Source organism: Halobacterium yunchengense, from assembly GCF_037031165.1.
In the GTDB taxonomy this organism is placed as follows: Archaea; Halobacteriota; Halobacteria; order Halobacteriales; family Halobacteriaceae; genus Halobacterium; species Halobacterium yunchengense.
On the sequence record NZ_JAYEZL010000003.1, the window covers coordinates 274208 to 328058 of the forward strand.

Below are 53851 nucleotides of genomic sequence, written 5' to 3' on the forward strand. Positions count from 1 at the left end.
CAGCGAGTTCGTCTGCATGCGGCGGCCGTGCTGAATCTGGGCGAACAGCTCCGCCATCTGGCGGTCCGGCGCGTGCACGTTCCCGCAGTGGGTGTGCCGGTCGCCGGGCTCCTCCTGTCTGAACACCTCCCAGATCATGGTCAGTCGGCCGCCTGCGGGGCGTCCCCGCCGGCGGTCTCCCAGTCGGTCATCGACTCGCGCACCCACTCGACGGCCGCCTGGCGGCGGCGCCGGCTGCCGATCTGTTCGCGGCTGCCCTCGTAGTCGTTCTCGGCGATGGTCCAGAACTCCTCCCAGTCGAGGTCCTCCTCGCGCACCGCCATCGTGCCGTCGTCGCGCTCGAAGATGCGCGGGTACTCCGGGATCTCGAGGCCGTACTTCTCGGCTTTCGGCACGTACATGTTCAAAAAGGAGTTCCGGAGTTCGTCGTTCGAGACGGTCTTGAGTCCCACCTGCTGGGCGAACTCGTCGTGGTGGGACTCGTCGTTGGTCGGCCCGAAGAACTGGAGGATGCGCGGCCACCACTCCTCGAAGGCCGCCTGCGTGCGCTCCTGGTTCGCCTTCGAGGACGTCATCAGCTCGCGGAGGACGTCCTCGCCGTGCTTGACGTGGAACCCCTCCTCGAAGCACACCTTGTCCATCGCGTGGGCGTACGGCTCCCAGGACGTGTTCTTCAGCGTGGCCTGCCGGCGCATCGCGCCGCCGTCCACGAAGAAGTCGATCATCGGCGCCTCGTACCACGAGTCGACGGGGTAGTGAAAGCAGTTCAGGAACTTCCCCTCGCCCGCGGTGAGTTCGTCGAGCATCTCCTCGCGCGTCTTCACGCCGAGGCTCTCGGCGGCGCGGTAGAGCAACTGGGCGTGCCCGATCTCGTCCTGGCACTTGGCGGTGCAGGCGAGCTTCCGGTCCAGCGAGGGCGCCATGCGCGTGAACTCCTTGTCGAGGTAGCCGCCCATCACCTCGCTGTTCGCGTGGAACTGGATCATGCGCGTCGCGGCCTCCCGGTACTCCCCGGGGAGGTCGTCGCTGGGGCTGAACGCCCGGGGGCCGGCGCGCTCTTTGACCTCGTCGACGTCCATGAACGATAGTGAGGGACACGCGGGGGTAGTCGTTCACCCGCACATACGCGGGGTTGAAGTCCTCCGGGGCCGAACGTGTTCCCGTGATCTCGGAGTGTCTGTTCGTGGAGTTCGGCGTGCGCGGCGACGACTGCCCGCTCGCCGACGCCACGCGCGAGACCGGCGCGAGCGTCGACGCCCGCCCGCCGCAGCTCCGCCGCGACGGCTACGCGCTCCTCCGGTTCTCGACGGCCGAAGGCGACGCAGTCGCCGACGCCCTCGACGCCGACGACCGCCTGCGTTACCTCCACGTCGCGCACACCGACGGCCGCTTCACGTTCCGCTGTCTCTCCAAGCACCCCTGCGTCGTCCACGAACTCACGAACGCCGGCTTCCTCGCGGACTCCCTGCACTACCGGGCCGGCGACGCGCGCTTCACGGGCGCCGTCGTCGGCCGGGACGTCCTCCGCGAAGTCCTGGAAGCCGCCGGCGACGCCGTCGGCGTCACGCTCGAGCGCGCGTACCCCGTCGGCGACGAGGACGACGCCCCCGTCCCCGACCGCTGGGGGCTCACGCCGGCGCAAGCGGACGCGCTCCGCACCGCCCTCGACATGGGGTACTTCGCCGTGCCCCGGGAGAGCGACGCCGGCGACGTCGCCGCCGCGCTCGGCGTCTCGAAGTCCGCGTACCTCGAACGCCTCCGCCGGGGGCTCGCGCGCCTGCTCGACGAGACGCTGTGATTTAAACCCGCGGTCGGCGAACACGCCGCGCATGCACGCAGAGACCACGGACGGCGTCCGCCGCGTCACGTTCGACCGACCGGCAGCGAAGAACGCGTTCACGCCCGAGGTGGCCGAAGCGCTCGCCGCGGAACTGGAGTCCCTCGACCCGGAGACCCACGACGCCGTCGTGTTGACCGGCGAGGGCGACGCGTTCTCCGCGGGCGGCGACGTGGCGGCGATGGCCGAGCGCCAGCAGGACGGCCGCGACTACTACGAGACCATCGTCGAGACGTTCGGCCGCCTGACGGACGCAGCGATGGAGTCCCGCGTCCCCATTGTCGCGCGCGTCAACGGCGACGCCGTCGGCGCCGGCCTCGCCGTGGTCGCGCTCTCGGATTTCGCGTACAGCGCGCCGGACGCGCGGTTCTCGTGTGCGTTCGTCCGCGTCGGCCTCGTCCCGGACACCGGCGGGAGCTTCCTCCTGCCCCGCCTGGTGGGGCTCCGCGAGGCGAAGCGGCTGGCGTTCACCGCGGAGTTCGTCGACGCCGCCGAGGCCGCCGACCTCGGCCTCGTGAACGAGGCGGTCCCGGCGGACGAACTGGACGAGACCGTCGACGACCTCCTGGACACGCTCCGCGCGCGACCCACGCGGACCGTCGGCATGGTCCGGCAGGCGCTACACGACAACCTCGGCCGCGAGTGGCGGGACGCCCTCGACCACGAGTCCCTCCTGCAGAGCCAGGCGCGGGACACGCCCGAACACGAGGAGGGCGTCGCGGCCTTCCTCGAGGGCCGGGAGCCGGACTACCCGTCGTGAAGTGACTTCTCCATGATGTAGATGGCGTCCGGGTCGTCGAACGCCGCCCGGACGCGCTCGACGCGGTCGTGGTCGACGGGGCCGTCGGCGTCCCCACCGGGTGCGAGGTACACCTTGTGTCCGCCGTCGACGGACCGCTCCCGGCGGACGTCGAAGCGCTCGCGGTAGTTCTCCGGGAGCGCCTCGCGGCTCGTGCGGACCATGATGCTCTCGGGCCGGTAGCCGTTCGCGGCGTAGAAGTAGTCGACGTAGCCGCCCGCCGAGCCGACGCTCGCGCGCTCGAAGCCGTACTCGCGTGCCGCGTCCTCGAAGGCCTCAAGGAGGCGTGACCCGACGCCCGCCCGGGCGTAGGCGTCGCGCACGGCGATGCCGACGAGTTCGACGCTGGCGGCCTCGCGGTGTCGGCCGAGCGCGAACCCCACCAGGTCGTCGCCGTCCCAGGCGCCCCAGAACAGCGCCGGGTGCTCGTCGTACCACTCCCGGACCACGTCCCGGTCGCGGTCGTCGATGCACTCGTGGTGGAGCTCGAGCACGTCGTCGAACTCGTCGGCCGTCACGCGGCGGAGTTCGACCATGGCCGTCGTGGGTTCCGCTGGACCAAGTGCTTTGGGCGGGCTCACTCCAGCCGGTCGCCGAGCGCGCGCTCGACCGCCTCGTCGACGAGCCCCTCGCGGACGAGGCCGGCGACGGCGTCCATCTCGCCGGACAGCGACCGGTCCTCGTCGACCGGCGGCGACGCCTCGCGGACGAGGTCGTAGACGGCGGCGGTGCCCTCGGCGTGCGCGAGGTCGTCCTCGAGGAACTCGCTGGCCTGCGCGGCCGCGAGCAGTTCCACGGCGACGACGCCGGCGGTCTTCTCGGCGGCCTCGCGGAACGCGTACGCGGAGCCCGCGCTCATGCTCACGTGGTCCTCCTGGCCGCCCGAGACGGGCGTGTTGTCGACGGCGGGCCGGCCGAGCGACCGCAGGTCGTTCACGAGCGCGGCGGCCGTGTACTGGGGGATCATCAGGCCGGAGTGGAGGCCGCTCTCCCTGGCGAGGAACGGCGGCAGGTGGGGTTCCTGGACGTTCGGGTTCAGCATCCGGTCGACGCGGCGCTCGCTGATGGCCGCGAGTTCGGCGAGCGCGCTCGCCGCGTAGTCCAGGCGGAGCGCCAGCACCTCGCCGTGGAAGTTCCCGCCGGAGAGCACGGCCGCGGCGTCGGTGCCGCTGGCGCGCGGGTCCGTCGCCGCCGCGTCGAACACGAGCGGATTGTCGGTCGCCGAGTTGAGCTCCGTCTCCACGGCCTCCCGGAGGTGCGCGAGCGCGTCACGGACGGCGCCGTGGACCTGCGGCAGGCACCGAATCGAGTACGCGTCCTGCACGCGGTCGCAGTTCCGGTGGCTCTCGACGACCTCGCTGTCCGCGGTGAGTCGCTTGACGTTCCGCGCGCTGGCGGCCTGGCCGTCGTGGGGCCGCACGCGCTGGATCGCCGGGTCGCAGTTCGCGGTCGTGGACAGCGTGACCTCGGTCGTGAGCGCGCCCGCCGCGTCGGCCGCCCGGAGCGCGCGCTCGCCGTCCAGGAGCGCCAGCGCCGCCAGCCCCGTCGTGAGCTGGGTGCCGTTGATGAGCGCGAGGCCCTCCTTCGCCCGGAGCGTCACCGGGTCGAGCCCGGCGCGGTCGAGCGCCTCGTCGCCGGGCACGTGGTCGCCGTCCACCACCGCCTCTCCCTCTCCGATGAGGACGAGCGAGAGGTGCGCGAGCGGCGCGAGGTCGCCGGACGCGCCGAGGCTGCCCCGGGAGCGCACGACGGGGTGGACGCCCGCGTTCAGCATCGCCGCGAGCAGGTCGACGACGCGCTCGCGGACGCCCGAGTACCCCTTCACGAGCGCGTTCAGTCGCGTGACCAGGAGCGCGCGCACCTCCTCGCGGTCGAGTTCGCGGCCGGCGCCGGCGGCGTGGCTGCGGAGCAGGTTCCGCTGGAGCGCCTCGAGGTCCTCGCGGGGGACCCGGGTGTCGACGAGCTGCCCGAACCCCGTGTTCACGCCGTAGACGGGGTCGCCGGCGTCGAGGACGTCCACGACGCGCTCGCGGGACCGCCGCACGGCCTCCCGGGCGTCCCCGGCGATGCGGACCGCGGCGTCGTCGCGCGCGACGGCCTCGACAGCCGCCGGCGTGAGCGTCTCGCCGTCGACGACCACCGCGTCCGCGCCGCCGGTCGCCCCGCGGTCCGCGTCAGGCATCCGCGACCGCCCCCTCGCGTGCGACCACGTCGCCGTCCTTCAGCACCGTCTCGACGGTGTTCACGCCGAAGTTGTAGGGGACGTGGACGTGGCTCGGCCCGTCGACGACCGCGAGGTCAGCGGCGGTGCCCTCGCGGAGCGTGCCGGTGCCGTCGCCGCGGTCGACGGCGAGCGCGGCGTTGCGCGTCGCGCCGAGGAGCGCGTCGCCCGGCGCCATCCGCATGCCGTTGCACGCCAGCGCCACCGCGAACCCCATCGACTGCGAGTAGCAGTTCGGGTTCAGGTCCGTCGCGAGCGCCACGTCGGCGCCCGCCCGCCGGAACTGCTCGGCGTCCGCGTAGTCCTCGCCGAGCGCGAACGCCGTCCCGGGCAACAACACGGGGACGACGCCGGCGTCCGCGAGCGCCGCGGCGTCGTCCTCGTTCGCGTGCAGGAGGTGGTCGGCGCTCACCGCGCCGAGGTCGGCGGCCAGTTGCGCGCTCCCCAGCCTGGTGAACTCCTCGGCGTGGATCTTCGGTCGCAGGCCGCGCTCGCGGCCGGCCTCGAGGACCCGCCGGCTCTGGGCGACGGTGAACACGCCCTCCTCGCAGAACACGTCGCAGAACGCCGCCGCCGGGTGGTCGGCCGCTCGCGGCAGCTGCTCGTCGACCACTTCGTCGACGTAGTCGTCGGCGTCGCGGCCGCCCGGGACGGCGTGGGCGCCCATGAACGTCCCGACGACGTCGACCGGGTGGCCGTCGGCCGCCCGCTCGATGGCGTCCAGCAGGCGGAGCTCGGTCTCCGTGTCGAGCCCGTACCCGGTCTTCACTTCGGCCGTCGTCGTGCCGTGCGCGAGCATCACGTCGAGCTGGGCCGCGAGGTTCGCCGCGAGCTCGGCGGTCGACGCCTCGCGGACGGCCTCGACCGTGCGGAGGATGCCGCCGCCCTCGGCGAGGATCTCCTGGTAGGTCCGCCCGCGGAGCTTCGCCGCGAACTCGTCGCTGCGGTCGCCGGCGAAGACGGCGTGCGTGTGCGGGTCGACGAACCCCGGGATCACGGCCCGCCCGGACGCGTCGATCGCGGTGTCGGCGTTCTCCGCGGGGTACTCGCGGCGGACGGCCTCGGCGTCGCCGACGGCGGCGACGTCGCCGTCGACGACCGCGACCGCGGCGTCCTCGTGGGTCTCGAGCGGCCCGCCGTCGCCGCCGCTCGGGCCGACGACGACCTCGCCGGCGCCGTACACCACGGTCTCGAGTGTCGACTCAGCCATGGTGCCCCGCGAGGAAGTGCGCGACGGTTCGCGCGGCCGCGTCGACGGTGCGGCCGTCCTCGTCCAGCGGCGGCGCCGTCTCCACGACCTCGAAGCCGACCGCGCGGTCGTCGGCGGCGACGCCGCGCACCAGCCGGAACAGCTCCCTGGGCTGGAGGCCGCCCGGCGTCGGCGCGCTCGAACCGGGGTAGGCGGCGTCGAGGACGTCCACGTCCACGCTCACGTAGACGTAGTCGACGCCCGCCATCGCGTCGAGGGCGGCCGCGAGCGCGCCCGCCAGGTCGACGTCCACCCGTTCGGCGGTGACGACCGCGCCGCCCTGGTCGTCGAGGAACTCCGCGTACGCGGTCGACGTCTCGAAGTGGCGCGCGCCGACGACGGTCAGCGAGTCGAGGCCGGCGTCGAACAGCTGGCGGTACGGCGTGCCGCTCGTGGGGCCGCCCCGGACCGCCCGGCAGTCGAGGTGCGCGTCGAAGCTCACGACGCCCAGGCTGCCGGCCTCGAGCAGCGGCGCGGCGTTCGCGTACGACAGCGAGTTGTCGCCGCCGACGAACACCGGGACGGCGTCGGTCTCGTGGACCGCCGCGGCGGCCTCCGCGACCGTCTCCTGGACGACCTCGACGTCCTCGTCGACGAGCACCACGTCGCCGAGGTCCGCGACCGACTCCACCGCGCCGGCCGCGAAGTGGTGGGTCTTCGCGCCGGCGAGCGCGTCCCGCACCGCCGCCGGCCCCTCCGCGGCGCCCTCCCGACCGATGACAGCGCCGTCGTAGGGCTCGCCGACGAGCACCGCGTCGTAGCCGCCGGCCTCGTCGACCGTCGTCGTTTCGACGACGTCGCCGAACTGCTCGTCGTTCGGGTCCGCCGAGGGAGCGTCCCACGCTCCGGCGGTCCGGAACATCAGTGCTCGCCCCCCATCGGAACGTCGACGCCGCTCTCGCGCGCCTCGTCGATGGCGTCCTCGTAGCCGGCGTCGGCGTGGCGAATCACGCCCATCCCGGGGTCGGTCGTGAACACGCGGCGGGCCTTCTCCGCGGCGAGGTCCGAGCCGTCCAGGACGACGTGGTTGTTCGCGTGGAGCGCGTTCCCGATGCCGACGCCGCCGCCGTCGTGGACGCTCACGATGTCCGCGCCGGCGGCCGTGTTCAGGAGGGCGTTCAGGATGGGCCAGTCCGCGACGGCGTCCGAGCCGTCGCGCATCGCCTCCGTCTCGCGGTTCGGGCTCGCGACCGACCCGGCGTCGAGGTGGTCCCGCGTCACCACGACCGGCGCGCTGATCTCGCCGTCGGCGACGAGGCCGTTGATGCGGAGCGCGAACCGCGCGCGCTCGGTGAGGCCGTCCTCGTCGTCGGCGCTTCGGTACCCGAGCCAGCAGACCCTGCTGGGCAGCCCCTGGAGCTGCACCTGGTCCTGCGCGAGGTCGATCCAGCGGTGCAGCGCGTCCTTCCCGGGGAACAGTTCCTTGACGGCTTCGTCCGTCCGGTGGATGTCCTCGGGGTCCCCGGAGAGCGCGACCCAGCGGAACGGGCCCTTGCCGCGGCAGAACAGCGGCCGGATGTACGCGGGCACGAACCCCGGGTAGTCGAAGGCGTCGTCCACGCCGCGGTGCTCGCGGACCTGGCCGCGGATGTTGTTCCCGTACTCGAAGGCGACAGCGCCCTCGTCCTGGAGGTCGAGAATCGCCTGCACGTGCCGCTCCATCGTGTCCAGGCTCGCCTCGACGTACGCCTCCGGGTCCGCCTCGCGGAGGTCGTCGGCCTCCGCGACCGTGTACCCGCTCGGGTAGTAGCCCTCGAGTTCGTCGTGCGCGCTCGTCTGGTCGGTGACGACGTCCGGCACGAAGTCGCGGTCGAGCATGCCCTCGAGGACGTCCGCGGCGTTGGCGTGCACGCCGACTGAGTACGGTTCGCCGGCCTCGGCGGCCGCCTCGGCGCGGCGGATGGCCTCGTCGAGGTCGTCGGTCTGCTCCATGCAGTAGCCGGTCTCGATGCGTCGGTCGATGCGGGCCTCGTCGACCTCCGCGGCGATGCAGACGCCGCCGTTCATCGTGACCGCCAGCGGCTGCGCGCCGCCCATGCCGCCGAGACCGCCCGTCGCGACGATCCGCCCCGAGAGGTCGCCGTCGAAGTGCTGGCGGGCGGCCTCCGCGAGCGTCTCGAACGTGCCCTGGATGATGCCCTGCGTGCCGATGTACGCCCACGACCCAGCGGTCATCTGGCCGTACATGATGAGGCCGTTCGCCTCGAGTTCGTGGAAGTGCTCCCAGTCGTCCCACTTCCCGACGAGGTTCGAGTTCGCGATGAGCACGCGGGGCGCGCGCTCGTGGGTCTCGAAGACGCCGACGGGCTTCCCGGACTGCACGAGCAGCGTCTCCTCGTCGCCCAGTTCGCGGAGCTCGTCGAGGATGGCGTCGTAGGCGTCCCAGGACCGCGCCGCGCGGCCGGTGCCGCCGTAGACGACGAGGTCCTCGGGCCGCTCCGCGACCTCTGGGTCGAGGTTGTTGTTCAGCATGCGCAGCGCCGCCTCCTGGCGCCAGCCCTCGCACTCGACGTCCGTGCCGGTGGGCGCGCCCTGGTAGTCCCGCCACTCCGCGGACGGCTCGCCCACCGAGAAGGCGCCGTCTGGACTGTCTCCCATACCACTCCCTTCGGCGACCAGCGGCAAAGGCCTGCAGGCCGCCGTGCGACGGGTTCTTTACGTGCGGGGGCGTCTGTCGGCGCGTGCACCAGGCGACGTTCCGGCTCGCGGGCGGCGGCGCGTACGCCGCGGCGACCGCGGACGCGGACGCCAGCGTGGCGCTGTGGTGCAACGACCACTGCGACCTGCTGCGCGTCAGGGGCGCGGACGCGGACCGCGCGCTCGCGGTCGTGGACGACCGCGTCGGCGTCCGCGAGACCGCGACGGAGGGCGACAGCACGCTCGCCGTGACCGGCGCGTGCCTCCGCGAGGCGAGCGACGGCGGCGTCGAGGACGTGCTGGCCGCCCACGGCTGCCTGCTCGTGCCGCCGCTGTCCTACCGCGACGGCGAGAAGCACGTCCGCGTGCTCGCCCTCGACCCCGGCGCGCTCACCGACGTCTACCACGACCTGCGCGCCGACTACGAGGTGACGGTCGCGGACAAGCGCGAGGTGAGCGCGCCCGAGCCCGGGGCGCCGGGGACGGCCGCCCCGGAGTTGACCGCGCGGCAGGCCGCCGTGCTGCGCGCCGCCGTCGAGGACGGCTACTACGAGTTCCCCCGCCGCGCCTCCACGAGCGACCTCGCCGACCGGTTCGGGCTCGCGCGCTCCACGCTCGAGGAGCACCTGCGGCGCGCCGAGGGCAAACTCGCCACAGCCCCCGCCGCGACCCGGTGAACACGCCACAGCCCCCGCCGCGACCCGGTGAACACGCCACAGCCCCCGCCGCGACCCGGTGAAAACTCGGCCGGAGCCGCGCTGGCTGTTCGGCGCCTAGCGTGGCGGGTCGGCGTCGTCGCCGAAGCCGCTCCCGTAGGAGTCCAGCACCTCGGTCACGGTGACCTCGTAGGCGTCGTACCACTCCGTCCAGCGGCGTTTCGCGCGTTCGTGGTCGGCGTCCGCGCCGAACGAGTCCAGCGCGTCCAGGTCCTCCCAGTAGTAGACGACGAGCACCTCGTCGCGCTCCGGGGCGTGCCACGTGCGCTTCCCGCGGTAGCCGTCGGTGTCCTCGGCGGCCGCCTGCACCGCGTCGTTCAGTTCGTGGAACTCGGCGTCGTACGCCCCCGGGTCGAGCCGGAAGGTGACGAGGTACATCGCTCCCCGTTCGGTCCCCCGCGTGGATAAGCGGTTCCCCGCCGGCGACAGGTGGCGGCGGCCGCCCGAGCCGACCTGACGGATGCTCGACACCACGCCCGTCCGCAGAACCGGTCGTCGGTTGCGCCTACGCGTAAGTTCTTGTGCGGGTCTCGCGACCAACCGACAATGGCAGGCGGAGCGGCCGCGGACGGCGACGACAGCGGCGCGGAGCGGTCGGTCCGCGAGCAGTGGACGGTCGTCCTGGGCGTCACGGCCGTCTCCGCGGCGCTGGCCGCCTACGAGATCTCGCCGGCGAGCGTCACGCCGCTCGTGCGGGACTCCCTCGGCGTCGGAGCGACCGAGGCCGGCCTCGTCGTCAGCGTGATGTTCGGCGTCGGCGTGTTCTCGAGTCTCCCGACCGGCGCGCTGCTCGACCGCACGAACTCCCGGACCGTCGTCGCGGTGGCCGTCGCGGTCGCGCTGGTCGCCGGCGGCTGGGGGTGGGTGGCGGCCGAACGCGGCAGCTACCCCGGCGTGCTCGCGTCCCGGGCGCTCGGCGGCATCGCGTACATCGCGGTGTGGAACGCCGGCATCGACGTCGTCAGCCGGACCGTCGCCGCGGAGTACCGCGCGACCGCGGTCGGCACGTTCACCGCGAGCGGGCCGGTCGGGTTCGCGGTCGGCCAGAGCACGAGCCCGGTCATCGCGGCGTCGTTCGGCTGGCCGGCCATCTCCGTCGCGTTCACGGCCGCGAGCGTCGTGGGGCTGGCGGTGTTCTGGGTGCCGAGCCGCGGCCTCGGGCACGCCGACGGCGGCCCGGCGCCGTCGCTGGCGGAGTTCGCGGCCGTACTCCGCCTGCGCAGCGTCTGGCTCGCCGGCCTCCTCGGGTTCCTCGCGTACGCGCTGTACCTGTTCGTGAACTCCTGGGCGCCCTCCTACCTCACCGACGAGGTCGGGCTGGCGCTCGGCGTCAGCGGCGTCCTCGTCGCGGTGTTCCCGGCGGTCGGCGTCGGTTCTCGCGTCGCGGGCGGCGTGCTCTCGGACCGCCTCTTCGAGGGGCGGCGGCGGCCGGTCCTCCTGGGGTCGTTCGTCGCGACGGCGCCGTGCCTGTTCGCGCTCGCGGCGCTGCGCGTGATCCCCGTGCTCGTCGCGGCGCTCCTGGTCGCCGGGTTCGCGGTGCAGTTGACGCTCGGGCTGGCGTTCGCGTACGTCCGCGAGCTCGTCGAGCCGCGCGTCGCCGCGACCGCGGTGGCGTTCCTGACGGCGGTCGGCCTCGCGGGCGCGTTCGTCGCGCCCATCGCGGGCGGCGCGCTCGTGGCCGCGTTCGGCTACGAGCCGGCGTTCCTGCTCGCGGGCGCGCTCTCCGTGGTCGGGGTCGCCGCGGCGTGGGTGCTGCCGGAGCCGTAGAGCGGAAGCCTTCAGGGAGTCGGGCGCGAAGTCGGCGCGTGCGCAGGACAGCCGCCGCCGTCGCCGCGGGCGTGGTCGTGCAGGCCGCGCTGCTCGCCGCAGTCTCCGGGATGCCGCCCCACCACCCGGCGACGGCGACGACCGCGTTCCGCGTCGTGTCAGTGGGCGCCGTCGGCGGGTTCGTCGCGGCGTTCCTCGCGGACGCCACGCCGTACCGCGCGAGCGTCGCCGCGGGCGCGGCCGTCGGCGTCGCGGTCGGCGCGGCGTTCTGGTACGCCGTCCTGTACGGGGAGACGGTGGGCGTCCTCCACCACCTCCACTACGCGCTGGCGACGACCGTCTGGCTCCTCGACGTCGCCGCGCGCTGGCCGCGACTCGTCGTCGGCGGCGTCGCCGTCGCCGTCGCCGCGGCGTTCGTCGCCGGGAGCCTGCTCGGCGGCGTCGCGGCCGAGCGGCGGCGGTGAGGGCGCCGCCGGTCAGAGTCCGAGCAACCGTTCGGCGTTCTCCCAGAGGAGCTTCCGGTAGACGTCGTCGCCGTAGTCGGTCGCCTCGGCCAGCGAGTCCAGCCACTCGTCGGGTCGAATCATCGGGTAGTCCGTGCCGAACAGCACCTTGTCCTGGAGGAGGCTGCCGGCGTAGTGCAACACCTGGTCGTCGACGTACTCCGGCAGCCACCCGGAGAGGTCCATGTAGACGTTGCCCTTCTGCTGGCAGACGGCGAGCTGTTCTCTCTCCCAGGGGAAGGCGGGGTGGGCGACGAGAATCTGGAGGTCGGGGTGGTCGGCGGCGACGTCGTCGAGCAGCATGGGGTTCCCGTACTTCACCTTGAGGCCGCGGCCGCCCGGCGCGCACGCGCCGAGCGTGGAGTTCCCGCCGTGGAACACGCAGGGGACGCCGAGGTCCTCGATGGTCGCCCAGAGGTCGTCGTGTTCGGGGTCGCTGGGGTCGAAGCCCTGCGCGATCTGCTGGAACTTGAACCCAGAGAGGTCGAGGTCCTCGACTGCTCGAATCGCCTCCTCGACGCAGTCGTCTTTCAGGGGGTCGACGCTCGCGAACCCGACGAAGAAGTCCTCGTGCTCGTCGCGGACCGCGGCGACGTAGTCGTTCGGGACCGGCGGGTTGCCGGTGTTGGTCTCGGCGTCCCAGCCGAGGAGGACCGCGCGGGAGACGCCCGCTTCGGCGTACTCCGCGCGCATCTCGTCGTAGTCCCAGGTGTCGAGGTCGGTGCCGAAGCGGTCGGCGGCGTCCCGAATCAGCTGGCCGCCGGCGTCGTGGAGGAACTCGCTGGTGGGCTGGTGGGCGTGCGCGTCGACCGCGCGGCCCTCCGCGAGGACGTCGTCGAGGCTCATCGCCGCTTCACGAGGAACTTCATGTCGCCGGCGAACACCGTCTCGCCGTCCTGGTTCGTCATCTCCGTGTCGACGGTGACGAGGCCGGCGTCGTCCCGCGAGGACAGCTCCTTGGTCTCGGTTACCTCCACGTCCAGGGAGATGGTGTCGCCCATCTTCACGGGCGCCGGGATGTCCATGTAGTTCATGCCGAGGAACGCGACGACGGTGCGCTCGAGGAACCCGCAGCGGTAGACGAACCCGGTCGCGAGCACGAACGTCATCGGGCCGTGCGCGACGCGCTCGCCGAACTCCTGGTCGGCGGCGTACTCGGCGTTCGAGTGCAGCTCCGTCCAGTCCCCGGTGAACATCGAGTGGAACGTGAAGTCCGCCTCCGTCACCGTGCGGCCGACGCTCTCGAAGGTCTCGCCCTCGGCGAAGTCCTCGAAGTAGTGGGGCTCGTAGCTGTACGGCATACCAGGGACGGGAGTCCCGAACGATAAATAATTATGCAGAACGGCCGCGGAGGCGCGTCGCGGAGATGGCGAGCACCCACGCCGCGGCGAACGCCGCCGCACGCGGGAGGAACCCGGCGGTGACCGCGCGCAGCGCGGCGGCGACCGCGAGGTAGCAGGCCACGACGAACACGGTCGCGGCGACGGCCCACGCGACGCCGGCGAGCCGACCGTCCAGCGGCGGCTCCCGGTAGTTCTCGTAGACGTTCGGCACGCCGACGCCGACGAGCAACACGACGAAGTAGCCGTCCGCGGCGTCGGGGCTGTGCCGGAACGCGAGCGCGCCGGCGGCGAGCGCGAGGGCGACCGCGGTCGCGGTCACCGCGAACTCGACGCTCGCCAGCCACGCGCGGAACCGACCCGTCAGCGACGCCATACGCCCACGTGCGGCCACGACTGCTTGAAGGTGGCGGGGCGTCGCAGCGGCCGCGAGCCGGGACGCCGGACAACTATGTGGGGCGGCGCACAACCGCGAGGTATGCGAGACGCGTACGTCGTCGGCGCCGGCCAGACAGCGTTCGGGGCGTTCCCCGAGGCGTCCTACCGGTCGCTGTTCGCCACCGCGGTCGACCGCGCGCTGGCGAGCGCGCCCGACCTGGACGCCGACGACATCGACGAGGCGGTCGTGGGAACGCTCGGCGTGGGCGGCCGACAGCTCGGCCTCTCCGGACCGGCGGTCACCGAGCACGCCGGCGTGTCGGCGCCGACGACGAGAGTGGAAAACGCCTGCGCGGCGAGCGGCTACGCGGTCAGGAACGCCGTGCAGGCCGTGAAGTCGGGGATGGCGGACGTGGCGCTCGCCGGCGGCTTCGAGGTGATGACGGACCTGAGCGGCGACGCCGCGAAGTACTGGCTCGGCGTCTCCGGCGAGACGGAGTGGGAGCGGCTCACGGGGGCGACGTTCGCGGGGACGTACGCCCAGATGGCGTCGGCGTACCTCGACGCGCACGACGCGACGGTCGAGGACTTCTCGCGGGCCGCCGTGAAGAACCACGCGAACGGCGCGCGCAACCCCCACGCGCACCTCGGCTTCGAGTGCTCGCTCGCGGACGCGACCGGCGCCGCGACGGTCGCCGACCCCCTGACGCTGTACCACTGCTGTCCGACGAGCGACGGCGCCGCCGCGGTGGTCGTCGCCAGCGGCGAGGTCGCCGAGTCCGTCGACGCGGACGCGGTCCGCGTGGCGGGCGTCGGCGCCGCCGGCGACCGCGTCGGCCTCTTCGAGCGCGACACGTACACCTCGATTCCGGCGAGCCGCGACGCCGCCGACGCCGCCTACGAGATGGCCGGCATCGGCCCGGGCGACGTCGACATCGCGGAGGTCCACGACTGCTTCGCCGTCGCGGAACTGCTCGCGTACGAGGACCTCGGGTTCTGCGAGCGCGGCGAGGCGCCGGGGCTGCTCCGCGAGGGCGCGACCGACCGCGACGGCCGCCTGCCGGTGAACGTCTCGGGCGGCCTGAAGGCGAAGGGCCACCCGATCGGCGCGACGGGCGCCGGCCAGGTCGTCGAGCTCTGGAAACAGCTCACGGGGAACGCCGGCGACCGGCAGGTCGAGGGCGTCGAGGTCGGCCTCGCGCACAACGTCGGCGGCAGCGGCGGCGCGGCCGTCGTCACCGTCCTGGAGGGACAGCGATGACCGGCGAGCGGTCGAGCGTCGTCGGCGTGGGCGCGTACGCGCCGCGGTTCCGGATGCCGGCGGACGCGGTCCGGGACGCGCTCGGGTCCTTCGACGCGCGCGGCGTCGACCAGGTCGCCGTCCCCGACGCCGACGAGGACGCGCTGACGATGGCCGCCGAGGCCGCCGGCAGAGCGCTCGATGCGGCGGAGACACGCCCGGACGACCTGGACGCGCTCTTCCTGGCGTCGACGACGCTGCCCTACGACGAGGAGGCGGCGACCGCGCGCCTCGCCAGCCTGCTCGGCGCACCGGAGCGGACGCGCACGGCGCAGTTCGCGGGCAGCACCGCCGCAGGGGGCGAGGCGCTGGCCGCGGCGCTCGACGCGGACGGCCTCTCGGTCGTCGTCGCGTCCGACGCGCCCACGGGCGCGGCGGACGGTGCAGTCGGCCACGCGGCGGGCGCCGGCGCGGCCGCGGTCGTCGTCGCCCCGGATGACGCGGACGGCGTGGAGGCCGCCGCGGTGACGGACGCGGCGTCGTTCACGTCGCCGTACCCGGGGACGCGGTTCCGGGAGCGCGGCAGCGAGGAGACGACCGGACTCGGCGTGACGGCCTACGACCGGCGGGCGTACCGCGAGACGGTTCGCGGCGCCGTCGACGCGCTCGGCGGCGCCGAGAGCCCGGCCGCGGCGGCCCTCCAGGCGCCGGACGGCGACCTGCCGTACCGCGCGGCCGGAGCGCTCGGCGTCGATGCCGACGCGGTCGACGCTGGCACGGTCGCCGCCGACCTGGGGGACGCGGGCGCGGCCAGCGCGTTCCTCGGCCTCGCGGCGGCGCTCGCGGACGGCGCCGGGTCGGTGCTGCTCGTGCCGTACGGCAGCGGCGGCGTCGCGCACGCGTTCCGGATTCGCGCCGGCGGGAGCGCGCCGGTCGAGCGGACCGTCGACGGGGACCGCGAACTCGACTTCGCGGCCGCACGGCGCCGCCGGGGCGCGTTCGACTCCGGCGTCCCCGAGGGCGGCGGCGCGTACGTGAGCGTCCCCTCGTACCGCCGCACGCTCCCGCAGCGCCACCGCCTCGTCGCGGGCCGCTGCGAGGCCTGCGGCGGACTGGCGTTCCCGCCCGAGGGCGCGTGCCCCGACTGCGGCGGGCGCGAGGGGTACGAGGACGTGGCGCTCGCCGAGACCGGGACCGTCGAAGCGGCGACGACCATCTCGCAGGGCGGCGCGCCCCCGGAGTTCGTCCCCCAGCAGGCCCGCGGCGGCGCGTACGCGAGCGCCGTCGTCGCGTTCGAGGGGCCCGAGGGCGGCGCCGCGAGCGTGCCGGTCCAGGTCGTCATCGCCGACGAAGACGCGCCCGACGTCGGCGACGACGTGGCGGCGGTGCCGCGCGTGCTCTACGACCAGGAGGGCGTGCGGCGGTACGGCGTCAAGGCGGTCCCGACAGCGGGCCGACGGTAACGCCTGACACACGGGCCCCGGGCAGACCGGAACGCGTTTGTTCCGGCGACGTCGTAGACCGTGAGGGAATGACGCTACTGAGCGCCGACACCGTGGTCTGCGACGCGGACCGCGTCCTCGAGGACGGCGCGGTGGTCGTCGACGGCGACCGCATCGCGGCGGTCGGCGACCGAGACGAACTGCTGGACGCCTACCCCGACCGCGAGCGCGTCGCGGTGGACGTGCTCGCGCCGGGGCTGGTGGGCGCGCACGTCCACTCGGTGCAGAGCCTGGGGCGGGGCATCGCGGACGACGAGGAGCTCCTGGACTGGCTGTTCGACCACGTGCTCCCGATGGAGGCGTCGATGGGACGCGAGGAGATGCGCGCGGCAGCCGACCTGGGCTACATGGAGCTCGTCGAGTCCGGGACGACCACCGCGATCGACCACCTGTCGGTGGCGCACGCGGACGCGGCGTTCGAGGCCGCGGGCGACGCCGGACTCCGCGCGCTCGCGGGGAAGGTGTTGATGGACAGGGACGCGCCGGGGGGCCTGCTCGAGGACACGGACGACGCGCTCGCGGAGACCGAGCGCCTGATCCGCGAGTACGACGGCGGCCACGGCGGCCGCATCCGGTACGCGGTGACGCCGCGGTTCGCGGTCTCGTGCACGGAGGCGTGTCTCCGGGGCTGCCGCGAGCTCGCCGACGAGTACGGCGTCCGCATCCACACGCACGCCAGCGAGAACCGCGGCGAGGTCGAGAAGGTCGAGGCCGACACCGGCCGCCGGAACGTCCACTGGCTGGACGAGGTGGGCTTGACCGGGGAGGACGTGGTGCTGGCCCACTGCGTGTGGACCGACGAGAGCGAGCGCGGGGTGCTCGCGGAGACCGGGACGCACGTCACGCACTGCCCGTCCTCGAACATGAAACTCGCCTCGGGGGTCGCGCCGGTCCGGGACTACCTCGAGCGCGGCGTCAACGTCGCGCTCGGGAACGACGGGCCGCCGTGCAACAACACGCTGGACGCGTTCACGGAGATGCGGCAGGCCAGCCTCCTGGGGAAAGTCGAGGACCTCGACCCGACGGCGCTCCCCGCCAGAACGGTCTTCGAGATGGCGACCCGGAACGGCGCGAGGGCGGCGGGCTTCGAGGACGTGGGCAGGCTCCGCGAGGGCTGGAAGGCAGACGTCGTCGGGCTCACGACGGAGAACGCGCGGTCGACGCCCGTCCACGACCCGTACTCGCACCTCGCGTTCGCGGCGCACGGCGACGACGTGACGCTGACCGTGGTGGACGGCGAGGTGCTGTACCGGGACGGCGAACACCAGCGGTTCGACGCCCGGGCGGTCCGGGAGCGAGCCCGCGAGTTCGCCGCACGGCTCTGAGGGGACGGCGCGGCGCGCCTACCGCTCGTAGTTCTCGACCCAGTCGTCGAGCTTCTCGGTGGCGCGGTCGGGGTCGCGGTCCGCGCGCAGCAGCTCCTCGACGAGCGCCGCGAACTCCGCGGAGACGCGGCTGCTCGCCTCCAGCCGCGGGACGAGTCGGACGCGCAGCCAGTCGAGGGCGCGCTGGGGCGAGTACCGGGCGTCGGCGGTCTCGACCATCGGAGCCCAGTACGGGCGGCGGACCTGAAAGGGGTGACGCCTCGCCGGGACGGACGCCACACTTTTCGGGCCGGCGTCCGTCGCTCCACGGGATGCCAGAAGGCGAGCCCGTACAGTGTCCGGTCTGCGGGTGGACGGGGCGAGCGAGTGACCTCGAGGACGCCGACGGCGGCGCGGCGTGTCCGACCTGCGGCGAACACGTCCCCGTCCCGTGAGCGAGCGGCGAGCGCGCTCGCAGCCCGCCCCGGCCGCCACCGTCCTCCCACCTTTTTCACGGTCGCCGGGGTAGCCGCTGGCATGAAGCTCGCAGTCCTCGGCGCCGGGACGATGGGCCGCGGCATCGCCCACGTCGCCGGCGTCGCCGGCCACGCGGTCAGCCTCCGCGACGTAGACGACGACGTGCTCGCCGACGCCCTCGCGGACATCGAGTCGACGCTGGACGGCGGCGTGGACCGCGGGAAACTGACCGCCGACGAGCGGGACGCCGCGCTGGACCGCGTCGACGCGACGACCGACCTCGGCGGCGCCGCCGGGGACGCCGACCTCGTCGTGGAGGCGGTACCCGAGGACCGCGACCTGAAGCGCAGCGTGCTCTCGGAGGCCGAGGCGGCGGCGCCCGGGGACGCCGTGCTGGCGTCGAACACGTCGAGTCTCGCGGTGACCGACCTCGCCGCCGCGCTCGGGGACCCGGGCCGGTTCGTCGGCCTCCACTTCTTCAATCCCGTGTACGCGATGGACCTCGTGGAGGTGGTGGTCGCCGAGCAGACGAGCGACGGGACGCTCGCGTTCGCCCGCGAGTTCGTCGACTCGCTCGGGAAGGCGACCGTCGAAGTGTCGGATGCTCCGGGGTTCGCGTCGTCGCGGCTCGGCGTCGCCCTCGGCGTGGAGGCGATGCGGATGGTCCAGGAGGGCGTCGCCAGCCCCGGGGACGTCGACGCGGCGATGGAGCTCGGCTACAACCACCCGATGGGGCCGCTGGAGCTCACCGACGTGGTGGGCCTGGACGTCCGCCTGGACGTCCTCGAGCACCTCCGCGAGGAGCTCGGCGAGCGGTTCCGGCCGCCGCAGGTGCTCAAGCGGAAGGTACAGGCCGGGAAGCTCGGGAAGAAGACCGGCGAGGGGTTCTACGAGTGGGAGGACGGCGACATCGTGGGGGTGGCGGAATGAGCGGCGGGAGCGCGGACGGCGGCCGCGGCGGCGAGGAGTCGCCGTCGGACGCGGCGGCGGACTGCGAGTTCGTCCGGCTGGGCGGCGGCGACCCCGAGCACGTGACGACCGTCGTGCTGGACCGGCCGGACGCGCGGAACGCGCTGAACGGCCGGCTGCGCGGGGAGCTGCAGCGCGTGCTCGCCGCGGTCGAGGACAGCGACGCGCGCGTGGTCGTGCTGACGGGGAGCGACGACGCCGGGGCGTTCGTCGCGGGCGCGGACGTCGCCGAGCTCCGCGAGCGGTCGGCCCTCGAGCAGCGCCGCGCCAGCGAGCGGCCGCGCGTCTACGAGGCGGTCGCGGACCTCCGTCAGCCCGTCGTCGCGCGCGTCAACGGCCACGCGCTCGGCGGCGGCCTCGAGCTCGCGCTCGCCTGCGACGTCCGCGTCGCCCACGAGCGCGCGAAGCTCGGCAGCCCGGAGATCGACCTCGGCCTCGTCCCGGGCGGCGGCGCCACCCAGCGCCTCCCCCGGCTCGTCGGCGAGGGACAGGCGATGCGGCTCGTGCTCTCCGGCGACCTCGTGGACGCCGAGGAGGCGGCCGACATCGGTCTCGTGGAGTCCGTCCACGGCGACGACGGCTTCGACGACGCCGTCTACGGGCTCGCGGCGTCGATGGCCGAGCACAGTCCCGTCGCCCTGGAGTTCGGGAAGGACGCCGTGCGGGCGGCGGGCCGGATGGACCTCGACGACGGCCTCGAGTACGAGGCCGAACTGTTCGCGCAGCTGTTCGCGACCGCGGACAGCGAGGAGGGGATGGCGGCGTTCTTCGAGGACCGCGAGCCCGAGTGGCGCGGCGAGTGACGCGCCGCGTGCGACCGGCCGGCGAACGCCGCGCGCGCCGGGTCCGCGAACGCCGCGCGCGACCCGCCGACCGACCGCGGTGCTGACAGGAATCCGGCTGCCTGCGTGGACGTACGCCGGGGATAACAACGCTTTCAAGCGTGCCGGTCCGAGGTGGTGGGTATGCATCGTGGGCTGGCGTGCTGGGTGGCCGGGCTGCTCGTCGTGGCGTCCGTGGTCGCGCCAGCGGCGGCCGCCGGAGCGCCGGACGGGGCACTCGGCATCGGGCAGGAGGACTTCGACCCCGACAGGGTGACGCTGTCCGCGGCCGTCGCGGAGGACGGCGACGCCGAGTGGTCGTTCAAGTACCGGATGGAGCTGACGACGGACAACGAGACGGCGGCCTTCGAGTCGCTGCAGGAGGACGTCGACGAGAACCGCTCGGAGTACGTCGACCGGTTCCGGTCGCGCATCGGTGAGACGGTGACGTCCGCGGAGAACGCCACCGGCCGCGAGATGTCGGTGTCGAACGTCTCCGTCGAGACGCGCCTCCAGTCCGGCAGCGAGTTCACCGACTCCTACGGGTTCGTGGTGTACACGTTCCAGTGGGAGGGCTTCGCGGCCGTCGACGGCGAGACGGTGACGGCCGGCGACGCCCTCGAGGGGTTCTACCTCGACAACGAGACGGCCCTGCAGTTCTCGTGGCCGGACGACTACCGCTCGGTGGACGCGGACCCGTCGCCCGACGAGTCCGACGAGACGTCGGTCCGGTGGAGCGGGCCGGAGGACTTCGGCACCGACCAGCCCCGGCTCGTCCTGGAGCCGCGGACGGGCCAGCAGACCACCGCGGGCGGCGACGGCCCAGCGGAGACAGCGACGACGACGCCGGGCGGCGGTGAAGCCGGCGGCGGCGTCCTCGGCCCGGTGCTCGTCGGCGCGCTGCTGGCGGTCGTGGTGCTGGGCGGCGCCGGCTACGTGTACTGGCGCCGCGAGTCAGACGCGGGCGGCGGTCCGGCCCCGGCCGCGGACCCTGGCAGCGGCGACGGCGGCGACGGCGGCGCAGCGGCGGCCGCGGCCGCGACGGGCGGGGACGACGACGGCGATGGGGACGCCGAGACCGAACCCCCGGAGGAGCTGCTGAGCAACGAGGAGCGCGTCGAGAAGTTCCTCCGCGAGCAGGGCGGCCGCGCGAAACAGCAGGCCGTCGTCGACGCGATGGGCTGGACGGAGGCCAAGACCAGCCAGGTCGTCAAGGACATGCGCGAGGCCGACGACCTGGAGTCGTTCCGCATCGGCCGCGAGAACGTCCTGAAGCTCCCCGAGGCCGACGACGTCGACGAGTGACGCTGCGGGGCGCCCGGCCACGGGTCGTGCTGTCGCCTGCCACGGCCACCGCGAGCCGGCACCTCCTTATACGCGCCGCAAATACTGCCGCAGCATGACCGAAGGCGGCCCGCTCGACAACATGCTCGCGCAGATGGAGCAGGCGCGGGAGTACGTCGACATCGACGACGGCATCTTCGAACGACTGAAATCGCCCGAGCGCACGCTCACCGTCAGCCTGCCGGTGCGGATGGACGACGGCAGCGTCGAGGTCTTCGAGGGGTACCGCTGCCAGTTCGACAGCGCGCGCGGCCCCTTCAAGGGCGGCATCCGCTTCCACCCGACCGTCTCCAAGGAGGAGGTCGCCGCGCTCGCCGGCTGGATGACCTGGAAGACCGCGCTCGTCGACCTGCCGTTCGGCGGCGCGAAGGGCGGTATCGTCTGCCAGCCCAAGGAGCTCTCCGAGCGCGAGATCGAGCAGCTGACCCGCCGGTACACGGAGGGCATCCGGCGGATGATCGGCCCGGAGATCGACATCCCGGCGCCGGACATGAACACCGACGAGCGGACGATGGCCTGGATCATGGACACGTACTCGATGTACCAGGGGTACGCCGTCCCCGAGGTCGTCACCGGCAAACCCCCCGAGATCGGCGGGACAGCGGGCCGCGTCGAGGCGACCGGCCGCGGCGTCGCCGTCGTCACCGAGGAGACCTTCGAGTACCTCGGCACCGACCTCGACGGCGCGGACGTCGCCATCCAGGGCTTCGGGAACGTCGGCAGCGTGACCGCGCGACTGCTGGACGAGCGCGGCGCGAACGTCGTCGCAGTCTCCGACGTGACGGGCGCCCTCTACGACCCCGACGGCCTCGACGTCCAGGCGGTGAGCGCGCACGTCGCGGACAACGGCGGCCGCCTCGAGGGCTACGACGCCGAGGAGTACGTCACGAACGACGACCTGCTGACCCTGGACGTGGACGCGCTGATTCCGGCGGCCATCGAGGACGTCGTCACCGTCGACGTCGCCGAGCGCCTGCAGGCGGACGTGGTCGTCGAGGCGGCGAACGGGCCGACGACGTTCGACGCCGCGGCCGTGCTCCGCGAGCGCGGCGTCCCGGTCGTGCCGGACATCCTCGCGAACGCGGGCGGCGTCATCGTCTCCTACCTCGAGTGGGTGCAGAACAGCCAGCAGTACTCCTGGGAGCTCGAGGAGGTCAACCGCGACCTCGAGGACCGGCTGACGTCGGCGTTCGACGAGATGCTCGCCGCCTACGAGCGGAAGGGGATCCCGGACCTCCGCACCGCCGCGTACACCATCGCCCTGGAGCGGACCGCCGAAGCCCACGAGTACCGCGGGCTGTTCCCGTAAGCGACCGGCCAGCGACGCACCGACCGTCGCCGCGGCGTCAGTCGCCGGCGCGAAGCCGCACTGCGATGGCGTCGTCGTCCCGCGCGACGAACCCGGCGTCCGTCGGCGAGACGGCGTAGCCGGCGGCCTCGGTTCGCCGGCGGACCGCCGCGAGCGCGTCGGCGTCCGGGAGTACGAACTCCGTCCACGCGAGCCCCCGACCGCCTGCGGGCGCGGTGCGGCCGCGCCACGTGTTCAGGCCGACGTGGTGGTGGTAGCCGCCGGCCGCGACGAACAGCGCCCCGCGCGCCGACAGTACCACGTCGAACCCGAGCGCGTCGACGTAGAACGCGCGGGCCGCCGGCAGCGACGACACCTCGAGGTGGACGTGCCCCACGTCGGTGCCGGCCGGCGCGTCCGTTCCGCCCGCGGCGGCCGCCACGACCCCCTCGACGTCGAGCGGTTCGGTGCCGATGCGCGGGCGGCCGTCGGGCGTGCGCGGCCACTCTTCGCGGGGCCTGTCCCGGTAGATCTCCACGCCGTTGCCCGCCGGGTCGGCGAGGTAGACGGCCTCGCTGACCAGGTGGTCGGCGGCCCCCTGGAGCGTCCACTGCTCGCGCACCCTGCCCAGGGCGTCGCCGAGCGCGCTCCGGGACGGCACTCGGAACGCGGCGTGGTAGAGGCCGGCGGCGTCCGCCGGCCGCTCGGGTTCGTCCGGCGCCGCGTCGAGGACGAGCAGCGCGTCGCCGCCCGCGCCGAGCGTCGCGCGAGACGGCGTCCGGTCGATGACGCGCAGGCCGACCACTTCGCGGTAGAATGCGACCGCCTCCGCCAGATCGGGCACGCGCAACGCGACGCGGCCGACGCGCGTCGCCGACGGCAACGCGGTGTCCCCCGGGGCCGTCACGGCTCTGCCTCCGGGGCCGTCACGCCTCGTCCTCCAGTAGTGCGTGCATCGTCTCGTGCGCCTAGAGCGGCGGCACTGCCATCAAGCTACGTCTGGCGGCCGCGCGTGCGGCGACCTCTAGAGTTATGGTTCGCGGCTGACACGCCGGGGTATGGACGACTTCGACCCGGTGCGCCGCGGCGTCGTCGCGGCCGCCCTCGGCGGCGTCGCGGCGGCGGGCGCGCTCTCGCCGGCGTCGTCGTTCCTGGAGCGGTTCGCGCCGCTGTCCGGGGACGTCTGGCGCGCGACGACTGCCGACCCGCCGGGCAGCGTCGACAGCCCGCACGGCCCGGCGACGCTCCGGTACGACGGCCGCCGCGTCCCCCACGTCTCGGCCGACGACGACCGGGCGCTCTACCACGCGGTCGGGTACGCCCACGGCACCGACCGGCTGTTCCAGCTGGACCTCCAGCGGCGCCTGCTGCGCGGTCGGCTGGCGGCCGTGGTGGGGGAGGCGGCGCTGGACAGCGACGAGTTCCACGTCCGGATGGACTTCGCGAGCGCCGCCGACGCGAACTGGACGGCCCTCCAGTCGCGGAACCCCGAACTGGCCGACGTCCTCGAGGCGTACGCCGACGGCGTGAACGCTGCGCGACGGGGACAGCGGCTGCCGCCGGAGTTCGAACTCCTGGACTACGAGCCCGCGGCGTGGACGCCCGCTGACACCCTGCTGCTCCAGCTCCAGATCTCGTGGACGCTCACGGGGAGCTTCGAGACGCTGCGGCGCGCGCGGCTCCGGGACGCGCTCGGGGACGCCTACGAGGAGCTGTTCCCGCGGCGGTACGACCACGACAGCCCCGTGCTCCGCGGCGACACCGGCAGCGCGGGCGATGCGGGTGCCGGGGCGGCTGCCGCGGACGCGGCGGTGCCGGAGCGCGGACTGACCGACTGGCTGACGTCGTTCGAGTCCCCCGAGGGCGTCGGGTCGAACTCGTGGGTGGTGAGCGGCGAGCACACCGCCAGCGGAGACCCCGTCGTGGCGAACGACCCCCACCTGTCGCTGCTGGCGCCGCCGGTCTGGTACCAGCAGCACCTCGACGGCCCCGGCTACCGGGTGCGGGGCGTGACGTTCCCGGGCGTGCCGTTCGTCGTCATCGGCGAGAACCACGCCGGCGCGTGGGGGTTCACGAACGTCGGCGCGGACGTCCTCGACGTCTACGCGTACGACGTCGACGGCGAGCGGTACCGCTACGAGGGCGAGTGGCGGGACTTCGAGACGGACGAGCACACCATCGAGGTGGCGGACGGCGAGGACGTGACGGTGACGACGCGCAAGACCGTCCACGGGCCGCTGCTGGAGCGGTCGGCTGCCGTCGACGGGGCGAGCGACGACCGCGTCGGCGTCGCGTGGACGGGGCTGTCGGCGACGGCGACGACGGACGCCGTCTACGCGATGGCCCGCAGCGACGGCCTCGAGGACTTCCGCGAGGCGGTCCGCGACTTCGACCTGCCCACGCAGCACGTCGTGTACGCGGACCGCGACGGGAACACGTACTACAAGACCACCGGCCGAATCCCGGTCCGGCGCGTCGACGGCGAGGCGGTCCCGGGCCGGCGCGTCTTCGACGGCTCCGCGGGCGAGGGCGAGTGGGACGGCTACACGCCGTACGGCGAGTCCACCTGGGAGGGGTTCGTGCCGTTCGACGAGAAGCCCGGCGCCGTGAATCCGGCGTACGTCGCGACGGCGAACCAGCGCGTCGTCGACGACCCCGAGCACTACCTCGCGGCGTCGTACGCCGCGCCGTTCCGCGGCGAGCGCATCTACGAGCTGCTCGACGCGTGGACGGGAGACGGCGACCTGACGCCAGCGGACGTGCGCGCGCTCCAGGTGGACGCCCTCGACACGCGCGCCAGACGGTTCGTGCCGCGACTGCTCGACGCCGTCGACGTCGACGCGGCGGGCGCGCCCTTCGACGCGCTGGCGGACTGGGACTACCGGATGCGGACGGACAGCGATGGCGCGCTGGCGTTCGCCGTCGTCCTCGACGCGTACCGCGAGGCGCTGTACGCCGAGGGCTTCGCGGCGGCCGGCCTCGAGGACGCGGACTGGCCGGGCGACTGGGTGACCGTCCACCTCGGCGACGACGCCGCGTGGTTCGACCGCGCGGAGACGCCGGCGAGCGCGAGAGCGGCGATGCAGACCGCCCTGGACGCCGCCGCCGAGCGCGTCGACAGCGAGGGCTGGGCGACGTACGGCGACCTCAACGTCGCGAGCCTCGACCACCCCTTCGACCAGCCGTTCCTGAACTACCCGGGCGTCCCGACCGACGGGTCGGCGGCCACCGTGAACAACTACCGCCGGGACAGCGACGTCGGCGCGTCCTGGCGGATGGTCGTGCCGATGGGCGGCGACGCCACGGTCGTCCTGCCGGGCGGCAACGACGGCGACCCGTTCGGGCCGAGTTACGGCGACCAGCTCGGGGCGTGGGCGGCCGGCGACTACTACCCGTTCGACCGCGACTTCGACGGTCGGCGGATCCAGTTCGGGGGTGGCGAGTGATGGCGGCGCGCCGGGACGGGCTCGCCGAGTGGGAGCGTGGGTTCGCGCTCGCCGGCGTCGTGCTCGTCGGTCTCGCGCTCGCCGCCGTGCACTGGCTCGGCCTCCTCGTCGGGGGAGCCGGCGTCGGCCTGCTGGCGCGGTCGTGGCCGCGCGCGCTCGCCGGCGGCGCGGGGTTCGGCGCGCTGGCGTGGCTCGCGTTCGTCGCGGTGCTCGCCGACGCCGGGCGGCTCGCGGGCTACCTCGCGTCCGGGCAGCTGCTGGCCCTGAGCGCCGGGATGGCGGTCGGCCTCGGCCTCGTCGGCGGCCTCGCGTACGGGCTCAGATCCGCCGGGAGTACTGCGTGAGGAGGAACGTGACGAGCACGAGCACGCCGAACCCGGCGACCGCGAACCAGAGGCCCGCCACCTGGGGCGTCGCCGCGACCTCCGGCGCGAGCAGCCAGACGACCGTCGCGAGGGCGGCGAGCACGAGCGCGTAGACGTACGCCCGCACGAGGTCGTAGGCGAGCCTGACGCGGTCCATGCCACCCACTCTACTGTCGACTCACTTAGACGTTCGGACCGCGGCGGCCCCTGGTAGACGCCCGCGATTCGGACGGCGGCGGACCCGCGGTCGACGCCCGCGACTTTTTGCCGGCGCGCGCCCAACCCGGAGGCGTGACCGTCGCGGAGACGCAGGCGTTCTACGGCCGGTGGGCGCGCGCCTACGACTGGCTCTGCCGCCTGCTCCCGGGCCTCGGGAGCCTCCGGAGCGCCGCCGCGGACGCGCTCGCGCTCGACGCCGGCGACACGGTCGTCGAACTCGGCTGCGGCACCGGCGCGAACCTCCGCCACCTCCGCGAGCGCGTCGGCCCCACCGGCAGCGTCGTCGGCGTCGACCTCACGCCCGGGATGCTCGCGCAGGCCGGCGAGCGCGTCGAGCGCGCGGGCTGGCGGAACGTCCACCTCGTCCGCGGGGACGCGGCGCGACCGCCGGTCGGCGACGTCGACGCCGTGCTCGGGTCGTTCGTCGTCGGACTGCTCCCAGACCCGGAGTCGGCCGTCCGCGCGTGGCTGGACTGCCTCGCGCCGGGCGGCCGCGTCGCCGTCCTCGAAGCCGGGCGCAGCGACCACGCACTCGCCCGGCGGCTGAACGCGGCCTTCGACCGGTTCGTCGCCGCCGGCTCCCCGACGGGCGGCGGCGGACGACCCTCGGCGGCCCTCGACGAGCGCATCGACGCCGCGCGGCGCGCGCTCGCAGACGGCGCCGTGCTCACGCGCGACGAGCGCCGCGTCGCCGGGTTCGTCCGCCTGTTCGCCGCCGAGGGTCAGTCCCGCTCGTAGGCGCCCTCGCGCTCGCGGCGGCCGCGCTCGGCGAGCACGCTCGGCGTCCGGCAGACGCCGGGCGCGCCCGTCACCTGCGGCACGACGCAGTTGTTGCAGTTCTCGCAGGCCACCGCCCCGTCGCCGCCGAGCAGGCGCGCCGGCAGTCGGGGCTCCGCGTAGAACGGCCGGCCGATTCCCGCGAGGTCGCAGGCATCGCCGAGCAGGTCGTCGATTCGGTCGCGGTCCCGGACGCCGCCCTCCAGGCAGACGGGGACGTCGACGCGCTCGCGGACGCGCCGGCAGAGGTCGGCGTTCCACGCGTGCTCGAATTCCGCGAACCGGGCCTGCACGCGGTTGGCGAGCGACACGAGCCGGGCGCGCCACCGGCTCCCGAACGCGTCGACGTACCCGGACTCGAAGTGGCTGTCCCGCCACGCGCGCTCGGGGTACGCGCCCTTCACGAGGTGCATGTCCCAGAACACGCTCCCGGAGACTGGGATGACCGCGTCGAAGCCCACGTCGGCCGCGCGCTCGCAGAGGCGCACGCAGTCGTCGGCTGAGAGGCGCCGCCGGACCCACGGCGGGGCGTCCGTCTCGGCCGGAACCTTCGTAATCAGGGGGACGTCGGTTCGTGCGCGAATCTCGTCGTGGACGAGTTCGAGGAACCGGAAGCCGTCCGCGAACTCGTCGCTCCGGCGGTTGTAGTACGGGGAGAGGAACTGCTGGACGACGCCCATGTTCGCGCCGGCGACGTGGATGCCGTGGTAGCCGGCGTCCGCGAGGCGTTCGGCGGCGCGCCCGAAGTCCGCGGCGAGGTCGTACACCGTCTCGGTCGAGAGGACGCGCGGCGAGAGGTCGAGGAAGCCGGCGCGGTCGGCCGCGCGGAGGGCGGCGGGCGGTTCGGAGACCGCCAGCTGGTCGAGCTCTGGGTGGTCGTCGCGATAGCCGGCGTGCCAGATTTCCATCGAGCGCAGGCCGCCGTGCTCCAGTTGCGCGAACGCGCGGCCGCCGTGGGACTCGATTGCCTCCGGAACCGGCGCCAGCGACGAGACGAACTCGTCGTCGTGGACGCGCGTCATGTTCGGCGCCGCGCAGCCGCCCTCGCCGCGGACCACGGTCGCACCCTGACAGACGAGGCCCGCGCCGGCCGCCGCGGCGGGCTCGAGGTCCGCGCGCAGCACGTCGGCGCTGTCCGCGTCGGTGCCCGCGCACTCCAGCAGCGGCGCGCGGTACAGGCGGTTGCGGAGAGCGAGGTCGCCGACTTCGACCGGGTCGTCCAGCGTCGGCATGCCCCTAACGATGGACGCGCGGTGCTTGAGCGTGGCGTCGGACCGAGTCCGCCGTCACCGCCGACCGAACGGATCTAATGCGTCGAGTCGCGGCGCCCGGCGTCGGACCACCGAATCGCGGCACCGACTGCCGACCGGAAATCTCGAAGCACTTTAACCGTGCCGCGGAGACGTGGGAGGTATGACTGACGTCGACGTTGCCATCGTGGGTGGCGGTCCGGCGGGGTCGGCGGCCGCGTACGCGGCGGCCGACCGCGGCGCGGACGCGGTCGTCTACGAGAAGGGCGTGCCGCGGGACGACCGCGACGGGCTCGGCCCGGACTCGACGGACGCCGCGGGGTTCCTCGACTACTGGCTGGACGTCGCCGACATCGACTTCGCGGAGCTCCCCGAGGACGTCGTCGAGCAGGAGCTGACGGGCGCGGAGTTCGTCGGTCCCGGCGAGCGCGTTGTCGTCGACCGCACGGGCATCGAGTCCGACTACGACCACTTCGGGTTCACGTTCCACCGCGCGCGGTTCGACGACTGGCTGCGCGAGCGCGCCGAGGACGCGGGCGCCGACTACGAGACCGGCACGGCCGTAAAGGACGTCGAGACGGAGCTCACGGACGGTCACGAGCACACCCTCCACCTGGGGGACGGCGACACGGTGACCGCGAGGTACGTGGTGCTCGCCGACGGCCCGCAGCGCCAGGTGACCATGCGCGTCCTCGACGACCTCCTGCCGGACGACAGGCAGGCCAGCGACGTGTTGAACCCCAGGGAGGCCAACCACATCGCCTACCAGGAGTACCGGCGCTTCCCCGACGAGCTGTTCGACCCGGACTCGCTGAAGTTCTGGTGGGGCTGGATGCCGGGCGAGACCGCCTACCCGTGGGTGTTCCCGAACCGGGACAACGTCGCGCGCGTCGGCCTCACGATGCCCATCGGCCTCGACGTCGACGACTTCGACGCCGCCGAGTGGCGCCTGCTCCGCAAGGACGACGACCGCATCCCCCCGGGGAGGGTGTACATCCGGCGGCTGCTCGAGGAGCTGTACGGCGACGAGTACGACGTCGACGAGGACTTCCCGCTCGTCGAGGGCCACGGGAAGTCGAAGTCCACGGAGACGTACGCCATCTCGTCGACGCGCCCCATCGAGTCGCCCGTCCAGGCCGGCATCGCCGTCGCGGGCGGCGCGATGGGCACCACGTCGGCGTTCCACGAAGGCGGCGACCACGTCGCCCACCGCACCGGCCTGCTCGCCGGCGAGCTCGCCGCCGAGGGGCGCCTCGAGGAGTACAACGACGCCTGGCACGACGCCATCGGCGACGAGCTACGGCGGAACGTCGCGATGGCCGACGTCGTCGGCGACCACTCGCCGGACCAGTGGGACCGGACCATCCGCATCGCCCGCGAGATGCTCGCGGCCAGCGACTCGGGGAAGATCATCTCGAAGTCGAACGCGCGGTCGGCGGCCGGCGGCCTCAAGCTCTACACGCGGTACAGGCGCGCGAAGTTCCGCTACCGGAAGGGCAGGTACGCCCAGCTCCGGGAGTCCGACTACGAGCTCTGAGGGCGGCACCGCCCGGCGAGTAGGTGACGCGCCGGCGCAGTCGGCAGCGGCCGGCGAGTAGCGGACGCGTCGGCGCAGTCGGCAGCGGCCGGCGAGTAGCGGACGCGTCGGCGCGCCGGTGCAGTCGGTAGCGGACGTGGGGCCGTCCTACACGACGTTGCGCTCGTCGACCTCGCTGCCGCGGTCGAAGCGGTCGCCGGAGAGCGCGCTGACGTCCGTGAGGCGGAACTCGCCGTCGAAGCAGTACTCCGCGACGAGCTGTCCGGTGGCGGGCGCGTGCTGGAAGCCGTGCCCGGAGAACCCGGCGGCCGTGACGAGCCCCGGCGTCGACTCCTCGAGGATGGCGTGGTGGTCCGGCGTCAGCCCGTACAGGCCGGCCCAGCCGCGCTTGATGCGTGACTCGCCGTCGAAGTAGGTGGTGTAGGCGGCGGCGCGCTCGACGGCCTCGGCGGCCCAGTCGATGTCCATCGAGCGCGTGTACCGGTCCGGGTCGACGGCGGGGTCGTCGCCGCCGAAGTGGCCGCCGACGATGGCGGCGCCCTCGCGCTCCGGCCGGAAGTACACGCCCTCCTCGAGGTCGATGGTGAGCGGCACCTGCTCCGAGACGGCGCGCGTCGGGTCGACGACCGCGGCCTGCCGGCGGTGCGGTTCGATCGGGAGGTCGACGCCCGCCATCGCGGCGAGGTCGGCCGCCCACGCGCCCGCGGCGTTCACGACGAAGTCGGCGTCCAGGGTCTCCTCGTCGGTCTCCACGCCCGTGACGACGCGGTCGCCGCCGCGCTCCTCGACGACGACGTCCGTGACGGCGGTGTTCGTGCGGACGTCCGCGCCGGCCTCGCGCGCGCCGGCGGCGTACCCCTGGACGGCGAGGTTCGGGTCCGCGAACCCGTCCTCGTCGTGGTACGTGGCGGCGACGAAGTGCTCGGGTTCGAGGCCGGGACAGACGTCGACGGCGTCCTCGGGGTCGAGGACGACGCTGTCGACGCCGAGGTCGTTCTGCATCGCGACGTTCTCGCGGAACTGGGCGGCCGTCTCCTCGCCGCGCGCGAGGAACAGGTAGCCGGACTTCCGGTACGCGATGTCGACGCCGAAGCGGTCCTCGAAGTCGTCCCAGACCGCGCGGCTCTCCCGGGAGAGCCGGACGTTCACGGGCGTGGAGAACTGACAGCGGATGCCGCCGGCCGACCGCGCGGTGCTCTCGTTGCCCAGCGACCCCTTCTCGCAGAGCACGACGTCCGCTCCGCGTTCCGCGAGGTAGTGTGCGCTCGCCAGTCCGACGATTCCCCCGCCGACCACGACTACGTCCATGAGTGTACCTCACACGGCGGTGCGTGGATAAGTCTACCGGGACCGCCCGCAGGCGGCGGCTTCGAGGAGTCGCCCCGGCGGCTCCGGCGAGCGACCCCTGCGGCTCCGGCGGGCGAACCCGACGGCTCCGGCGAGCGCCGCGACGGCACCTCCGCCGCGACGGCACCTCCGCCGCGGTGGCGGCGACGGCCACCGCCCGGGAAAACCCTAACTCGGTGGGTCGCGTCGCCGCGACCATGACACTCGTCCTCTCGGACAGCGAGATCGGCGGCCTGCTCGACCTCGAGTCGCTGGCGGCGGTCGTCGAGGAAGCGCTCGTGAAGCAGGGCGCCGGCGAGGTCGAGCGCCCGGAGCGCCCGCACTACCCGGTCGGCGAGGGCCTCGACTCCGAGGACCCCCTGGGGACGGGGCTGGCGATGCCGGCGTACGTCCACGGCGACCCGTACTTCGCGACGAAGCTCGTGGGGCTCTTCGAGGACAACCCGAGCAGGGGGCTGCCGACCATCCACGCGCAGGTCGTGCTCGCCGACGCCCGAACCGGCCAACCGCTGTCCTTCATGGACGGCACGCGCATCACGAACGCCCGCACGGGCTGTATCGGCGGGCTGGCCGCCAGGGAGCTGGCCGTCGAGCCGGTCCGGCTCGGCGTCGTCGGCGCTGGCGCGCAGGCGCGCTGGCAGACCCGGGCCATCGCCGCGCTCACCGACGTCGAGCGCGTCGCCGTCTACTCGCCGAGCGACTCGAAGTACGACTGCGCCGCGGACCTCCGCGAGCACGGCCTCGACGCCGAGGCGGTCGAAACCGCCGAGGACGCCGTCGCCGGTGCGAACGTCGTCGTCACCGCGACAACCGCCACCGAGCCCGTCTTCCCGGCGAGCGCGCTCGAAGCGGGGACACTCGTGGTCGCGGTCGGCGCGTTCAACGCGGAGATGCAGGAACTGGAGCCGGCGGTGTTCGGCCGCGCCGCGCGCGTGTTCGCGGACGTCCCCGGGGAGGTCGCCGAGACCGGGGACGTCGCCGCGACGAGCCTCGGGGAGGCCGACCTGATACCGCTCTCGGACGCGCTCACGGGCGCCGCCGGCCGCGAGAGCGACGACGAGGTCGTCGTCGTGGACTCCGTCGGCTCCGCGGTCCTGGACGCCGCCGCCGCCAGCTACGTCTACGACGCCGCCGTCGAGGCCGGCGTCGGGACGGACCTGTCGCTGTGACCGCCGGAACGGACCTGTCGCTGTGACCGCCGGAACGGACCTGTCGCTGTGACCGCCGGAACGGACCTGTCGCTGTGCACGGCTGGAAAACGGGAGAAAGCCGGGCGGTCAGCCGCCGAGGAACTGCTGGCGGCCCTCCTCGTCGCCGAGGAGCTCCCCGCCGGGACCCTCGTAGCGGTTCTCGCCCTGCGCGAGGACGTAGCCGCGGTCGCAGCGCCGGAGCGTCGTCCCGGCCCTGCGACCACCCCCTGCAGGTTACGAGTCGAGCAGCTTCGACTCCGCCTTCCGGAGGTGCTCGAGCAGCGTCGTCTTCGAGATGTCCAGTTCGTCGGCCAGCTCGCGCGTCGACGTCTCCCGGGGCCACTCGTAGTAGCCCCGCTCCCGCGCGAGGTCGTACACCTCGCGCTGGCTCCGGGTCAACCGACTGACCCGGCGCTCGTGGGTCGGCTCCCGGCCGACCGAGCCGACCCGCTCGACCTCGATCTCCGCGTCGGCCTCCTCGCGGATGGCGTCCAGTTCCGCCTGGATGTCGCTGCGCTCGCCGACGTACCGGACGTCCCAGGACTCCCGGCCGTCCTCGATCTTCCCGGGGGCCGTGTGCACGAAGCCGTGTTCCAGCAACAGCGGACAGATCATCTCCGAGGGATCGTACCCCAGGAAGAACTCCCGGGAGACGGCGCCCGGCGCGATGCGGTTGCGCCGCGTGTCGAACTGCGTCTGGAGGCGCCACACCGTGTCGGTCAGCGGCGAGTCGTCGACCGCGGAGATGAGCGCGTTCACCTCCCGTTCGGTCTCGCCGTACGCCGTGAACAGCCCGTTGACCGTCGACCCGCTGGCGATCGGCGTGTCGTAGACGGCGTGCGCGAGAATCCCGCCGGCGGTGCGTTCCGTCGCCTGGATGGCCCAGCAGTTCGGGTGCCAGAGGTCGAGTCGCAGCCGCGTCCCGGCCTCCGTGGTCCCCTCACTCATGCGGCGAGGTAGTGACCGCACGCGCTTGGGGTTGACTGTTAGAACAGCGCACACCGCAGCAGAAAAAAGCGGTCCGGCGGCGCGCACACTCTGCCAGTGCCGGAACGTTCAAGCGCGAGCCCCCTGCTACTCGGAGACAGTGACCCAGCGCGAGGACTTCGTCGCCGGCGTCCGGGACTCCCTGCCGACCGTCCCGGCGAACGTCCCCTTCGGGTTCGTCGCCGGCGCCGCCGCCGTCCAGGTCGGGTTCACGGACGTGCAGGCAGTCGCGATGTCCGCGCTGATCTTCGGCGGCGCCTCCCAGCTGGCCGCCATCGACGTGCTCTCCGACGGAGCGCCGCTGGCCGTCGTCGCCCTCACCGCGGTCGTCGTCAACCTCCGGTACACGATGTACAGCGCCGCCATCGCGCCGCACTTCCGCCGGCTCTCCGAGCGCTGGCGCCTCATCGCGGCCCAGTTCCTCGTGGACACGACGTTCGCCATCGCCGTCACCGAGTACGAGCGCGACGAGGACACCGACCGGCTGGCGTACTGGCTCGGCGTCACCGCCGCGATATACGGCGGCTACGTCGTCGGCACGGCGGTCGGCGTCGCGCTCGGCGACGCCATCCCGCAGGGGTTCCAGTTCGACTTCACTATCCCGCTTCTGTTCCTCGCGCTGCTCGTGCCCACGATCACGGACCGCGCGACAGGCGTCGCGGCTGCCGTCGGCGGCTTCGTCGCGGTGGTCGCGGTCGGCGTCCCGATGAACCTCGGCATCATCGTCGCCGCGATCTCGGGCGTCGCGGCGGGCCTGCTCGCGAACGCCTGGGAGGTGGCGACGTGAGACTCTGGCTGGTGGTCCTCGGCGCGGCGGTCGGCACGTACGCGCTCCGCGTGTCGTTCATCGCGCTGTTCGGCCGGATGGACGAGGTGCCGCCGCGCGTCCAGCGCGTGCTCTCGTTCGTGCCGCCCGCCGTCCTCGCGGCGCTCGTGCTGCCCGAGTTCGTCCTGCAGGACGGCGCGTTCGCGGTCGGCCTCGGCAACGACCGCCTGCTGGCCGGCCTCGTCGCCGCCGTCGTCGCGTGGCGCACGGAGAACATGTTCGCCACCGTCATCGTCGGCATGGCGGTGCTGTACGCGCTCTCGCTGGTACCGTAACGGCTTCGGGGGCGGGCGCGCAACCGCCGGTATGCTCTCGGAAGGCGAGCCCGCGCCCGACTTCGAGTTGTCGAACCAGGACGGCGAACCAGTGGCGCTGTCGGACTTCGACGGCCAGCACGTCGTCGTCTACTTCTACCCGCGCGCCGACACGCCGGGCTGCACGACGGAGGCCTGCGGCTTCCGCGACCGCTGGAGGGACTACCGGGAGCGCGAGGTCACCGTCCTCGGCGTCAGCGACGACCCCGTCGCGGACCTCGCCGACTTCGCCGCGAAGTACGACCTCCCGTTCGACCTGCTCAGCGACGCCGACGGCGCGGTCGCGGCCGCCTACGACTCCTACGGCGAGCGCGAGGTCGCGGGCGAGACCCGTGAGGTGACCCTCCGGAACACGTACGTCGTCGGGCCGGACGGCACCGTCGCCGCGGCGTTCGAGGGCGTCGACCCCGAGGCGCACGCCGACGAGGTCCTCGACGCCCTCGACTGACGGCCGCCGGCGGCCGACCGACTCGCTTCCCCGTTCAGTCGCCGCCGACCCCCTCACTCCCCGCTCCAGTCGCCGCCGACGCGGTCGACGCCGTGCATCTGCGCGCCGGCGTGCTCGGTGAACACCACCTTCAGGTTCCGGTCGGGCACGTCGAAGCGCTCGGCGGCGAGGGCCATCACGTCGGTGGCGAACGCGCGGCGAGTCGCGTCGTCGCGGCCACGCCGGACGTCCGCCGAACAGAAGAGCCGCCGGCCGTCGACCGCGCGACCCAGCGACAGGTGGCAGTCGTCGCGCACGACGACCGCGACGTACGACCGGTCGGCGTCCATCACGTCGACGTAGCGGTCGGTGACGTCGGCGGCGAACGCGTCGGCGTCGGCGTCCGGGACCGGGAAGTCCGCGTCGAACTGGAGCAGTGGCACGCCCGCCGCTACCTCCCGGGGCGCCGAGTGCCTGTCGGTCCCGGGGCGCCGAGTGCCTGTCGGTCCCGGGGCGCCGAGTGCCTGTCGGTCCCACGACGCCGGTCGGCGTCACTCGCAACCGATTCACCCCTCACCCGCGTCCGGTCACGGCCGTTTCACGCTGACGGCGACGCCCTCGCCGAGCGGCACGAACGCGGTCTCGAAGTCCTCGAGGTCGCGGACGTACTCGATGTACGCGGCGACGCCGGCCGTGTGGTCGTCGACCGGTTCGGCGCCACACAGCGCCGCGGTCACGTCCGCCGGGTTCACCGGTCCCTCCATCATGTTGTCCGCGACGACCACGCCGCCGTCCGCGACCGCGCCGCGGACGTCCTCGAAGGCGTCGCGGTACTGGGACTTCTCGTGGTCGACCAGGACGACGTCGAAGGGGCCGTCGTAGCGGCGGAACGTCTCCATCGCGTCGCCGGCCTCGTAGCGGACGGTCGCGTCGGTGTCCATCCGGGAGAGGAACGCCTCGGCCCGCTCGAGGTTCTCCTCGTCGTAGTCGGTCAACACGAGTTCGCCGCCCTCGGGGAGCGCGCCGAGGAACCACGCGCCGGAGTACCCGAACCCCGACCCGAACTCGAAGACCCGGTCGGCGTCCGCGAGCGTCGCGGTCACGCGCAGGAACCGGCCGACGTCCGGCCCGACGATGGGGAACGACTCCTCGCGGCCGTAGGCGGTCATCTCCTCGAGGAGCGGCGACGGCTCCGGGTTGGCGGCGTCGAGGAACGCCTCGATGCTGTCGTCGAGGACGCGGCTCATGCGCGTGCCGTCGGCGGCCGCGGACTTAGCGCTGCCGGACGCTCGCTCAGCCCTCGGTCCACTTGATAGAGCAGCCGCGAGAGGGGTTCCACTCGACGTCCACGTCCTCGCCGGCGAGCACGCTGTCGATGGCGTCGCGGACGTCGCCGCCCTCGCGCGTGGGTTCGTCGTCGGGGTTCAAGGCGTCGTCGAGGCGGCCGTGGTAGGCGACGTCGAAGCCGTCGCCGGCGCGCCGGAGCAAGAACGGGTCCGGCGTGCACGTCGCGCCGTACGCGCGAGCGGCGTCCTGGGACTCGTCGCGGAGGTAGGCGTCGTACCGGATGGTGCCGTCGTCGACGAGTTCCCGCATGCGCTCGAAGGAGTCCTCGGGGTACTCCTCGGCGTCGTTCGGGTTCACGCCGACGACCGCGACGTCGTCGTAGTCGGCGGCGACGTCGTTCAGCGTGTCGAATTTCGCTTTCGCGTACGGGCAGTGGTTGCACGTGAACACCAGCAGCACCGCCTCGTTGTCGGCGAAGTCCGCGAGCGTGTAGGTCTCGCCGTCGGTCCCGCGGAGTTCGAAGTCGGGTGCCGGGTCGCCCTGTTCGAGGTCCGCCTCTGACTCCATCTCGACCATGCGAGTGGGTTGGGGCGCGACCGGCAAAGACGGTGTGGTTGCGGCACACCCGCGCGCCCGCCGAGCGGACGGCGTGGGTTCAGGCGAGCACGTAGCCGTCGTCGGTCTCCGCGAGCACGCCCTCGCGGACGAGGTGGTCGAGGTGCGCGTAGGCTTCGCCGGGCCCGTGGAGGACGTGGATGCGTTCGAGGTCACCGAACAGTTCCGCGCTGACCTCCCACACGGTCGCCGGTTCGTGCTCGCGGACGGCGTCGACGACCCGTTCGGTGCGCTCGTCGTGGTGGGCGGCGATGTCGGCGGCGCGCTCGCCCGGCGCGAAGATGGCGCCCCGGTGGCCGGGCCACGCGCGCTCGAGGTCGAGGGCCTGCAGGCGGTCGAGGCTCTCGAGGTACGTCGCCAGCGGGCGGTCGACGCGGACGTCCGCGCCGCCGACGTTCGGCGTGTACTTCGGGAGGACGGCGTCGCCGACGAACGCCTCGCGTCGGCCGTCACGCTCGAAGACGTACGCGACGAGGCCGGCCGCGTGGCCGGGGAGGTGGACGACCTCGACGTCGAAGGCGCCGACGTCGACGGTGTCTCCGTCGCTGACGGTGGTGACGTCGACGGGTTCGCCGCCGAGGTCGCGGTGGGCCTCGAGGAAGTCGAGGAGCTCCCGCTGTTCGTCCGCCGGCATCCCCCAGTCGTCGATGGCGGCGGCCTGCGCGCCCGCGAGGTCGGCGTCCTCGCCGGCCGGCGCGACGAGCTCGGCGTCAGCCTCGTGGACGTAGACGGTGGCGTCGCCCTCCCGCTGGACGGTGCCCGCGAGGCCGGCGTGGTCGGAGTGCCAGTGCGTCAGCAACACCTGGTCGACGTCCGCGAACGACGCGCCGCGCTCGGCGAGGGCGTCCCGGAGCTCCGCCTCCACGGCCGGCGTCGCGACGCCCGCGTCCACGAGCGTCGTCGGCGCCGACGCGTCGCCGGCCCCGAGGAGGTAGACGCTGTTCTGCCCCTCGAAGGCGGTGTTCGTCAGCTGGATCTGGTGCACGACGCCGCGTAGGCGGCGCCGGAATAAATGGCTGTCACTCGGCGCGCGCCCGGTCACCAGACGCACTCGTCACCGGACGCGGTAGGGGTCCGGGCCGACGAGGAACCGCCCGAGGTCGGCCTCGCGGCGGTAGTCCGTCGACCGGAGCTCGCGGAGCGCGTCGACGTACGCGGCCTCGGCGGCGTCGTCCCACTCGCCGGGGTCGAGGGCGGGCACCACGAGCCAGCCGCTGCCGTGGAGTTCCGTCGCGTGGACCGCGGCGAGGTCGGCTTCCTCGGGGTCGATGGCGGTGTACGTCTCGAGGACGTGGCGGGTCGCCCGCTCGCCGACCGGCAGCAGGACGTGGGCGGTGATGGCGCGCAGCTCCGCGTCGAAGAACGGTTCGAGGGCGGCGTAGTCCTCGGGCGTCGGCTCGCCGTCCGGCACGCACATGTAGAGGTACGAGAGGAAGAGGCTCCGCGGTTCACCGTCCTCGTCGAGGAGGCCGGCGGCGGTCAGCGCGCGGCGGAAGCGCTCGGCCGCCGGCGTCCCCGTGAACGGGACGCCCGAGTCGGCGCCGCCGTGGACGCCGGGGTGGTCGCCGACGGCGTGGAAGTCGGCGTTCGCGTCGCCGTAGCCCGGGACGAACGCCTCGCAGGGCGGCCGCATGTCGAATGGGTTGCTCGTGCGGTCCGTGACGTTCTGCACGCCGCGGCGTAGGCGACAAACCGACTTAAGCGCCGCGAGTCGGTTCCGCGGCCGCGACGTCGTCGACGACGTGCGTGGCCGCCGCGGACGCGACCAGCGACGGGTACGCCACGACGGCGGCCGCGACGACGACGCCGACGAGGCCCGCGCCCGTGACCACAAGCGACACGAACAGGGACGCGACGGCCGCGACCAGCGCGTACCCGACGGCGAACGTGAAGTAGCGGCCGCCGTCGGTCGCCAGCGACGCGCTCCACGCCAGCGCGGTGACAGCGTCGACGTCCCGCGCGACGACGAGGTAAGGACCGCCCCAGAGCAGGTAGCTGACGAACAGCACCACGGGCATCGCCAGCAACGCGAGGCCGACGCTGCCGCCGGCGATCAGCGGGAGCGCGACCACGAGCGCGACGAGGAACTGCGCGACCTGCACGCCGAGCATCGACACGCCGTGCTCGGCGACGGCGTCGGAGAACGACGGCTGCAGTTCCCGCGCGGCATCCGCGAGGCCGCGGAGGTAGCCGGCGGCGAGCGCCGCCCGCACCACCAGGTAGACGGGCAGCAGGGACAGCGACGTGGGCGCGACGACGTGCACGCCGGACGCCGGCGGGTCGAACAGCGTCCACAGCGTCGCGACGTCCGCTGGCATCGCGAACTTCACGGAGACGTGGAAGCCGCGGGCGGCGGCGGTCTGCGCGACGTTGTCGAGCGCGAGCAGGGACAGGGCGAGCGGGACGACCGCGTACGCGGCGACGCGACCGGCGGTGCGCGCCGCGCGGTCGAGGAGGGGCTCGGGCATACGCTGCGGTCTGGGACCGGCGACCCCTTACCGCTTGCCCAGTCCCGACCCCGACCGGCTTGCCGTGACGGCACCGGACCGGTTCCCCAGACCCGGCCTGGAACGCGTCGAGTCACGTCGACGTGGCCACCGCGTTCTTTGGGCTGGGCGCCGCACGTCCGGCCGTGACCGGCACGAACCCCGACGCACCGACCGGACCGCTCGACGACCTCCCCGGGAGCGTCGACGGCGCGTCCCTGCTCGGCGTCGACGGCACCGGCGCGCCCATCTACTTCGACGAGGCGGACGACCGCGCGTTCGAGGCGCTCCAGCGCGACGGCGAGTGGGTGGTCGGCGAGGAGCGCGCGAGCGCGCCGCTCGCTGACGCAGTCGCGGAGATCGGGGAGCTCACGGGCTGGGAGGCGCTCTCGGAGTTCGGCGAGCGGGCGTCCGAGGACTGACCCGCCTCCGGGGACCGACCGCCCAGGACCGTCCCACGTTCGAGAACCGACCGGCGGCCGCTTACGCGGTGGTAACCCGCTATCGTTAGGTATCCTTAACTGGCCGTCGGCCCTACCGGCGGCCATGGACGACAACGAGCGGCTGCCCGCGTGGTGTCCCGGCGAGGGCTGGTGTTCGATCACGGCGACGGCCTCCCTCGTCGGGAAGAAGTGGCACCCCGTCATCATCCACCGGCTGCTCGAGCACGGCCCGCTCGGCTTCAACGCCCTCCAGGAGGAGGTCGACGGCATCTCCAGCAAGGTGCTCTCCGAGAGCCTCGACGACCTCGAGGACAAGCGCATCGTCTCCCGCACCATCGTCAGCGAGAAGCCGGTGCGCGTCGAGTACGCGCTGACGGACCTCGGCGAGTCCCTCGAACCGGTGGTGTTCGCGCTCGCCGAGTGGGGCGAACAGCACCTCGACCCCGTCGACGAGAAGGCGGCGTCCGTGGTGTAGCGCGACGCGCCGGCAGTGGAACGCGGGAGGGACAGTCGAGAACGGTGTCCGCCCGCAGTTCGCGGTCAGTCGAGTGCGACGCCGGCCTGCGCCTCCTCCTCGGTCTCGCCCTCGCTGTCCTCGACCGACAGCCGGTAGAGGTTCTGCCGGGCGTCCGGGATGTAGATGTCCTTCTCGACGACGTCCGCCGCCTGCAGTCGGTCGAGTGCGTCCCGGACGGTCCGCTGGCTCAGCCGGGAGTGCTCCACGATCTGCTTCTGGGTCAGCCCGCCGTTGTACTCCAGTACTTTCAACACGAGCTTCGCACTCGGCGGCAGGTCCTGGACGAGTTCGTCGGTCGTCGTCATCTACCGGCACCGAGGGCCGCCACCTCCTTTAGCGCTCGGTAACGGGCGTGTGAGCCGGTTACCTACCGGTAACCCGGTGGGCGAGCCCCCACGATGTCCGATAGGCCAGCGCCACCGCTGTCCGATGGAGCGAGCCCACACACCGTCCGATGGAGCGAGCCCACACGCTGACCGATAGGGGCCAGCGCCACCGCTGAGCGGTGGCTGTCGGCGCGACGATGCGTCACTCGCGGAGACGACGGAGTGGCGCCTCCCCGCCGACGGGCCGTCAGACGGTGTCCGCCTCGACGTCCGCGGTGTACTCGCGCTTCCACTCGATGACGTTCCGGATGGCCTCCCGTCCGTCGTCGGTGATGCGGTAGAAGTTCGTCCGCGAGTCCCGTTCGCCCTTCTCGACGAGGCCGGCGTCCACGAGCGAGTCGAGGTTCTGGTAGACCCGCGCGTGCAGCACCTCCGACCCGTAGTAGTCCTCGAGTTCTTCCTGGACCGCCATCCCTTTCGGCTCGTCCAGCCCACTGAGCACGCACAGGAGGTCGCGCTGGAAGCCAGTGGTCTCGTCTCGGGGTCCCATAGACCATCCAGCGACTCCTAAAATTATAACTATTTCGGAGGGTAAAGTAACCGCCGTCAGTCGGCGACCTCGGCGTCGTATCCGGCGAACTCGACGGCCTCCAGGAGGCTCTCGGGGTCGGCGTCCCCCGCCACCGTCGCCGTGCCGGCCGCCGCGTCCGCGGTGGCGTCCTCGACGCTGTCCACGTCGGTCAGCGCGCTCTCGACGATGTCCTCGCAGCCTTCACAGCCCATGCCGTCGACGGTGAGCGTCGTCGTCATGTCACCCCGACGTACAGGACCCCGCGGGTAGGGTCTTTCGGCTCCGCCCGTCAGACGGCCACCCACCTCGACGTTCGGGGTTTAAGTCCGTGCCGGGGCTACGCTGGGTCGATGTCCGAACAGGGCCGGCGCGCCGTCTCCTACCTCGGCCTGGTGGCCGCCGTCGCGGTCGCGTACGCGGTGACGTTCAAGCACGGCATGGCCGCCCTCGAGGGGGAGGCCGTCACGTACGCGCAGGCCGCCCAGTTCACGGTGCAGACGTTCACCACCACGGGCTACGGCGCGTACGCCCCCTGGGAGTCGACGCCGATGCTGGCGCTCGTGGTGTTCATGCAGCTCAGCGGCGTGTTCCTCATCTTCCTGACGCTGCCGCTGTTCGTGGTGCCGTGGCTGGAGGACCGCCTGGAGGACGACCCGCCGCGGCGCGTCGACCTCGCCGACCACGTGGTCATCTGCGGGTTCGGCACGCGCGACGAGACGCTCGCCGCCGAACTCGACGCGCAGGGCGTCGACTACGTCGTGCTGACCGACGACCGCGAGACGGCGCTGTCGCTGCACGAGGACGGCTGGACGGTCGTCCACGGCGACCCGGAGACCGAGGACGCCCTCGCGCGCGCGAACGTCGCGGCGGCGCGCGCGGTGGTCCTCGACGAGGACGACGAGCGCAACGCGACCATCGCGTTGACCGTCGACGAGCTCGCGCCCGACGTCCTGACGGTGTGTTTCGTCGAGGACCCGTCGCTGTCGACGTACCTCCGGTACGCGGGCGCGGACCGCGTGCTCAGTCCGCGCGAGCTGCTCGGCCGCAGCCTCGCGCGCCACGTGATGCAGGCGGTCACGCCGCGGCTCGGCGACGCCGTCGAGGTCGGCGACGACTTCCAGGTCGTGGAGATGCCGGTCCAGCACGGCAGCGACCTCGACGGGGAGACGCTCGGCGAGACCGGCGTCCTGGAGCGCGAGGACGTCACCGTCGTGGGGGCGTGGTTCGCCGGCGAGTTCGTCGCGTCGGTCGACGACGGCCGGCGGCTCGACCGGAACTCCGTGCTGCTCGTGGCGGGCCGCGAGGCCGCCCTGGAGTCGTTCGTCGAGCGCACGCTCGCCGCGGAGCGGGAGCGCACCGTCGACAGCGTGGTCGTCGCCGGCTACGGCGAGGTCGGGTCGACCGTGCGCGAGACCCTGGAAGCAGAGGGCGTGGACACGACGGTCGTCGACAGGCAGGACCGCCCCGGCGTCGACGTCGTGGGGGACGCGACGGCGGGCGGGACCCTGGAGTCGGCCGGCGTCGCGGACGCGAACGCGCTCGTCCTCGCGCTCGGCGACGACGCGTCGACCGTGTTCTCGACGCTCGTGGCCCGGGAGGCGAGCGACCGCGTCGAGGTCATCTGCCGCGCGAACGACACCGAGAGCGTCCAGAAGCTGTACACGGCGGGCGCCGACTACGTGCTCGCGCTCGCGACCGTCGCCGGCAGGATGCTCGCGCGGACCATCCTCGACGAGGACGTGATGGCCCTGGACAAGCAGGTCGACATCGTGCGCACCGAGGCGCCGGGGTTCGTCGGCCAGACGCTCGCCGGGGCGGACGTCCGCGCGCGGACGGGCTGTACGGTCGTCGCGGTGCAGCGGAACGGCGACGTGGTCGCGAACCCCGAGCCGGACTTCCGCGTCCGGGAGGGGGACGCGCTGGTGGTGGTCGGCGAGGACACGGACGTGGCGCGGTTCAACGACCTCGCGGACGTCCACCCGGGGCCGCCCTGACGAGCGCGAGCGTTCGCCCCGCATCGAGCCGTCAGCCCTCCGTCACGTCCAGTTCGGGGACCGCCGCGTCCCCCGCGAGGGGGCTCGAGAGAGCGGCGTCTCGCACACACTTATGTGTCTCCGTGTCGGAATCACGAAGCGACACAGCGCCGCGAGCGGTGTCGGTTTCGCCACAAAGATGACGTACAACGTCGACGGCGTGCTCCCGGCCGACCTCGTGTCGGGGTTCGACGACGGGACGAACCTCCTGTTGAGCGGGGCGGCGATGTCGGGCAAGCGCGACCTCCTGTTGCGGTTGCTCGCGCGCGGCGACCGGGACGGCGAGGGCGCGGTCCTCGTGACGTCCCGCGACCCCGCCGAGGAGGTGCTCCGCGAGTACGACGACGCGGTCGCCGGGGCGCCCGGGTTCCTCCGGGCCGTCGACTGCGTCAGCGCGCAGAGCGGCAGCACCACCGGCGGCGACGCCGTCCGGTACGTCTCCTCGCCCGGCGACCTCACCGGCATGGGCATCGAGTTCTCCGAGATCGCCCGCGAGGCCGGCGACGCGGGCGTGGGTCGGCTGCGCGTCGGCTTCGACTCGCTGTCCCCGCTGCTGATGTACGTCGACCTCCAGCGGCTGTTCCGGTTCCTGCACGTGTTCACGAGCCAGATCCAGTCCCAGGGCTGGCTGGGCGTCTTCTCGGTGGACCCGGAGAGCCACGACGACCAGACCATCAACACGATCAGCCAGCTCTTCGACGGCGTGTTGCAGGTGCGGGTGACCGACGGCGGCGACCACGAGGTGCGCGTGCGCGGCGTGTCCGGTACGCCGTCGGAGTGGACGGTCGTCGAGCGCCCGGAGCCGTGAGCGGCATCGTGTTCTTCCGGTCGGCGGCCCGCGAGCGCGTCGTCGAGTTCTACGTCGACCGCCTCGGCTTCGAGGTGTGGCTCCGCCAGGACGGCTGCACCGTCCTCCGCCACGACGACCTCAAGCTCGGGTTCTGCGACGCCGACGGCGACCCCGAGACCGAGGGCGTCGTGACGCTGTACTACGACACCAGGGAGGCCGTCGACCGGAGGCGCGAGGAGCTGGCGGACGTGGCCGTCGACGACCCGCGCGTGAACGAGCGGTACGACATCTACCAGTTCTTCGGCGAGGACCCCGAGGGCCGGACGCTGGAGTTCCAGGCGTTCCTGCACGACCTGCCCGAGTAGGCTGTCGCCGCCGGGCTCACTCGTCGCGGCAGCGTCGGTCCTCGTCGTTCGCGTCAGCCGTCGCGCCAGCGTCGGTCGTGGACGGCCGCGGCCGCGACCGCGAGCGTCCCCCGGTCGGCGGCGTACGCGAGGTGGGTGTCGCAGTCGCAGTCCGAGGCGCCGAGGCCGGCGACCGGCGCGGCGTCGCCGGCGAGTCGCCGCGCGGCCTCGCACTCGACGTCCTCGTGGTCGGTGACGTAGACGGACTCGACGGCGGTCTCGGGGTGGCCGAGGAGGTAGTCGACGTGCCAGTGACGGGCGTCGCGGCCGCCTGCGGCGAGTTCGCGGTGGCGCTCGACGCGCGCCAGGCCGCCCGCGCCGAACGCCGACCCCGTGTACGCGTACCAGCCGGCGTCGAGGTCGTAGGCGCCCCGGGCGCCGAACTCGACGGTGGCGGCCTCGGGGAGCGAGACGAGCAGCGTGTACGAGCCCGGGTCCATCCCTACTCGTGGCCGGAGACGGGGACCGGCTCGTAGGGCTCCTCGAGGTACGCCATCTCGGAGTCCGTGAGGTCGACGTCGAGGGCCTCGACCGCCTGCTCGAGGTGTTCGACGCTCGTCGTGCCGACGATGGGCGCGTCCACCCAGTCCTTGTGGAACAGCCACGCGAGCGCGACCTGGGCCATCTCGACGTCCTTCTCGGCGGCGAGCTCCCGGACGCGCTCGTTGACCTCGCGGCCGCCGTTGCGGCGGTACGGGTGCTCGTAGAGGTTCTCCTCGGCCTGCGCGCGCTCGGTGGCGTCGATGTCCTCGTGGGGTCGCGTGAGGTAGCCGCGCGCGAGCGGGCTCCACGGGACGACGCCGATGCCCTCCGCCTCGCAGAGCGGCAGCATCTCGCGTTCCTCCTCGCGGTAGACGAGGTTGTAGTGGTTCTGCATGGAGACGAACCGCTCGTAGCCCTCGCGGTCCGCGGTGTGCAGCGCGTCCGCGAACTGGTGGGCCCACTGCGAGGACGTCCCGACGTAGCGGGTCTTGCCGCGGCGGACGGCGTCCGTGAGCGCGTTCAGGGTCTCCTCGATGGGCGTGTCGTCGTCCCACCGGTGGGTCTGGTAGAGGTCCAGGGTCTCCATGCCGAGCCGGTCGAGGGTCGCGTCCAGCTCCTGCTCGACGGTCTTCCGGGAGAGCCCGCCGGAGTTCGGGTCGTCGTCGTCCATCTGGAAGTAGACCTTCGACGCGACGACCTGGCGGTCGCGGTCGTAGTCCGCGAGGACGTCCCCGAGCACGCGCTCGCTCTCGCCCCGCGAGTACATGTTCGCGGTGTCGAAGAAGTTCACGCCGAGGTCGATGGCGCGCTCGATGACGGGGCGGGCCTCGTCCTCGTCGAGCACCCACGGCCGCCAGTCCGAGGACCCGAAGCTCATGCAGCCGAGGCAGACGCGACTGACCGTCATCCCGGTGTCGCCGAGTGTCGTGTACTCCATGAGGGGAGGCTCGCACGCCGGGGGCAAAACCGTTGGCCACCCTCGGGACCGGCAGCCCGCTCGCTACGCGTACGCCTCGAACTCCTCGCCGAACGCGAGGAAGTAGCCGGTGCCGACGGCGCCGATGGCGGCGGCGAGCGTGAACGCCACCTCGGGGCTCACGAAGTCCCAGAGGTAGCCGCCGAGGGCCGCGCTCGGGATCACGACGGTGTTCCGCAGGAGGTAGTACGTCCCCGTGACGCGGCCGCCGGCGTCCCGCTCGGCGGGCCCGACGATGAGCGCCTTGTGCGAGGGCAGGCCGGCGAACCGCAGGCCGGAGAACGCGAACACGAGGACCATCGCGGGCACCGTTCCGGGCGCGTAGACGAGCACCACCGGGAACACCGCGTAGACGGCGAACCCGGCGGCGACGACGGGCTTGAGGCCGACGCGCTCGGCGGCCTTCGCGGCGGGCGCCATCACGAGCAGCGCGACCAGCATCTCGACGCCGAGCAGGTAGCCGAACAGCGCCTCCGGCGAGAGGTCGACGGCGTACGAGACCCCGGCCAGCGAGACGGTGGTCTCCAGGCCGAGGTCGTGGACGCGCGTGAGCACGAGGATGAAGAACGCGTACACCATGCCGTTCGCGAACCGCACGAGCGTGTCGCCGACGAGCAGCGGCCGCAGCGGGTCGGGCATCTCGCGGAGGTCCGCGCGGACCTGGGCGAGCCCCTCGAAGCGCCCGCCGATGGAGTCCTCGCTGGCGTCGTAGAGGACGTGCTGGGCGGCGGTGCCGAGGAGGCCGAAGACGACGGCGACGGCGAGCACGTACTGGAAGCTCACCGCGAACGAGGGGTGGAGGCCGATGAGCACGGCGGCGAGCACGGGCCCTGCGAGGAACGCGACCCGGCGGAACGTCTCCGTGGCCGCGAACCCGGCGGCGAGCCGCGAGGGGTCCGTCGCCTGCTTCACGACCGCGAACGTCGCGCCCAGCCCGAAGGACTTCCAGGCCTGCGCGAGCAGCAGGCCGGCGAAGATCCACACCCAGGGTTCGACGCCGACGCCCGCGACTCGGACGGTGCCGACGCCGGGCGCGACCAGCCAGACGGCGAACCCGAGCGTCGAGACCAGCCCGAACAGCGTGAGCGCGTACCGCGACCCGAGGCGGTCGGAGACGGCGCCCCCGGGGTAGGGGTAGACCGCGGAGACGACGTTCCCGACGGTGCCGTAGAGGCCGACGACGAAGCCGGTGGCGCCGAGTTCGAGCATGTACTCGGGGAGGAAGCGGCTGGTCATCTGGAAGCCGAGGCTGAACGCGAACATCGCCAGCGACAGCACGAGCACGTCCCGTTCGAGCGCGAAGAACTGCCGGAAGGTGTCCAGAGCGGTCGTCTCCTCGGCGTCGACCGCGACCTCCTCCTGGCTCATCGGTTGCGTGGCTCGGCGTTCGGGGCGCCGAGTAATGAAACCACGTTTCGGGGCGCGCCGGTCACCCGGCGGCTGCGCCCACAGCCCTCGGGAGCCGGTCACTCGGCGACCGTCCCCGAAAGCCGGCGGAGGCCGGCGTACGCCAGCGCGGCGCCCGCGAGCACCGCGGCGAGGGACGCCCACGTGCCGAGGCTGGGGCTGCCGACGGCGAGGCGCGCGACGAGGTTCTGGGGGCTCTGCGGGAGCAGGGACGCCGCGCCGAACGCGGCGAGCGCGCCGAACGAGTACAGCAGCTGGGCTTCCCGGCGGGCGCCGACGCCGATGGCGAGCGCGGCGCCGCCCGCGACGAGCACGGCCGCGACGCCGGCGACGAGCGCGAGCACGGCCAGCGGGTTCGCGACGGCGGTGCCGTTGGCGGCCAGCAGCGCCAACCAGAGCGCGACCTGGGCGGGCGCGAGGCCGACGAGCGCGAGCGCCTTCCCGTCGACGACCTCGGGGAGCGAGAGCGGCGCGACGCGCAGCAGTTCGAGCGTGCCGCGTTCGAGCTCCTCGGCGAGGCTGTCCGCCATCACGCTCCCGGAGATGAACGCCGGCAGGAAGGAAAGCAGCGGCAGCAACACCGTGTACGTGAACGAGAAGTAGGGGTTGGCGTCGCGGTCGGGCGGCAGGTCGACGGGCTGGCGGGACAGCGAGTCCGCGAGGTCCGCGCGGCGCTCGCGCTCGTAGGCGGCGAGCGCGTCCTTCAGCTGAGTGACGACGAACGTCGTGCGGAACGACCCCTCGGGGGCGGTGGCGGCGACGACCGTCCGCCCCGACGGCTGTCTCGTGGCGTGCAACACCGCGTCGAGGCGGCCGTCCCGGAAGTCCGCGAGCGCGGCCGCGCGGTCCTCGTAGACGACGGCGCTCCGCGAGTCCCCGTCGACGACGGCCGCGAGGTCGTCGCTGGCGTTCCCGGAGACGCCGACCTCCACGTCGAGGGCGTCGCCGGTGCTCCCCGGGTCGTACAGCGACACGAGGCCGACGACGAGAAACGAGGAGAACGCGGCGATGAACAGCTGGATGACCAGCGCGAGCACGATGGTCTTCTCGGAGCGCAGCGACGCGAGCGTCCGCCGCGCGAGCACGAGCCTACGCAAGGCCGACCACCACCGCGACGTTGTACGCGACGTGTACGAGCACCGCGAGGAGGACGGCCGCGACGTACGCGAGCCTGCCCCGTGCGGCGCCGACCGCGGAGATGCCGGCGGTCGCGACGTGCAACAGCAGGGGCGCGACGAGCAACACGCCGGGCGGCAGCCCGACCACGGACGGCGAGAACGCGAACTGCGCGAGCTCGATGCCGGGCAGGCCGACGAGCTGGGTGAGCAAGAGGAGCTTCTCGCCGAGGAAGAACCCGGCGCCGGAGAGCGCGCCCAGCGCGAGCGACGTGCCAAGCGAGCGGTCGAAGCGGCCGCGCTCGAAGGCGGCGAAGACGTGGAGGCTCTTCGCGAGCTCCTCGATCGCGGCGACGGCCGCGAGCAGCAGCGGCACCGAGAGTTCGACGGGCGCGACGAACAGCACGGCGACGGCGAACAGCTCGGCGACGAACACGAACGGCAGGAACAGCGCGGTCCAGACGCCGACGCGGAGCCGCGAGTCCAGCGGCGCGGCGAGCGCGTCGAGGAACTTCGCGGGGAGCGGGCGCTGCGTGAACATGTCCTCCTCGCGGTAGACGCCCGTGCCGAGCCCGAACATGACGAGGGCGGCGAGCGCGGGCGGCACCGTCGCCAGCGCGAACGCGCCCGGGTCGGTGCCGGCGCCCGCGATGGCGTCGACGACGACGGTCAGCGGCGAGATGGCGGCGATGGGGTGGACTTCCGCGAACACCGCGGGGACGAACGCGTACGCGGTGAGCGTGACGCTGACGGTGACCGTGACGAACGTGAGTTCCTTGTACGAGCGCGCGAGCATCGCGCCGAGGAACGTCGCCGCGAGGAACAGCGCCGCGAGCGGCGCCACGGCGGCGACGGCGAGCGGGCCCGCGCCCACGACGGCGGCGATGCCGGCGATGAGCGCGAGCGCGCCGGCGAAGTACGGCAGCGTCTTCCCGGCGACGACGTCGCCCCGGGAGACGGGCGCGACCAGCAGCGGTTCGCCGCGGCGGTTGATGCGCTCGGCGAGCACGCTGGAGCCGTACGCCTGGATGACGACGTTCAGCGGCAGCAGGAACGCGAACGCCAGCACCAGCGAGCGCAGCGGGAACGGCGGCGACAGCGACGACGGCGTGCCGGTCTGTTCGTCGCCGAGCAGGCCGCCGAGGCCGCCGCCCGCCGACGGCTCCGGCAGGTCGCCGCCTCCGGCGCCACCGGCGTCGTCGGCACCGCCGTCGTCGCCGTTCGCGCCGCCAGCGTCGCCGCCGGCCCCGTCGGCCCGAGTGTCGTCCCCGTCACCGCCGGCGCCAGGTCCGCTCCCGTCGGCGTCGCCGTCGGACTGCTGGCCGGTGACGGTGACCGACTGGTCGGCGTACGACAGCGACACCAGGACGGGGAACGCCGCGGCCTCGTCGGCCTCCTCGGCCATCAGCGCGTCGTTGTAGCGCACGGTCGCCGACCGGAGCGCCGCGAGCGCGGCGTCGCCCTTCGGCGAGTTCGCCCACGCGAACCGCCCCTCGTAGACCAGGGCGTCGGCGTCGCCGCTGACCACCGCGTCCCGCGACGCGCCGACGGCGACCAGCGACGGCTCGGACGCGACCACGTCCCGGTACTGGCTGTCCTCGGCGACGCCGACGCGGTAGATTCCCTCCCCGGGCGTCGGGCCGTACGCGACGAGCGCCGGTGCGAGCGCCGCCAGCAGGACGAGGACGACGACGAACGCGACGGCCGTGCGGCGGTCGACGTCGCCCGCGCTGCGGGCCGTCTCCCAGCGCGCGATGCGGAGGACGTTCCCGAGGTTCATGCGCCCGCCACGTCGAGGAAGACGTCCTCCAGCGTCGACTCCCGGGTGCGGATGTCCACGACGCCGCCGCCCGCCGCGCGTGCCGCCGACCGCACGGCCTCCACCTCGTCCATCGTGTCGACGGTGGTCGCGTAGCGGTCGCCGGCGGGCTCGGCGCCGTCGACGGCGACGTCCGTGAACACGCGGTACTCCACGCGGCCGTGCTCGGCCTGGACCTCCGTCAGCGTCCCCCTCGCGGCGACCTCGCCGTCGCGCATGATGGCGACGCGGTCGCAGACCGACTCGACGTGGTGGAGGTCGTGGGCGCTGAACACCACGGTCTTGCCGTCGTCGGCGAGCTCGCGCGTGAACTCCACGACGGTGTTCGTCGTCAGGGGGTCGAGGCCGCTGGCGGGTTCGTCGTAGACGAGGACGTCGGGGTCGTTCACGAGCGACCGCGCGATGGCGACCTTCCGCTTCATCCCCTTCGAGAAGTCCCCGACGGGGCGGTCGCGGGCGTCGAGGTCGAGGCGGTCGAGCGCGGCGTCGATGCGGTCGTCGGCGGTCGGCCGGTCGACGCCGTAGAGGTCCGCGAAGAAGCGGAGGTACGACCGCGGCGACATCTCGTCGTACAGCGGCGACTCCTCCGGCAGGAACCCCAGCGAGCGCCGCATCTCGGGGTCGCCCGCGGGGAGGCCGTTCACCTCGACCTCGCCGGCCGACGGCTCGACGAGCCCGCAGACCATCTTCAGGGTGGACGTCTTCCCCGCGCCGTTCGGGCCGACGAGCCCGAACACCTCGCCTGCCGCGACGTCGAAGGAGACGCCGTCGACGGCGGCGACGTCGCCGTACCGCTTCTCCAGCCCGCGCACCGAAATCATACCCCAGGCTTGGGGTGCGGGCGCTTAAGGAGTGGGGGACGCGGCACCGCCGTCGGCGGCCGCGGGGGTCCGCCCGTGGCGCCGTTCAGCGGTCGAGAGGCGTGGCGGCCTCGCGGAGGTCCTCGTAGACGCCCTCGGCCCACCGGACTGCCGCCGGCGCGTCGTTGCGGATGGTGCCCGTGAGCCCGCGGTCGTCGTAGACGAGCGCGGTCACGACGGTGCGCTCGGGGAGTTCCAGCAGCATCAGCCCGTACTCGAGGGTGGTCGTCGCGCGCCGCAGCGTCAGCCGGCCGGTCTCGAGCGCGTCGTTCACGGGGTCGGCGTACGCCGAGACGAGCTCGTCGAGGGCGTCCGCGGACACGGTGAGGTCCGCGACGAGGCCGTCCTCGACGATGCGGTCCCGGAACACCGCGACGTTGTCGCCGAGGACGGCGGGCGCGAAGCCGCGGGCGGCAGTCGCCTCCGACACGAGGCGCTTGTAGGCGACGAACGGCCGCTGCGGCGAGACGGGGTCCGGGCCGACGACGTCCGCGCCGCGGAGCAGCGCCGTGTCGACGGTGGCGTCCGCGGGGAGCGGGTCCAGCACGGCCGACGCCTCGTCGACGGCGGCCGCGGTGTCCGCGAACTCCTCGTAGGCGTCCAGCGCCAGCCGTCCCTGGAGGGTGAGCGAGACGCCGTCGTTGCGCGCGACGAACCCGAGCGCCTCGAGGTCGCGGACCGCGCGGTCGATGGTCGACCGGGACAGCGACAGCTCCTCGACCAGGGTGCGCTTGGACCGCGGTCCGTCCGCGAGCACTCGCAGCAGCGGGACGCGGCGCGCGAGCACCTCGATGGCGTCGTCGGTCGAGTCGGCCATGCGGTCTCTCGGCGCACAGTTCCGCCCCCAGGTACATAAAAGGTCGCCAGACTTATGCTGTAGTACCAGTCTCCGACGCGGACCGCAGACGGTAACGTGAAGCCGTCGGGATTACGTCATGGTAACTGCTGGTGTACACACACCGGCTGTGCCTCTGACACGCTCCGAGCCGCCGGCGCTGTAGCCGGCGGCTGCCGGGGCAACCGGCGGCGTTCTCCGCGACCCGACGCCACCCAGCCCCGCGGCCGTCCTACGCGACGGGGTCGACGAGGGCCGGGCGGTCCGTCGTCGGGTCGTCGACCGCCGTCGACACCGGCCACGCCTCCAGGTCGAACGGCCGCGGCTCGAGTAGCTCCCGCGGGTCGTCGCCGGTCAGCCACCGGTCGCGCTCGTCGCCGTCCAGGACGACCGCCATCCGGTGGTGGTAGTCCGCGAGGAAGTCGTTCGGCTCCGTCGTCACCACCGTGAACGACCGCACGGGCTCCGCGTCGCGGCCCGGCCCGCTACCGCCGAACTCGCCCAGACCCGTCTGCCTGTGCTCGGGCGTCCACGTCTCCCACAGCCCCGCCAGCAGGAACGGCCGGTCGTCCGTCCGCGACACGAAGTGCGGCCGCGTGCCGTCGGCCGTCTCCACCCACTCGTAGAACCCGTCGACGGGCACCACGCAGCGGCGCTCCCGGTAGGCGTCCGCGAACGCCCGGTTCTCCGTCAGCGTCTCCGCTCGCGCGTTGATCGGGTCCGGGCCGCTCCCCGGGCCGTCCGCCCACGACGGCACCAGCCCCCACCGCGCCGTCGACAGCGACGCCGGCGCGTCGTCGAGCACGACCGGCAGCTCCTCGGACGGCGCCGCGTTGTACGTCCGCTCGTAGCTCGCGTCCGCCAGCCCGAACTCGTCGGCGAGCACGGGCGGGTCGCTGAACAGCGCGTACCGGCCACACATACCTCACCGGTGGCGTCGAACCCCCAAAATCAGTCCGGTAGCGCGGCCTCCAGGTCTCCGATCACCGCGTCGTTCCCGACGAACGTCGGCGTGCGCTCGTGCAGCGACGACGGGGACAGGTCCAGCAGCGACTGGGTGCCGTCGCTGGACGCGCCGCCCGCCGCCTCCACGACGTACGCGATGGGCATCGACTCGAAGTGCGCGCGCAGCTTCCCCGCCGGACGCGACTGCAGGCCCGGGTAGCCGAACACGCCGCCGTACGTCAACACCTGGTTCACGTCCGCGATCATCGCGCCGCCGTACCGGAGCTTCAGGTCGTCCTCGACGTCGCGGACGAACGACTCGAACGCCGGCGTCCAGTCCGGTACCCGGCCGCCGAACCCGTACACGAGGGGGTCCTCGGGCAGGACGACGTCGCGGAGGTCCGTGCGGCCCTCCTCGGTCAGCAGGTACTCCGTCACGCCCCCGTCGCGAGCCACCGTCATCGTCGTCGTCGGGCCGTACAGCACGAAGCCAGCGGCCACCAGCTCTCGACCGGACGCCGGCAGCGGTTCGTCGTAGACGCCCACCACCGTCCCACAGGGGTTGTTCGACTGCACGTTCGACGACCCGTCCAGGGGGTCGACCGCCACGGCGTACCCGTCGGCGGCGTCCCCCACCGTCTCCACAGCGTCGCGCTCCTCGCTCGCGTACCAGTTCACGCCGTCGACGGCCGCCAGGCGCTCGCGGAGCAGGTCGTCGGCCCACACGTCGGCCTCCAGCTGGGTGTCCCCGGTGGCGTTCTCCGAGGCCGCCTTCGCCCGGCGCTCGGGGAGCCCGCTCCGGATGACCGGCGCGACGTCCGCGACGACGTCGAAGACGCGTTCGACCACCATCAGATCCGGT

Annotated in this window: 62 protein-coding genes and 1 pseudogene (2 of these 63 cut by a window edge); 26 read left to right on the forward strand and 37 right to left on the reverse strand. The window is 73.3% G+C overall.

The features are described 5' to 3' along the window. Positions 1-138, reverse strand: partial view of a 1,2-phenylacetyl-CoA epoxidase subunit PaaB gene (gene paaB / locus U5911_RS10490; RefSeq protein ID WP_336036988.1) — the start only. 183 nt of this gene lie to the left of the window's left edge; 138 of the gene's 321 nt are visible here — the first part of the coding sequence; it begins with the start codon at positions 136-138; the stop codon falls past the left edge of the window. A gap of 2 nt (positions 139-140) precedes the next feature. Continuing rightward, positions 141-1079: a Phenylacetic acid catabolic protein gene (locus U5911_RS10495; RefSeq protein ID WP_336036989.1), complete on the reverse strand. Its 939-nt coding sequence runs from the start codon at positions 1077-1079 to the stop codon at positions 141-143. A gap of 83 nt (positions 1080-1162) precedes the next feature. Between U5911_RS10495 and U5911_RS10500 the strand changes: the two genes are divergently transcribed. Both U5911_RS10500 and U5911_RS10505 read left to right on the forward strand, forming a co-directional pair. Further along, entirely contained in the window at positions 1163-1798 is a 636-nt protein-coding gene (locus U5911_RS10500) for a helix-turn-helix domain-containing protein (protein WP_336036990.1), read from the forward strand. 31 nt (positions 1799-1829) lie between these two features. Next, complete coding sequence (locus tag U5911_RS10505) at positions 1830-2597, forward strand: enoyl-CoA hydratase/isomerase family protein (RefSeq protein WP_336036991.1); 768 nt, start codon at positions 1830-1832, stop codon at positions 2595-2597. Here U5911_RS10505 and U5911_RS10510 read toward each other — a convergent pair. Genes U5911_RS10510 through hutU form a run of 5 tightly spaced genes read right to left on the reverse strand, consistent with a single transcriptional unit; the run spans position 2585 to position 8704 of the window. Further along, complete coding sequence (locus U5911_RS10510; protein WP_336036992.1) at positions 2585-3172, reverse strand: GNAT family N-acetyltransferase; 588 nt, start codon at positions 3170-3172, stop codon at positions 2585-2587. The two genes, U5911_RS10505 and U5911_RS10510, sit on opposite strands and share 13 nt — an antisense overlap. A gap of 41 nt (positions 3173-3213) precedes the next feature. After that, a complete protein-coding gene (gene hutH / locus U5911_RS10515; protein WP_336036993.1) occupies positions 3214-4818 on the reverse strand; it encodes a histidine ammonia-lyase in 1605 nt (534 codons plus the stop codon). Beyond that, positions 4811-6067 carry an imidazolonepropionase gene (gene hutI / locus U5911_RS10520; RefSeq protein ID WP_336036994.1) on the reverse strand — a complete coding sequence of 419 codons (1257 nt, stop codon included), beginning with the start codon at positions 6065-6067 and terminating at the stop codon, positions 4811-4813. Before hutI ends, hutH begins: the two co-directional genes overlap by 8 nt. Then, a complete protein-coding gene (gene hutG / locus U5911_RS10525) occupies positions 6060-6968 on the reverse strand; it encodes a formimidoylglutamase (protein WP_336036995.1) in 909 nt (302 codons plus the stop codon). The genes hutI and hutG overlap by 8 nt, the downstream gene beginning before the upstream one ends. Then, the gene (gene hutU / locus U5911_RS10530; RefSeq protein WP_336036996.1) at positions 6968-8704 is read right to left on the reverse strand and encodes a urocanate hydratase; all 1737 of its coding nucleotides are present in this window, start codon (positions 8702-8704) and stop codon (positions 6968-6970) included. Before hutU ends, hutG begins: the two co-directional genes overlap by 1 nt. Positions 8705-8787: 83 nt before the next feature. Here hutU and U5911_RS10535 point away from each other — a divergent pair, with 83 nt between their 5' ends. Next, the gene (locus tag U5911_RS10535; protein WP_336036997.1) at positions 8788-9420 is read left to right on the forward strand and encodes a helix-turn-helix domain-containing protein; all 633 of its coding nucleotides are present in this window, start codon (positions 8788-8790) and stop codon (positions 9418-9420) included. A 96-nt stretch (positions 9421-9516) separates the two neighbouring features. Here the strand turns inward: U5911_RS10535 and U5911_RS10540 are convergent, their stop codons facing one another. Next, complete coding sequence (locus tag U5911_RS10540) at positions 9517-9837, reverse strand: antibiotic biosynthesis monooxygenase family protein (protein ID WP_336036998.1); 321 nt, start codon at positions 9835-9837, stop codon at positions 9517-9519. Positions 9838-10005: 168 nt separating this feature from the next. On the opposite strand from U5911_RS10540, the gene U5911_RS10545 reads away from it, so the two are divergent. Continuing rightward, on the forward strand, positions 10006-11226 hold the full coding sequence (locus U5911_RS10545; protein ID WP_336036999.1) for an MFS transporter: 1221 nt from the start codon (positions 10006-10008) through the stop codon (positions 11224-11226). Positions 11227-11264: 38 nt separating this feature from the next. Then, positions 11265-11690, forward strand: coding sequence for a hypothetical protein (locus U5911_RS10550; RefSeq protein WP_336037000.1), 426 nt, complete (start codon positions 11265-11267; stop codon positions 11688-11690). A 12-nt stretch (positions 11691-11702) separates the two neighbouring features. Here the strand turns inward: U5911_RS10550 and U5911_RS10555 are convergent, their stop codons facing one another. From U5911_RS10555 to U5911_RS10565, 3 genes are read right to left on the reverse strand one after another with little or no spacing between them, the layout of a single operon-like run. Continuing rightward, positions 11703-12575, reverse strand: a complete 873-nt coding sequence (locus tag U5911_RS10555; RefSeq protein ID WP_336037001.1) for an amidohydrolase family protein — start codon at positions 12573-12575, stop codon at positions 11703-11705. Then, the gene (locus tag U5911_RS10560; protein WP_336037002.1) at positions 12572-13030 is read right to left on the reverse strand and encodes a MaoC/PaaZ C-terminal domain-containing protein; all 459 of its coding nucleotides are present in this window, start codon (positions 13028-13030) and stop codon (positions 12572-12574) included. The genes U5911_RS10555 and U5911_RS10560 overlap by 4 nt, the downstream gene beginning before the upstream one ends. 31 nt (positions 13031-13061) lie before the next feature. Beyond that, positions 13062-13445: a DUF7987 family protein gene (locus tag U5911_RS10565; protein WP_336037003.1), complete on the reverse strand. Its 384-nt coding sequence runs from the start codon at positions 13443-13445 to the stop codon at positions 13062-13064. Positions 13446-13547: 102 nt separating this feature from the next. On the opposite strand from U5911_RS10565, the gene U5911_RS10570 reads away from it, so the two are divergent. The 3 genes from U5911_RS10570 to U5911_RS10580 all read left to right on the forward strand — a co-directional run bounded on the left by U5911_RS10570 (position 13548) and on the right by U5911_RS10580 (position 17514). Then, on the forward strand, positions 13548-14708 hold the full coding sequence (locus U5911_RS10570; RefSeq protein WP_336037004.1) for a thiolase C-terminal domain-containing protein: 1161 nt from the start codon (positions 13548-13550) through the stop codon (positions 14706-14708). Further along, positions 14705-16150, forward strand: coding sequence for a zinc ribbon domain-containing protein (locus tag U5911_RS10575; RefSeq protein WP_336037005.1), 1446 nt, complete (start codon positions 14705-14707; stop codon positions 16148-16150). The genes U5911_RS10570 and U5911_RS10575 overlap by 4 nt, the downstream gene beginning before the upstream one ends. A 68-nt stretch (positions 16151-16218) precedes the next feature. Continuing rightward, on the forward strand, positions 16219-17514 hold the full coding sequence (locus tag U5911_RS10580) for a 5'-deoxyadenosine deaminase (protein WP_336037006.1): 1296 nt from the start codon (positions 16219-16221) through the stop codon (positions 17512-17514). 18 nt (positions 17515-17532) lie between these two features. Here U5911_RS10580 and U5911_RS10585 read toward each other — a convergent pair whose 3' ends face one another. Continuing rightward, positions 17533-17733: a hypothetical protein gene (locus U5911_RS10585; RefSeq protein ID WP_336037007.1), complete on the reverse strand. Its 201-nt coding sequence runs from the start codon at positions 17731-17733 to the stop codon at positions 17533-17535. 92 nt (positions 17734-17825) lie between these two features. On the opposite strand from U5911_RS10585, the gene U5911_RS10590 reads away from it, so the two are divergent. The 5 genes from U5911_RS10590 to U5911_RS10610 all read left to right on the forward strand — a co-directional run bounded on the left by U5911_RS10590 (position 17826) and on the right by U5911_RS10610 (position 22413). After that, entirely contained in the window at positions 17826-17948 is a 123-nt protein-coding gene (locus U5911_RS10590; RefSeq protein ID WP_336037008.1) for a hypothetical protein, read from the forward strand. Between the two features lie 82 nt (positions 17949-18030). Next, complete coding sequence (locus U5911_RS10595) at positions 18031-18900, forward strand: 3-hydroxyacyl-CoA dehydrogenase family protein (RefSeq protein ID WP_336037009.1); 870 nt, start codon at positions 18031-18033, stop codon at positions 18898-18900. Further along, positions 18897-19742, forward strand: a complete 846-nt coding sequence (locus U5911_RS10600) for an enoyl-CoA hydratase/isomerase family protein (protein ID WP_336037010.1) — start codon at positions 18897-18899, stop codon at positions 19740-19742. Before U5911_RS10595 ends, U5911_RS10600 begins: the two co-directional genes overlap by 4 nt. 162 nt (positions 19743-19904) lie before the next feature. Further along, a complete protein-coding gene (locus tag U5911_RS10605) occupies positions 19905-21065 on the forward strand; it encodes a DUF7345 domain-containing protein (RefSeq protein ID WP_336037011.1) in 1161 nt (386 codons plus the stop codon). 94 nt (positions 21066-21159) lie between these two features. After that, entirely contained in the window at positions 21160-22413 is a 1254-nt protein-coding gene (locus U5911_RS10610; RefSeq protein WP_336037012.1) for a Glu/Leu/Phe/Val family dehydrogenase, read from the forward strand. Between the two features lie 37 nt (positions 22414-22450). Here U5911_RS10610 and U5911_RS10615 read toward each other — a convergent pair whose 3' ends face one another. Next, positions 22451-23299: a VOC family protein gene (locus U5911_RS10615; protein WP_336037013.1), complete on the reverse strand. Its 849-nt coding sequence runs from the start codon at positions 23297-23299 to the stop codon at positions 22451-22453. A 151-nt stretch (positions 23300-23450) separates the two neighbouring features. On the opposite strand from U5911_RS10615, the gene U5911_RS10620 reads away from it, so the two are divergent. Together U5911_RS10620 and U5911_RS10625 are read left to right on the forward strand one after the other, a co-directional pair. Further along, positions 23451-25838 carry a penicillin acylase family protein gene (locus U5911_RS10620; protein ID WP_336037014.1) on the forward strand — a complete coding sequence of 796 codons (2388 nt, stop codon included), beginning with the start codon at positions 23451-23453 and terminating at the stop codon, positions 25836-25838. Beyond that, positions 25838-26182 (forward strand): hypothetical protein, encoded by a 345-nt coding sequence (locus tag U5911_RS10625; protein ID WP_336037015.1) that lies wholly within the window; start codon positions 25838-25840, stop codon positions 26180-26182. The genes U5911_RS10620 and U5911_RS10625 overlap by 1 nt, the downstream gene beginning before the upstream one ends. On the opposite strand, the gene U5911_RS10630 is transcribed toward U5911_RS10625, so the two are convergent. Further along, entirely contained in the window at positions 26157-26360 is a 204-nt protein-coding gene (locus tag U5911_RS10630) for a hypothetical protein (RefSeq protein WP_336037016.1), read from the reverse strand. The two genes, U5911_RS10625 and U5911_RS10630, sit on opposite strands and share 26 nt — an antisense overlap. Positions 26361-26494: 134 nt before the next feature. On the opposite strand from U5911_RS10630, the gene U5911_RS10635 reads away from it, so the two are divergent. Continuing rightward, positions 26495-27160 carry a class I SAM-dependent methyltransferase gene (locus tag U5911_RS10635; protein WP_336037017.1) on the forward strand — a complete coding sequence of 222 codons (666 nt, stop codon included), beginning with the start codon at positions 26495-26497 and terminating at the stop codon, positions 27158-27160. Here the strand turns inward: U5911_RS10635 and U5911_RS10640 are convergent. Next, a complete protein-coding gene (locus tag U5911_RS10640) occupies positions 27145-28431 on the reverse strand; it encodes an oxidoreductase (protein ID WP_336037018.1) in 1287 nt (428 codons plus the stop codon). The genes U5911_RS10635 and U5911_RS10640 overlap by 16 nt on opposite strands. Positions 28432-28612: 181 nt before the next feature. On the opposite strand from U5911_RS10640, the gene U5911_RS10645 reads away from it, so the two are divergent. Then, entirely contained in the window at positions 28613-29986 is a 1374-nt protein-coding gene (locus U5911_RS10645) for an NAD(P)/FAD-dependent oxidoreductase (protein WP_336037019.1), read from the forward strand. Positions 29987-30133: 147 nt separating this feature from the next. Here U5911_RS10645 and U5911_RS10650 read toward each other — a convergent pair whose 3' ends face one another. Next, positions 30134-31294, reverse strand: coding sequence for an NAD(P)/FAD-dependent oxidoreductase (locus U5911_RS10650; protein WP_336037020.1), 1161 nt, complete (start codon positions 31292-31294; stop codon positions 30134-30136). 236 nt (positions 31295-31530) lie between these two features. Here U5911_RS10650 and U5911_RS10655 point away from each other — a divergent pair, with 236 nt between their 5' ends. Continuing rightward, on the forward strand, positions 31531-32502 hold the full coding sequence (locus tag U5911_RS10655) for an ornithine cyclodeaminase family protein (protein WP_336037021.1): 972 nt from the start codon (positions 31531-31533) through the stop codon (positions 32500-32502). A 108-nt stretch (positions 32503-32610) separates the two neighbouring features. Here U5911_RS10655 and U5911_RS10660 read toward each other — a convergent pair. Next, positions 32611-32730, reverse strand: a pseudogene (locus tag U5911_RS10660) (ABC transporter ATP-binding protein); the annotation flags it as partial. A gap of 27 nt (positions 32731-32757) precedes the next feature. Continuing rightward, complete coding sequence (locus U5911_RS10665; RefSeq protein ID WP_336037022.1) at positions 32758-33471, reverse strand: helix-turn-helix domain-containing protein; 714 nt, start codon at positions 33469-33471, stop codon at positions 32758-32760. 139 nt (positions 33472-33610) lie between these two features. Here U5911_RS10665 and U5911_RS10670 point away from each other — a divergent pair, with 139 nt between their 5' ends. The 3 genes from U5911_RS10670 to U5911_RS10680 are packed head-to-tail and all read left to right on the forward strand — an operon-like array spanning position 33611 to position 35098. Further along, entirely contained in the window at positions 33611-34297 is a 687-nt protein-coding gene (locus U5911_RS10670) for an AzlC family ABC transporter permease (RefSeq protein WP_336037023.1), read from the forward strand. After that, positions 34294-34611: an AzlD domain-containing protein gene (locus U5911_RS10675; protein ID WP_336037024.1), complete on the forward strand. Its 318-nt coding sequence runs from the start codon at positions 34294-34296 to the stop codon at positions 34609-34611. The genes U5911_RS10670 and U5911_RS10675 overlap by 4 nt, the downstream gene beginning before the upstream one ends. Positions 34612-34642: 31 nt before the next feature. Next, positions 34643-35098, forward strand: coding sequence for a peroxiredoxin (locus tag U5911_RS10680; protein WP_336037025.1), 456 nt, complete (start codon positions 34643-34645; stop codon positions 35096-35098). A gap of 53 nt (positions 35099-35151) precedes the next feature. Here the strand turns inward: U5911_RS10680 and U5911_RS10685 are convergent, their stop codons facing one another. The 6 genes from U5911_RS10685 to U5911_RS10710 all read right to left on the reverse strand — a co-directional run bounded on the left by U5911_RS10685 (position 35152) and on the right by U5911_RS10710 (position 39447). Beyond that, complete coding sequence (locus U5911_RS10685; RefSeq protein ID WP_336037026.1) at positions 35152-35520, reverse strand: tautomerase; 369 nt, start codon at positions 35518-35520, stop codon at positions 35152-35154. A 144-nt stretch (positions 35521-35664) separates the two neighbouring features. Then, complete coding sequence (locus U5911_RS10690) at positions 35665-36324, reverse strand: O-methyltransferase (RefSeq protein WP_336037027.1); 660 nt, start codon at positions 36322-36324, stop codon at positions 35665-35667. Between the two features lie 46 nt (positions 36325-36370). Continuing rightward, on the reverse strand, positions 36371-36940 hold the full coding sequence (locus U5911_RS10695) for a thioredoxin family protein (protein ID WP_336037028.1): 570 nt from the start codon (positions 36938-36940) through the stop codon (positions 36371-36373). 79 nt (positions 36941-37019) lie between these two features. Continuing rightward, entirely contained in the window at positions 37020-37964 is a 945-nt protein-coding gene (locus U5911_RS10700) for an MBL fold metallo-hydrolase (protein ID WP_336037029.1), read from the reverse strand. Between the two features lie 69 nt (positions 37965-38033). After that, positions 38034-38651, reverse strand: a complete 618-nt coding sequence (locus U5911_RS10705) for a uracil-DNA glycosylase family protein (protein ID WP_336037030.1) — start codon at positions 38649-38651, stop codon at positions 38034-38036. A gap of 25 nt (positions 38652-38676) precedes the next feature. Further along, positions 38677-39447 carry a hypothetical protein gene (locus U5911_RS10710; protein ID WP_336037031.1) on the reverse strand — a complete coding sequence of 257 codons (771 nt, stop codon included), beginning with the start codon at positions 39445-39447 and terminating at the stop codon, positions 38677-38679. A gap of 164 nt (positions 39448-39611) precedes the next feature. Here U5911_RS10710 and U5911_RS10715 point away from each other — a divergent pair, with 164 nt between their 5' ends. Together U5911_RS10715 and U5911_RS10720 are read left to right on the forward strand one after the other, a co-directional pair. After that, positions 39612-39887 carry a hypothetical protein gene (locus U5911_RS10715; protein WP_336037032.1) on the forward strand — a complete coding sequence of 92 codons (276 nt, stop codon included), beginning with the start codon at positions 39612-39614 and terminating at the stop codon, positions 39885-39887. A 124-nt stretch (positions 39888-40011) separates the two neighbouring features. Further along, positions 40012-40383, forward strand: a complete 372-nt coding sequence (locus U5911_RS10720; RefSeq protein ID WP_336037033.1) for a winged helix-turn-helix transcriptional regulator — start codon at positions 40012-40014, stop codon at positions 40381-40383. Between the two features lie 65 nt (positions 40384-40448). Here U5911_RS10720 and U5911_RS10725 read toward each other — a convergent pair whose 3' ends face one another. From U5911_RS10725 to U5911_RS10735, 3 genes are all read right to left on the reverse strand, one after another. After that, the gene (locus U5911_RS10725) at positions 40449-40730 is read right to left on the reverse strand and encodes a MarR family transcriptional regulator (RefSeq protein ID WP_336037034.1); all 282 of its coding nucleotides are present in this window, start codon (positions 40728-40730) and stop codon (positions 40449-40451) included. A gap of 268 nt (positions 40731-40998) precedes the next feature. Then, complete coding sequence (locus U5911_RS10730) at positions 40999-41301, reverse strand: PadR family transcriptional regulator (RefSeq protein ID WP_336037035.1); 303 nt, start codon at positions 41299-41301, stop codon at positions 40999-41001. A 56-nt stretch (positions 41302-41357) separates the two neighbouring features. Continuing rightward, positions 41358-41561, reverse strand: a complete 204-nt coding sequence (locus tag U5911_RS10735) for a heavy-metal-associated domain-containing protein (RefSeq protein ID WP_336037036.1) — start codon at positions 41559-41561, stop codon at positions 41358-41360. A gap of 111 nt (positions 41562-41672) precedes the next feature. Here U5911_RS10735 and U5911_RS10740 point away from each other — a divergent pair, with 111 nt between their 5' ends. The 3 genes from U5911_RS10740 (at position 41673) to U5911_RS10750 (ending at position 44510) form a co-directional block, all read left to right on the forward strand. After that, on the forward strand, positions 41673-43316 hold the full coding sequence (locus U5911_RS10740) for a potassium channel family protein (RefSeq protein WP_336037037.1): 1644 nt from the start codon (positions 41673-41675) through the stop codon (positions 43314-43316). A 178-nt stretch (positions 43317-43494) separates the two neighbouring features. Next, complete coding sequence (locus tag U5911_RS10745; RefSeq protein ID WP_336037038.1) at positions 43495-44163, forward strand: RAD55 family ATPase; 669 nt, start codon at positions 43495-43497, stop codon at positions 44161-44163. Continuing rightward, a complete protein-coding gene (locus tag U5911_RS10750) occupies positions 44160-44510 on the forward strand; it encodes a VOC family protein (protein ID WP_336037039.1) in 351 nt (116 codons plus the stop codon). Before U5911_RS10745 ends, U5911_RS10750 begins: the two co-directional genes overlap by 4 nt. Before the next feature lie 53 nt (positions 44511-44563). On the opposite strand, the gene U5911_RS10755 is transcribed toward U5911_RS10750, so the two are convergent. From U5911_RS10755 to U5911_RS10800, 10 genes are all read right to left on the reverse strand, one after another. Beyond that, positions 44564-44989: a GIY-YIG nuclease family protein gene (locus U5911_RS10755; RefSeq protein WP_336037040.1), complete on the reverse strand. Its 426-nt coding sequence runs from the start codon at positions 44987-44989 to the stop codon at positions 44564-44566. Positions 44990-44991: 2 nt separating this feature from the next. Continuing rightward, positions 44992-45969: an aldo/keto reductase gene (locus U5911_RS10760; RefSeq protein WP_336037041.1), complete on the reverse strand. Its 978-nt coding sequence runs from the start codon at positions 45967-45969 to the stop codon at positions 44992-44994. 63 nt (positions 45970-46032) lie between these two features. Then, positions 46033-47376: an MFS transporter gene (locus U5911_RS10765; RefSeq protein ID WP_336037042.1), complete on the reverse strand. Its 1344-nt coding sequence runs from the start codon at positions 47374-47376 to the stop codon at positions 46033-46035. A 98-nt stretch (positions 47377-47474) separates the two neighbouring features. Continuing rightward, entirely contained in the window at positions 47475-48512 is a 1038-nt protein-coding gene (locus U5911_RS10770; protein ID WP_336037043.1) for an ABC transporter permease, read from the reverse strand. Continuing rightward, a complete protein-coding gene (locus tag U5911_RS10775; RefSeq protein WP_336037044.1) occupies positions 48505-50310 on the reverse strand; it encodes a PrsW family intramembrane metalloprotease in 1806 nt (601 codons plus the stop codon). The genes U5911_RS10770 and U5911_RS10775 overlap by 8 nt, the downstream gene beginning before the upstream one ends. After that, positions 50307-51170 (reverse strand): ABC transporter ATP-binding protein, encoded by an 864-nt coding sequence (locus tag U5911_RS10780; RefSeq protein WP_336037045.1) that lies wholly within the window; start codon positions 51168-51170, stop codon positions 50307-50309. Before U5911_RS10780 ends, U5911_RS10775 begins: the two co-directional genes overlap by 4 nt. 85 nt (positions 51171-51255) lie before the next feature. Next, positions 51256-52026: a helix-turn-helix transcriptional regulator gene (locus U5911_RS10785; RefSeq protein ID WP_336037046.1), complete on the reverse strand. Its 771-nt coding sequence runs from the start codon at positions 52024-52026 to the stop codon at positions 51256-51258. A gap of 250 nt (positions 52027-52276) precedes the next feature. Beyond that, positions 52277-52966 (reverse strand): SOS response-associated peptidase, encoded by a 690-nt coding sequence (locus U5911_RS10790; RefSeq protein ID WP_336037047.1) that lies wholly within the window; start codon positions 52964-52966, stop codon positions 52277-52279. Positions 52967-52995: 29 nt separating this feature from the next. Beyond that, positions 52996-53841 carry a class 1 fructose-bisphosphatase gene (locus U5911_RS10795; RefSeq protein WP_336037048.1) on the reverse strand — a complete coding sequence of 282 codons (846 nt, stop codon included), beginning with the start codon at positions 53839-53841 and terminating at the stop codon, positions 52996-52998. Continuing rightward, on the reverse strand, positions 53841-53851 hold the end of the coding sequence (locus U5911_RS10800; RefSeq protein WP_336037049.1) for a class I fructose-bisphosphate aldolase. It continues 781 nt past the right edge of the window; 11 of the gene's 792 nt are visible here — the last part of the coding sequence; its start codon lies off the right edge, out of view — the gene reads right to left on this strand; the stop codon is at positions 53841-53843. Before U5911_RS10800 ends, U5911_RS10795 begins: the two co-directional genes overlap by 1 nt.

Excerpts from the sequence above, each read along its gene's own strand:
- U5911_RS10495 (WP_336036989.1), bottom strand. The coding sequence starts at position 1,079 with ATGGACGTCGACGAGGTCAAAGAGCGCGCCGGCCCCCGGGCGTTCAGC.
- U5911_RS10505 (WP_336036991.1), top strand. The coding sequence starts at position 1,830 with ATGCACGCAGAGACCACGGACGGCGTCCGCCGCGTCACGTTCGACCGA.
- U5911_RS10510 (WP_336036992.1), bottom strand. The coding sequence starts at position 3,172 with ATGGTCGAACTCCGCCGCGTGACGGCCGACGAGTTCGACGACGTGCTC.
- hutH (WP_336036993.1), bottom strand. The coding sequence starts at position 4,818 with ATGCCTGACGCGGACCGCGGGGCGACCGGCGGCGCGGACGCGGTGGTC.
- hutI (WP_336036994.1), bottom strand. The coding sequence starts at position 6,067 with ATGGCTGAGTCGACACTCGAGACCGTGGTGTACGGCGCCGGCGAGGTC.
- hutG (WP_336036995.1), bottom strand. The coding sequence starts at position 6,968 with ATGTTCCGGACCGCCGGAGCGTGGGACGCTCCCTCGGCGGACCCGAAC.
- hutU (WP_336036996.1), bottom strand. The coding sequence starts at position 8,704 with ATGGGAGACAGTCCAGACGGCGCCTTCTCGGTGGGCGAGCCGTCCGCG.
- U5911_RS10540 (WP_336036998.1), bottom strand. The coding sequence starts at position 9,837 with ATGTACCTCGTCACCTTCCGGCTCGACCCGGGGGCGTACGACGCCGAG.
- U5911_RS10545 (WP_336036999.1), top strand. The coding sequence starts at position 10,006 with ATGGCAGGCGGAGCGGCCGCGGACGGCGACGACAGCGGCGCGGAGCGG.
- U5911_RS10555 (WP_336037001.1), bottom strand. The coding sequence starts at position 12,575 with ATGAGCCTCGACGACGTCCTCGCGGAGGGCCGCGCGGTCGACGCGCAC.
- U5911_RS10560 (WP_336037002.1), bottom strand. The coding sequence starts at position 13,030 with ATGCCGTACAGCTACGAGCCCCACTACTTCGAGGACTTCGCCGAGGGC.
- U5911_RS10565 (WP_336037003.1), bottom strand. The coding sequence starts at position 13,445 with ATGGCGTCGCTGACGGGTCGGTTCCGCGCGTGGCTGGCGAGCGTCGAG.
- U5911_RS10570 (WP_336037004.1), top strand. The coding sequence starts at position 13,548 with ATGCGAGACGCGTACGTCGTCGGCGCCGGCCAGACAGCGTTCGGGGCG.
- U5911_RS10575 (WP_336037005.1), top strand. The coding sequence starts at position 14,705 with ATGACCGGCGAGCGGTCGAGCGTCGTCGGCGTGGGCGCGTACGCGCCG.
- U5911_RS10580 (WP_336037006.1), top strand. The coding sequence starts at position 16,219 with ATGACGCTACTGAGCGCCGACACCGTGGTCTGCGACGCGGACCGCGTC.
- U5911_RS10585 (WP_336037007.1), bottom strand. The coding sequence starts at position 17,733 with ATGGTCGAGACCGCCGACGCCCGGTACTCGCCCCAGCGCGCCCTCGAC.
- U5911_RS10590 (WP_336037008.1), top strand. The coding sequence starts at position 17,826 with ATGCCAGAAGGCGAGCCCGTACAGTGTCCGGTCTGCGGGTGGACGGGG.
- U5911_RS10595 (WP_336037009.1), top strand. The coding sequence starts at position 18,031 with ATGAAGCTCGCAGTCCTCGGCGCCGGGACGATGGGCCGCGGCATCGCC.
- U5911_RS10600 (WP_336037010.1), top strand. The coding sequence starts at position 18,897 with ATGAGCGGCGGGAGCGCGGACGGCGGCCGCGGCGGCGAGGAGTCGCCG.
- U5911_RS10605 (WP_336037011.1), top strand. The coding sequence starts at position 19,905 with ATGCATCGTGGGCTGGCGTGCTGGGTGGCCGGGCTGCTCGTCGTGGCG.
- U5911_RS10610 (WP_336037012.1), top strand. The coding sequence starts at position 21,160 with ATGACCGAAGGCGGCCCGCTCGACAACATGCTCGCGCAGATGGAGCAG.
- U5911_RS10620 (WP_336037014.1), top strand. The coding sequence starts at position 23,451 with ATGGACGACTTCGACCCGGTGCGCCGCGGCGTCGTCGCGGCCGCCCTC.
- U5911_RS10625 (WP_336037015.1), top strand. The coding sequence starts at position 25,838 with ATGGCGGCGCGCCGGGACGGGCTCGCCGAGTGGGAGCGTGGGTTCGCG.
- U5911_RS10630 (WP_336037016.1), bottom strand. The coding sequence starts at position 26,360 with ATGGACCGCGTCAGGCTCGCCTACGACCTCGTGCGGGCGTACGTCTAC.
- U5911_RS10640 (WP_336037018.1), bottom strand. The coding sequence starts at position 28,431 with ATGCCGACGCTGGACGACCCGGTCGAAGTCGGCGACCTCGCTCTCCGC.
- U5911_RS10645 (WP_336037019.1), top strand. The coding sequence starts at position 28,613 with ATGACTGACGTCGACGTTGCCATCGTGGGTGGCGGTCCGGCGGGGTCG.
- U5911_RS10650 (WP_336037020.1), bottom strand. The coding sequence starts at position 31,294 with ATGGACGTAGTCGTGGTCGGCGGGGGAATCGTCGGACTGGCGAGCGCA.
- U5911_RS10655 (WP_336037021.1), top strand. The coding sequence starts at position 31,531 with ATGACACTCGTCCTCTCGGACAGCGAGATCGGCGGCCTGCTCGACCTC.
- U5911_RS10665 (WP_336037022.1), bottom strand. The coding sequence starts at position 33,471 with ATGAGTGAGGGGACCACGGAGGCCGGGACGCGGCTGCGACTCGACCTC.
- U5911_RS10680 (WP_336037025.1), top strand. The coding sequence starts at position 34,643 with ATGCTCTCGGAAGGCGAGCCCGCGCCCGACTTCGAGTTGTCGAACCAG.
- U5911_RS10690 (WP_336037027.1), bottom strand. The coding sequence starts at position 36,324 with ATGAGCCGCGTCCTCGACGACAGCATCGAGGCGTTCCTCGACGCCGCC.
- U5911_RS10695 (WP_336037028.1), bottom strand. The coding sequence starts at position 36,940 with ATGGTCGAGATGGAGTCAGAGGCGGACCTCGAACAGGGCGACCCGGCA.
- U5911_RS10710 (WP_336037031.1), bottom strand. The coding sequence starts at position 39,447 with ATGCCCGAGCCCCTCCTCGACCGCGCGGCGCGCACCGCCGGTCGCGTC.
- U5911_RS10720 (WP_336037033.1), top strand. The coding sequence starts at position 40,012 with ATGGACGACAACGAGCGGCTGCCCGCGTGGTGTCCCGGCGAGGGCTGG.
- U5911_RS10725 (WP_336037034.1), bottom strand. The coding sequence starts at position 40,730 with ATGACGACGACCGACGAACTCGTCCAGGACCTGCCGCCGAGTGCGAAG.
- U5911_RS10730 (WP_336037035.1), bottom strand. The coding sequence starts at position 41,301 with ATGGGACCCCGAGACGAGACCACTGGCTTCCAGCGCGACCTCCTGTGC.
- U5911_RS10735 (WP_336037036.1), bottom strand. The coding sequence starts at position 41,561 with ATGACGACGACGCTCACCGTCGACGGCATGGGCTGTGAAGGCTGCGAG.
- U5911_RS10740 (WP_336037037.1), top strand. The coding sequence starts at position 41,673 with ATGTCCGAACAGGGCCGGCGCGCCGTCTCCTACCTCGGCCTGGTGGCC.
- U5911_RS10745 (WP_336037038.1), top strand. The coding sequence starts at position 43,495 with ATGACGTACAACGTCGACGGCGTGCTCCCGGCCGACCTCGTGTCGGGG.
- U5911_RS10755 (WP_336037040.1), bottom strand. The coding sequence starts at position 44,989 with ATGGACCCGGGCTCGTACACGCTGCTCGTCTCGCTCCCCGAGGCCGCC.
- U5911_RS10760 (WP_336037041.1), bottom strand. The coding sequence starts at position 45,969 with ATGGAGTACACGACACTCGGCGACACCGGGATGACGGTCAGTCGCGTC.
- U5911_RS10765 (WP_336037042.1), bottom strand. The coding sequence starts at position 47,376 with ATGAGCCAGGAGGAGGTCGCGGTCGACGCCGAGGAGACGACCGCTCTG.
- U5911_RS10775 (WP_336037044.1), bottom strand. The coding sequence starts at position 50,310 with ATGAACCTCGGGAACGTCCTCCGCATCGCGCGCTGGGAGACGGCCCGC.
- U5911_RS10780 (WP_336037045.1), bottom strand. The coding sequence starts at position 51,170 with ATGATTTCGGTGCGCGGGCTGGAGAAGCGGTACGGCGACGTCGCCGCC.
- U5911_RS10785 (WP_336037046.1), bottom strand. The coding sequence starts at position 52,026 with ATGGCCGACTCGACCGACGACGCCATCGAGGTGCTCGCGCGCCGCGTC.
- U5911_RS10790 (WP_336037047.1), bottom strand. The coding sequence starts at position 52,966 with ATGTGTGGCCGGTACGCGCTGTTCAGCGACCCGCCCGTGCTCGCCGAC.
- U5911_RS10795 (WP_336037048.1), bottom strand. The coding sequence starts at position 53,841 with ATGGTGGTCGAACGCGTCTTCGACGTCGTCGCGGACGTCGCGCCGGTC.